Here is a 52,075-nt window from a genome sequence, read left to right on the forward strand (position 1 = left end):
TGTCAGCGCTACTGTCTTGGCTGGCAGGGTCGCTCCTGGTCTTGACTCGGCTGTTCGATGAACAGCGCGGGAGCGCAGTTCAAAGAACCCCGGTCCAGCGCTTGCGCTGGTCCAGGTCCAGGGGCGGATAGCCCCGGGTGGGGCCTGGGGCAACGCCCCAGCTCAGCGCCTCCCAGATGAGACCAATGCTCAGTTCTTCCGACCGGGGGGAGCCATGGGTGGGCTCTACAAGAGCGCTTGGAACGCGGCGATCGTGAGGGCCTTGGGATCGGCTACCTTCGCGGCGGCGAGCTGCCGGCCGCTCCGATAACGAATACCGACGCCGTCGTGTGCGAATTCGCTGAGCTCGATGAACGAGCGGTCCTGCCCTTTCTCGAACACGCGCGCGTGGAAGAGGACGTGCGAAAAACCGGCCTCGTCCGGGCCGTCGTGGTCGAGCACGTCGAGGCGCATGAACTTGAGCGTCGAGGTCGCGTCGCGGATCTCGCGCATCACCTCGGCCTCGGGCCGTTTGCGATCCTCGTGATCGGGGTGGAGCGTGCGAAGGACGTACGCCGACTCCTTGCGCGCGTACGCCGAAAAACGCGAGCGCATCAGCGCTTCGGCGCTCGGCGCCTCGCGTTCACCGCGGTGATAGGGGGCGCAACAGCGCGCGTAGGGCAAACCGGAGCAGCAAGGACAATCTCGGGCTGGAGGCATCGCTGGGGAGCAACGTAGCAGAAGCGGGGCGTCAGGGGGCCAAACGTTCAGAGCCACGTGTGCCCCAGCGGCGGGTCGACGGGCAAGCCCCGGGCGCGCCGCGCGAGGAGGTCCGGGACGTGGAGGCGGTCTCACGGGGCCGGCTGGCCTCGTTCGCGGCCGAACGTGGTCACCGAGCAGCCCACCCCGGCGAGTGCGGGGACAACCATGATCCCGGACAGACATGCGGAGGCGACGCGATACAGTGGGCGACGGGGGCGAATGCCGGCGATGCGCCCGGCGCGCGCTTCCGGAGGGCGTCCTGCGCGGCGCCGAGGAGAGCGATATGAACGCAATTCGGCTTGGAATGGTGGCAATGCTTGCGGGTCTGTTCGTCACGGCCGCGTCCGGCTGCAAGTCGAAGATCGACGGGGGCGGGGGCGGAGAAGGCGGCCAGGCCGGAGGCGCTGGCGGCCAGGGTGGTACCGGCGGCCAGGGCGGCGGTGGATCGTTGCAATGGTACACGACCTGCGGAGACCCGGTCTGCGAGATCCCCGACGGGGGCGCGATGCCGCCGCAGGGCGTGGCCGTGTGCACGACGGAAAAAGAGGGTGAGCCGTGCTCGCAATCGGGCGCGACCTGCTGGCCAGAGGACAGCACGTGCGGCGTGCTTTTGACGTGCGCCGCGAGTGATCCCAAGGACAACCCGGGCGGCTGCCCCATCTCGCGCGTGAGCCACAAGAAGGACATCAGCTACCTGTCGGAGCGCGCGGTCGAGGCGCTCGCCGACGAGGCGATGGCGATGCGGCTCTCGACCTGGCGTTACAAGGGTGAGGACGCCGCCGCGCGCCCGCACGTGGGCTTTTTGATCGACGACATGCCCGAGAGCGCGGCCGTCGCCGCGAGCGGCGAGCGCGTCGATCTGTACGGCTACACGAGCATGGCCATTGCTGCGACGCAGGTGCATGACAAACGGATCGACGCGCTCGAACGCGAGCTCGCCACGCTGCGCGAGGAAATGGGCGCCCTCCGCGCGAAGGCCTCCCACTGCGAGAGCGCCGAGGCCTCGTCCCGCTAGCGACGACACCGGAGGAGCACGCGCCCCTCGTCTCCTTCCCGCTCCGACCAGGCGACGCAGACGGCCCCGCCCGACGCGGCGATGGCCGGATCCACCGACGCTCCCTCGCTCCGCGAGACGGAGTTTCCCGGCGCCGCGCCTGCTTCGTTGGGGCTCCAAGCACCCATTTCGACGCCGAAGGCGAGCGCTCGCCCGGCATGCTGTCCGCCCGGCGCCGCCCCCTTTCGGGGGTCGTGCAAGATTTGCCACGAAGGACCCCCGTGCATCACAATCGCGGGCGGGACGCCCTCGGCCACGCCTCGCCCGAGCTCCTCGTTCGTTTCCGCTGCCGCTCCCGGCGCGCGATACGACCCCGCCGACCAGACCCGCGCGGCGATTGCGTTTTCGGTGCGATACACGACCGCAGGCGGGGCCGAGCCCTCGGGCAAGGCGACCGCGGGAAAACCATAGCTTTTCGCGGGAGGAAAGTCCGCGGCGTCTGGGCCTCCCGTGAGCTCGATCGGCGCGTCGGTTTCCCACGCGACGAATCGAAGCTCGGGGCGCGGGCCGCTCATATCGAGCAAGGCGATCCGCGGACGTTCTCCCCCGGCAAACGCGACGATCTGCCCGACGAGCGGCCGAGCCGCCGGCTGCTTCATGATCCGGGAGCCCTTCTCGTCGCTGCGCCAGACACGCACGCGCTCCCGTAGGACGCCGCCCTGCGCGACCCGCTCGTTCCACGCATTGAAGCGCACGTTTTGGGGGCCGAACGCGAGCCAGGGATCACCCATGTACAGCGTGTCGTGCTCGGGTATGAGCGTGGACTCCACGTAGAATGACCTGCCATTCCAGGCCTCGACGATGAAGGCTTTGTCTTTCCGGAACGTGATGTAGGGATGGCCCTTCGGGTGCGCCGTCAAGGTGATGCTCTTCGAAGCCGGCGCACAAGGATCGAGCGGCCCGATTTCGGGGAGCGTCCATGTCACCCACGCGCTGCCCGTCCATCGGTGCACGACGGCCTTCATGGCCCTGAGCCCCGGCTCGGCCCAGGCGACCATAGGTCGGCCGTCGCCGTCGACCACGAGCTGGCTCTGGGGGACAGGGTGGGCGACGGCCGGACAGGCGACGGCCCGCGGCGGCCCCGGAATGTCGAACACCCGGGCGGGCGGCGGCGTTTTCGGCGAGAGATCCTGCACGCGGGTCCCATCGACGCGGAACACGCGCGGGCGGAGATCCTCCAAGAAAGACACGAGCACACGGCCCTGCTTGTCCCGGGTGAGCATCAGCTCGGGAAAACCGCGGTACTGCTCCGCTGCAATGGGCGGCAAATCCTGGAATCGCCCGCCTTCGAGCCTGCGCAAACGAACGCCCGGCGCCTCCGCCCAGGCGACGACGAGCCGCCCCTCGGCGTCGTAGATCGCAACCGGAGAGGTCATGGCGCCCGCCGACGGAGAGACGACGCCCGGGCTCACCGCGGGCGTGGCGGAGGACGAAGGCGCCGAGGAGCCGAGCGCGAACCAATCTCGAACCGGGGCAGTTTCGGCGAGGACGTCGGGGCAAAGGGCGGGCGGTCGCGCGGAGTCGGTCGGGGCCGTCGCGATGACGTTCGCGGGGCGCGGGGACGGTTTCGCGGGCGAAGGCCCACAGGCCGCGAGGCTTCCGAAGGCCAGGAAAACCAAGCGACGCCGTGGGGAGGGGTCACGAGCCATGAACACCAAGGAGACCGCTTGGGCGCCCGGCCGTCAAGATTGCGCTTCGTTCTTGACCGCGCGGCCGAGTTGATGCGCTGATCCGCCTCCCATGTTGCACCCCCAGGCCCGGGCTCTGATCGATTTCATGGAACGCAGCGGCCTGCCGCCGGCGCATACGCTCTCGCCAGCGGACGCGCGGCGCGCGTACCGCGAGCGCCGCGGATTCACGCAGCCCGACCCGCCCGCGGTCGCGGAGGTGCGGGATCTCCACGCGGACGCGCCGCACGGCAGGATCCCGCTTCGACTGTACCGCCCCGCGGGCACGACGACCGGCACAGGTTTACCCGTCCTCGTCTATTACCACGGCGGCGGCTGGACGATCGGCGACCTCGACACGCACGACACGCTCTGTCGATCACTCGCGAATGGCGCCGGCTGCGCGGTCGTGTCGGTCGATTACCGCCTCGGGCCCGAGCACCGGTTCCCCGCCGCCGTCGACGACAGCCTGGCCGCGACGTACTGGGTACAGCGCAATGCCGAGGCGCTCGGGATCGACGGGACGCGCATCGCGGTCGGCGGCGACAGCGCGGGCGGCAACCTCGCGGCCGTGGTCGCGCTCGCCGCGCGCGACGCGGGGGATCTCGGGATCACGTTCCAGCTCTTGATTTACCCGGCGACCGACATGCGCCGCATCGCGCCCTCGCACACGACGAACGGCCAGGGCTATCTGCTCACGCGTGACTCGATCACGTATTACCACGACCATTACATCGGCGACCCCGTGCACGACCTCGACTGGCGCGCCTCCCCGCTGCTCCACCCGAGCCATGAAAACCTGCCGCCCGCGCTCGTGCTGACGGCCGGCTACGATCCGCTGCGCGATGAGGGGCGAGAGTACGCCGAGCGCCTCACCGCGGCGGGCTCGAAGGCGAGTTACGTCTGCTTCGAGCGGCAGGTGCACGGCTTCGTGCCGATGGGCAAGGTGTTCGACGAGGCGAACACGGCCGTCGCGCTTTGCGCGGCGTCGGTGCGCGCGGCCTTGTTCCGCTGAGGAAAACGCTCACCAGGTATCGACGAACCGCCGCGCCTCCGGGCGCGCCGGCGTCGGGACCGATTTCAGCCCACGAAGAATCCAGGCGCGCGTCTCGGCCGGGTCGATGACGGCGTCGAGCTCCAGGAAAGACGCGGTGTTGATGGCCTTCCCGCGCTCGTACACGTGCGCGACCATCGCTTGAAATGTCACCTCACGCTCCTCGGGGTTTTCGATGGCGTCGAGCTGCTTGCGCATCGCGAGCCGCACCGCCCCCTCGACGCCCATTCCGCCGAACTCCGCCGTCGGCCAGGCAATCGTGAAAAAGGGAGCGTGTAGGTGCCCGCCGGCCATGGCCTGCGCGCCGAGGCCGTACGCTTTGCGGAGGACCACGGTGAAAAATGGAACCCGCAAGCTCGCCGCCGTCACGAACATCCGCGAGGTATGGCGCACCAGCGCGGTCTTTTCGGCCTCGGGGCCGACCATGAAGCCAGGCGTGTCGCAGAGGGAGATGATGGGTAGGCCAAACGCGTCACAGAGCTGCATGAATCGCGCGGCTTTGTCGGAGGCGTCGGCGTCGATTGCGCCGGCGAGGCGATACGGGTCGTTCGCGAGGAGCCCGAACGGACGTCCCTCGATACGCACGAGCGCGGTCACGAGGCTCGTGCCGAATTCGCGACGGAGCTCGAGGACCGAGCCCGTATCCGCGAGCGTCTCGATGATCGGTCGGATCTTGTAGGCCCGTCGCCGTCGCTCCGGCAAGGCGTCACGGAGCACGCGCTGATCGGCGCACGTAAAATCGGCGATTGGGCCCTGGAAATAGCCGAGATATTTCTTCGCGACGTCGACGGCCGCGGCCTCGTCCCGGACGCGCACGTCGACCACGCCGTTCTTGCTTTGCACGTCGATCGGCCCGACCTCCTCGGGCGTGTATTTGCCGAGCCCGCCCCCCTCGATCATCGCGGGCCCGCCCATGCCGATCGAGCTGTCCTCGGTCGCGATGATCACGTCGCAGCAGCCGAGCAATGCGGCGTTCCCGGCGAAGCAACGGCCCGAGACGATCCCGACGCGTGGGACGAGGCCGGAGAGCGCGGCGAACGAGAGAAAGCTCGGCGTATCGAGGCCCGCGACGAGCGGCATGTCCGTGTCATTGGGTCGCCCCCCTCCCCCTTCGGCGAAAAGCACGACCGGCACGCGCCATTGCGCCGCGAGCGCGAGCATGCGATCGAGCTTCTTGTGCCCCATGCCGCCCTGCGTGCCGGCGAAGACGGTGTAATCGTAGGCGAGCACCATCGTCCGCGCGCGCTCGTCGTCGAAAAACGCGCGGTTCACGCTGCCGATGCCGCAGACGATCCCGTCGGCGGGGCTCGCCCGGACGAGCTCTTCGATCGAGAGCCGCTGCCGCTGCGCGGCCAATGCGAGCGCGCCGTACTCGACGAAGCTGCCCGGATCGACGAGATCCTCGATGTTCTCGCGCGCCGTCCGTTGCCCGGTCTTGCGGCGCCGGGCGACGGCCTCGGGCCGGCCTGCGTCGGTGGTCGCGTGGAGGCGCGCGCGAAGGTCGGAGAGCTCCGGCCGCACCGGCGCCTCGTCGGGGCCGTGCGCGGGATTTCTGGATTCACTCATTGGCGTCGGCAGGATCGCAGAGACGGTCCCCGCGTGTCCAGGGACTTGCGATCGGAGGGCCGACAGGCTCAGGAAATGGTGGGGCCGGGCGCGTGGCGGTCTTGCTCGTGCGAGAGGAGCCACCGCTTCGCTGCGATGCCGCCCGCATACCCCGTGAGCGCGCCGTCGCCCGCGATGACGCGGTGGCAGGGCACGATGATGCTGATCGGGTTCTTCGCATTCGCCGCGCCGACGGCCCGCGCGGCTTGCGGCCGACCGAGCACCCGCGCGAGCTCGGCGTAGGATCGCGTCTCGCCAAAGCGGATTTCGAGGAGCGCGCGCCAGACCTCGCGCTGAAAATCACTTCCCCGTGGATCGAGCGGCAACATGAAAAACTGGCGCTGCCCGGCAAAATATTCCTCGAGCTGGCGCGTGGCCTCGCCGAGGACGGGATGCTCCCGTCCATCGCGGGCAAGGATGACCGGCGCGCCTTTGTGCCCGGGCAGGTACACGCCCACAATCGCTTCGTTCGAGGCGACGACGTGGAGCTCGCCGAGAGGGCTCGAAATACGGCGTTCATACAACATATTCATTCCTTGAATGCTCCTTCTGAAAGGCCCTGCCAGAGATGAATGACCGCATAGGCCCGCCACGGCCTGAAGGCCGCGGCGCGCTCCTCCGCTTCGCGCGTCGATTTCACGCGAAGTGCCTTCCGTACCCCGAGATCCGAGGCTGGAAATGCGTCCGGAAACCGATACACACGCATGCCGAGATACTGGGCCGTCCACGCGCCGATGCCCGGCAAGGCGACGAGCGCGGCCGCGGCAGCCTCGGGATCCTCGCCGCGCTCGAGCCGGACGTCGCCCTGCGTGACGGCGCGCGCGAGCGCCTGGATCGAGCCCGCGCGCGACGCGGGCAAACCAATTTGGATGATGTCGGAAAGGGGCGCCTCGGCGAGCACGGATGCCGGCGGGAAGAGGTGCGTCACGCCGGCGATCGGCGTGTCCAGGGCCGTTCCGAACCGCTTCGCGATGCGCCCGCCGAGTGTCGTCGCCGCGCGCACCGAGACCTGCTGACCGAGAATGGCGCGCACCGCCGCCTCGAAGCCGTCGAACGCGCCCGGCACGCGCAGGCCCGGATGACGCGCGACGAGCGGCGCGAGCAGCGGATCACGGCTGAGCGCCTCCGCAATGAGCTGCGGATGCGCGTCGAGATCGAAGAGCGCGCGCAGTCTGCCGAGCAGAAGCCCGAGCGCGCCCGCGAGCTCGGGCGCGACCTCCACCCGGAGCGCGTTTTTCTGCGGCGCGGGCATCACGCGCACCCACCCGATCCGCTCGCCGAGCCGCACCGAGCGGGCATACACGCCGCCCTGGACAGCCTCGACCCCGGCAATCGCGCGGTCGGCGAGGAATGTGAGCAGCGCATCCCAATCGAGCGGCGGCCGATAATCGAGCCGCAACGTGATGGCGGCGCCGGCCTCCGCTTCCCCGAGCGCGCGCCTTAGCGCGGACGGCGGCCTGCCGAACCGTGCGGAAAACAGCGCATTGAATCGCCGAACACTCCCGAACCCGCTCGCGAACGCGATCTCGGTGAGCGGCAGCGACGAATCCTGCAAAAGCTGCTTCGCGAGCGCGAGCCGCCGCGATTGAGCGAGCTCGACGGGCGCCACACCGAGCTCGGCTTCCATCGCGCGCCGGAGGTGCCGCCCGGTCACGCCGAGCACGCGCCCGAGGTCATCGACGGATCCCTCGTCGAGAAATCCGCCCTCGATTCGCGCGAGCGCGGCGCGGACGAGGCGCGGCACGGAGTCCTGCGGCGCGCCGCCCGGCGAGAGCTCCGGCCGGCAGCGAAAACACGCGCGAAACCCGTCCCGATCCGCCTCCGCAGCGTACCGGTAAAACACGCACCGATCTCGCGCCGGTGTGCGGGCGCGGCAAACGGGTCGGCAGTAGATGCCGGTCGTCTGTACGGCCACGAAAAACAGCCCGTCGAAGCGCTCATCGCGCGCGCAGAGGGCTCGGTAGCAGGTCTCCGCATCCATCATCGCCCTCCCCTCGTAGCGCGCCCGCGCCTCGATGTCTGGCCGTTTTCGGACGCGACAGCGATCTCGATGCGCCTGCCCGCCGGCCTTCAGATCCCGCGGCTGTCGGCGAACACGATCCAGGCGGTCACGAGCGCGATGAAATAGACGAGCCCGGCGACGACGACGAGCCGCGACCGCCTCTCCTCCGGCCCCGCCTGGGCGACGGCGAGCACGATCCCGAGCTTCGACAGCGACCCGCCCTGCGTGTATCGGCCGAGGACGAGCCGCATCAAGTGCGGAAACACCCAGAAAAACGGCGCGAACAGCGCAATTTCGACGAGCGCGACCACGAGCCATGCGGGCAGCCCGAACGGCGCGGGCCCGAACGCGGCGATTTGCACGGCGCGGACCTTGGGATCGAGGTTCACGGCGAGCACGCAAGCGAGGAGCAAGGCCGCGACGATTCGCCCCGCGCCGTCGGGGGAGATCCGAGGCTTGGTGGAAACAGGCGCGCCCTTCTGGAGGCGGCGGATGTTGCGGTGACAAAGCGCGGCAGCGGAGCCGAAGAGGACGAAGATCCCGAGCGGAAAACCTCGCCGGAAAGGCAGATTGAGCTCGGCGTCGAGCTCGACGTTCGAATAGGAACCGGGACGGCTCAGGGACGGATCTTCGGGGAGGTACGTGATATCGAAGGTTTCACCGGGCTCGCCCGGGAGTTTTTTTCGGTCGACGTTCCACGTGTAAACGACGCCGTCGACCTCGTAGCGGTAATGGGAAACCGAGGCCGAACCTTGTCGGGTGACGGCCGTGAGCGTCGCGGTGCCGGCGCGGCCATGATCGGCGAGCGCACGCAGCCGGAGCTCCTGGCGTCGAAAGAGAAGCCCGAGCACGAGCGGGATGACCAGGGCAATCGTCGCAAAAACGATCCTCCCCCGCGCATCGGTCGTGATGAGCTTGCGGCGCTTCTCTTCGTCCATTCGCTGTTCGATTGGGGACTGTATGCCCCGGTAGGCAGGTTTTGCAAGGGGAAGCCTCCGGGGTCGAAGGGCACAGCCGCACCTCGAAGACCGAACTCGACCGCCTCGGCCCCGCGCTCCTCGGAGCGGCTCGTCAGCAAAACGCGGAAGGCCGTCGCGGAGTTCTGAGGCTCGGGGGGAGCGGAGGGGAGCCGCGCGCAAACAGCGCCCCGGACGAACCTCTCGACACAGAACGCTCGGGGCTTCACACACTCGACGCGCCAGCCACCGTGGTCACGTGGCTCTCGGAGACCGTTCTGTCCGAGGAGCTCCGACCTGAAGCCGGATGCCGTGATCCGCGCACATCGACGAACCCCGGCGGATGGAGGCCGAGGCCGGGAAGCGACGCGCCGACCTGAAGGAGGTATTGACCCGGCAAGCCCGAGCAGGCCCGCGAGGTGATCCGCAACATCTTCCAGGGTCCGATCAAGCTGACGCCGATCGAGACCCCCGAAGGGAAGCGGTTCTGGGTGGAGGGATCCGCGAACCTGTGGGCCCTGTTCGCGGCTGGATGTCTTGAATCAGCGTCCCCAGCGGGATTCGAACCCGCGTAACAGCCTTGAAAGGGCTGGGTCCTGGGCCGGGCTAGACGATGGGGACGGGTGCTTCCGGGGAAGCGGGCGCGAACCCTAGCCTCCGCCGAGCTCCAACGCAAGAGCTTTCCGCTCTTCCGTTGTTCACTATTTTGTGTCGTGAGCTACAGGTACTCATGGACCCCAGGTGCCTTGTACGCCGCCTCGCGTGTCCGCCGGCCGAGCGCACCCCGCCTTGCGCACGTCGCCAGCGCGGGTGACGACACGCCACTCAGATCACGGCAAGCTGCCGCAGCAACGCGATCAGCGCATCGGCATCGTCACGCCGCCAAAACCCGAAGGCGAGGTGCTCGCCGGACGTGATTTCGATGTCGACCTCGGCTCCGAACGGCAAGATTTCGAGCTCGACCTGCGTGAGCTCGATATTCGCGAGCCTGAGGGCTCCCTCGGATACGAGCTGCATCAATCGTCGTGTCGCGGCGACGCGCGCTCGAACCCATAGATAGCCCAACCCGAGAACGGCCATGCACCCACAACACCACATGAACGCCGTGAGAAACCATCGGAGCGCTGGCGTGTAGGTGAGGGCCGCGCACATCGAAATGAAAGCGACGATGCCAGCGACGATGCCGTAAAGCGACCAGACGCGGCTCCGCGCGCGTGCCATCAGCGAGTCGAGCTCCGTAGGGCCAGACACGGTGAACACCGTACCGGAGGCGTCTGCGCCTGCGCAAGCGCGCGCGCAGGGGGTTGTCGCCGATCCATTCTTCCCGAGCCTCCTCCACTCCTCCGGCCATCCCCCGACGCGCGCGAGCCTTGCGTGCGACAGGCTCCTGCCAGGACCCCGTGCCCCCAGGGGGCAACCTCGTCCTCGGCGACTGGCTGTGTCGTTCGCCGGCCGATCGAGGTCGAACGCGAGGCGGCACGGTCTCGCGCCTCCGGCGTCACGACCCTGTGGCCCCGCTGCGTCGGCGCCGTGCCCCGCCCCCCTCGGGACCGTGCTCCGGCCAACCCGTCTCGAAGCCCGGAGGGCACGACCCCGAGTCTCCGGAGACACGGCCTCGTCCCTTCGACGAGCTTCCCCGTGTCCCCGTTCACATCTCCTCGCCTCCGCACCCACACGCTCCCGTGTCCGACGTCGCTCGACGTCGTTGGGGAGTGTGACGGGGACCAGGTGTCCGTGAGGGTGGCTCGTCGGGCGTACGGGACGGGCCAGGCTCTCGTCTCCAGGGCGCTCGTGACGCTCGTGCGTGACGAACGCCTCGCGTGCGGCCGGCGACGTGGAAGCGGGTCCTCCCCGGGTAGGCGAGGCTCACCCCTGGTTTTGCTCCAGGTCTTCGGGGGTGAGGGGCTCGATCGGGTCGAGGCCCGAGTTTTTCTTGTGCTCCATGCGGTGCTCGAAATTAGCCATCGAATCGGAGGGGTCGATCGCTTCGAGCCTGAGCTGGAAGAAGGTCTCGATGTCGAACGCTACGGAAAGAATGGGGTAGCGATCCGGGAGGCCCGTCCGGGTGTTCGTCCATGGGTAGGCGACGTGGACCAGCGTGACGGGGATCCGAAGGATCGCGAAGACCTCCCGAGCAATGCGGAGGGCGGCGCTACACACGTGGTCCTGGTAGATCGCCCAATACTTGCGGTCGGGCATCCGTTTTCGGGAGATCCGTCCTGTTGGCGTGTAGGAAACCTCAATCGATCGGCAAGACGCTCTGATCGTTCGCGGTGAGCCATGCCTCGACGCACCACGGGCGGCGCCTTCTAGGCCGGTCGCGACCACGGGGGCGCTGAGGAGGCCGGTCCATGAGGAGGTCGCGCTACCGGAGCAGGTTCGGATCGCCCGGGGGGGGCGCGATTTGTGGCGACGCGGGAGCTACGAGGGACCTCGGCGGCGGCGCGCGAGGCGCGGCAGGTGGCGAAAGCGGCGACGGTGCTCGTGCTGGATGACGTGGGGGACGGGCTCGACGGGGCGCCCGAGGGGTCGGGGTGGATCCCGGAGAAGATCACGGGGACGCGGGACGTGATCGATTATCGGCACAAGGAGCCGCGGCTGCGGACGATTGTCACGCCGTGGTTGTCCGAGAAGAAAATGGCGGCGTACTACGGGGGTGGGACGGCGAAGCGGGTCTATCGAGAGGCGGCCGTGGTGAGGGTCGGGCCGCAGGAAGGGGCGCGAGATGGCGGGCGAGCGTGACAGGGACGAGGGGGCGCGTGGAAGTGGTTCGGCTCATGCGGAGCGGTATATATTTAAAGCACGCTCCCAATCTTTCCGGAGTTGCTCTGCGCTGCCACGTGGGTGAACGCGCCGCAGGTCCATGGCAATGAAGTCCATTGTTGCCCAGCCTGGCCACTCGCTCAGGCTGATACTGTGCGCCTTGGCATACTTTAGGAATGTGATGGCGCCACGGACTGCCACATCGTGCGGGTGCACCTCGTGCCGATGCCGACGTTTTGCAATTACCACGGCTTCTTTTGCACTCTCCAGCGCATCAAGGACCAGCCGCCTGTCCTCGAAGCGGGCATACCCTCGCATCTCTGCGACGGTGAACTGGATCTTTGCAAGTGTCGTCAGCGGCAGTGGGTGGTTCTCGATGCCAACCGCCTGCTCGGCATAGCGTAGCGCCTTGTCTGGATCTGTGGGCACGGTAAATAGCGCGCGTTGCTCCCAATAGCGGCTGTTCCACTGCCAATCTGGGGCGATTTCTTCGTAGAATTCTGCGGCACGTTCTTGAAGCATGCCCTCGACAAACTCTGCATCCAGCAGTCGCCCAGCCAGCCTAGCCTCTGGCTGGCGCTGCTTGATGGCCTCGCGACTTACGTACGGACGTAATGCCCGTGCCAGTGCAACATGAACGTCGTAAGACCGGCGCCCAAGAAGACCGTACGTCTGTTCTGCTACCACCCGGTGTCGCGTCAACAGCGTACCGTCCGGCTTTGGGAGGACCAGCGCGCGGAGTTCCCCGTCTAACGCATCATAGAGTTCCTTTGCGCTACATTTGGCAGCAGCCCTTACAATTCCCTCTCGCGCGGAGTGCGCGTGTGTATGAGCAAGACAGACAACGCTGTAAATTCTGCGGCCGCGATCGCTCAATTGTAGCAACTCGTCATTCATTCGCGACGCGAGGCTGACGTTCATGGAGAGTTGCACAAGACCAGACAGTAGATCGCCGCCGGTGATCTCGCGGCCAAGCACACCATCAGAGTACCCGGCCCGCGCCCCCAATAACCCTTGCTTGCGCAACGCCGCCACAAAGGATAGCGCTTCGTCTAGCGTGAGCGTCGCCATTGACGAGCTTTCGTAGAAGCTGTCCTTCGTCAGTCCGTCTATAAATTGTTGCCGGACGCCGCGATCAACGCCGAGGATCAGGACCCTTGCCTTACTCCCCTCCAACTTGTAGATGAGGTCTACCAGTTGGTCGATGTGATCGCCGACCCGGTCCACCATTAGGACAACAGGCTCGTTTGCCCCTTTTAGAATGGTGACCGCTTCGTCGACCGACATTCTTGCGTCGCCATCCCAGAAGAATGTAGCAACCTTCTGGTTTGCTAGAGTGGTAGCCACATCGAGCAGCAAGCAGCTTTTGCCTGAGCCAGCGGGCGCAAATACAATGCGTATGATAGAGCGGGCAGGATTCGAGGCCCAACGTAAGACGCCCGCCGCCAGGTTAGCGGTATCCGTACGCGGCAATATCTCGTTTCTGCGAACATGATCCCAGTTCGGCTCGCAGCCGGTAAGAATATGGGGGGGCGCTTGACCAGCGGACTGTGACACCGCGTCGCCCACGTGGCGCCATTGACTAAAGAAGATTCTCTCGGCGGATGCACTCCCGAACAGTGCGGCCGTTGTTTTGGGGCGAAGCAAATCGATTACAGTGGGACGGTCGGGTACCACCTCGTTAAGTTGCGAAATGAACTCGTCCGCCGTCGCCTTCACGATCGTCAGGCCATGACGCTCGCAAACTCGCTCAACAATAGAATCTACGTGTGGGGTAACGAATAGCGACGGTGCGGATCTGGATCGGATTTTATGCGACTTGTCGCGCCGCTTAAGAAAAACTTCGAGATCAAATTCGTTTAATGCGCAGCCCATGACGATGAAGGGCTTCTCCTGGATCTCGTCGGCAAATATGTAGTCCCACACGTTGTGTTCATCGACATGCCCCGCGTACGATCTGGTCGAGAAGACGAAGCCTGCTTCGGGGCGCTCGACATATCCATGTAGATACACCACCTGGACTGAGCCTGGTTCATCCCGGTCCTGAAAGGGATCGCTGTGTGTCACGCACTGGATTTTCTGTAGAGCCCGGTCGTTGTCGTGGTAGGCATCGAGGAGGACATTATCGATGTTGTAGGTATAGATGCGGCGCCAAATGAAGCTGGGCAGCGTGCGCACCGTTGTGGAGGCCTTGCAGCCGAGGAACTTGGCTACAAGAAATTTGCTCAGTGCATCGGGCGGGATAGCGTCGCTCAGGGAAGCGAGTGGGTAATCGGCGGGAAGGTCGAATGCTGCTGCGAGTTCACGTGCAAGCTCACCACCCAATGGAAGATTCTTCCCATCAGGGCCAATGGAACTTCTAGAAAAGCCAGCCCCCAGGAGTAGGCGGTAATGACCATTGCGAACAGCGTTCCGGAACAGCGAAAGCTGGTCATCCGTCAGCGCGGCCATTAAGTTGGACACAGTCATGAATTCGTTCCTTTAAGTTCTGGGTTGTTGTGTACGCCCCTTGGAGGCGTGGGGGTCGCTTCATTCTGCGACAGCTTGGAGTGCCCGGAACAACCAGCCTTCTCACAGTTCGCGCATACGCGCAACGTTCTTTTTCTGTCCCACGCGTAGACCTGCCGAGGTCGAGGGCGACGGGAGGCCGGGGCCGCGTCGAGGGCCTCGCGCTCGGCCAGCTCGGCGCGCACAAGGGGCTCGGGGGCCCTCGGCGGGCCGGCCGGCCCTCGGCGAAAATCTTCCCCGAGGTCGAGGCGCCCCGACCGCGCTCGACGTCGTATTTCCGCCACCCCCACATCCGGGGGGGTCGATGTGGCGGAAATGAAGGCGACGGAATCGACGCGCGGCGAGCTCCTCGGCGAGCGGCGCGAGGCTCGACGCGAGGGCCTCGCTGAGGGGTTCGGCCGAGCCGCACGTTGCCGCGGGGGTCGACGTCGAGGCGGGCGATCCCGCCGAGGTCGAGGGCGACGGGGTGGCCGGGGCCGCGTCGAGGGCATCGAGCTCGGCGAGCTCGGCGCGCGCAAGGGGTCGAGAGGTCCTCGACGAGCCGGCCGGGCCTCGGCAAGAATCTTCCCCGGGGTCGAGGCCCCGACCGCGCTGCGGGCAGAAGGAGAGTCGAGGTCGATGTCTAGGAGATGGTCCGTCCCTCTATGCGCTTCGTTATCGCCGTATAGTCGGGCAGCTCAACGTCACGGCTCTCGTCACGGCCCATTCACCTCTATGAGGATCGGAAGGCTGTTCTGCCCGTATGGCGCCAAATCCAACACATCTCGTACATTGTCGAAATGCTCCCACAGACGACTGATGTTCGAGGGCGGTTTTCGGAGAGTGCCCTTGATCGTCACGGGATCTTCGAAGAGAGGATCCTTCCGTTCCGTCGGCAGGGAAAGCGAGTCGAGCGACTTCGCTTCGATCCAGCCGTTGTCGACGATGATTGCATCGAGCGCGTACCATGAAGGCCATCCGAGTGATGGGTTGCGCTCACGAACGAATCGGAACGGCCGTAGGACCCGATATCCAGCGACCCCCGCCTGTGTCTCAGGGACGAGCACAGCACCGATGCCCCAGTAGCCGCGCACGGTGGAGCAGCGGTCGATCTGCCAAGCGGGTGCGAGGCGAGGCTTAGCCTTCGATATGTCGAAACAAGCGCCTTTCGCAGGAGGCGGCCCGTGAGGTCGAGCTTGTGTCTCCGAGAGCCGCACATCCTCGGCGATGATCCATACCTTAGTTTGGCGCTCCGGGTGGGCGGAGTCCAACGCCGAGACCGACGGGGCCGGCACGGGTGACGCGACGGACGCCACAGCCGTTGGAGCTGCAGCTACGTGAGGCGGCCCTACGGGCTGGACGCGTGCACCCGCGTCTTTCGAGCCGACGTTGATATCTCCGGCATTGGTGCCGCACGCGGCGAGAGGGATAAGCATGGCGAGCCACCTGAGCTGCGCGCACATGACGGCCCGACGTCCTCGTACCGATCTAGAAGACACGACTCCAACCCATCGGTGGCATGAGATGTAAGTATAGCACGCCCGGCATCCGCGCGTGATCTTCAACTGTGGTCAGGCGCGCGATCCATGGTGCTCCCGATCCGTGTCGCTTGCCGGTTTACTTGGCGGGACTGTGTGACCTGATCGGGTGTTCGATACGCCCGTGGAAGGGCTCCTATTCCCGCATTTCAATGAACCCAGGCTTCGACCTCTCGGCGATCTGCGCCCCGGCGCCCGCGTACTGGGAGTGGAAGAGCTCGAGGGGGCGAGGTCGAGGCGGGCGATCCCGCCGAGGTCGAGGGCGACGGCGAGGCCGGGCGGCGTCGAGGGGCCCGAGCTCGGCGCGCACAAGGGGCTCGGGGACCCTCGGCGGGCCGGCCGGCCCTCGGCGAAAATCTCCCCCGAGGTCGAGGCGCCCCGACCGCGCTCGACGTCGTATTTCCGCCGCCCCCGCATCCGGGGGGGTCAGAGTGGCGGAAACCAAGGCGGCGGAAACACGTCGCGGCGTGCTGCTCGGCGAGCGTCGCGAGGCTCGACGCGAGGGGCTCGCCGTGGGTTCGTCGCAGCCGCACGTTGCCGCGGGGGCCGGCGTCGAGGCGGGTGATCGCGGCGTGGTCGAGGGCGACGGCGAGGCGAGGCGGCATCGAAAGGCCCGAGCTCGGCGCACACAAGGGGCTCGGGGCCCCTCGGCCAGCCGGCCGGCCCTCGTCGAAAATCTCCCCCGAGGTCGAGGCGCCCGGACCGCGCTCGACATCGGGTTTCCGCCACCGATTCAGCCTCCTTCATTTCTGCCACCTCGGCCTCCGGATCCTGGAGGAGCGCCGTGGGGGCGCGGCATCGAAAGAAACGGGTTGTTCGCCCGAGGCGCGAAGGTACTCTCACTCCGTGGCGATCGAAGCGGGTGTGATCGCGGAGGCGCTCGCGCTCCTCCGCTCCAAAGGGGCTCTTGGTGAGGCCCTCGCCACGTTTCGCGCCCCGGAGCTCTCGGCGTTCTCGGGGCTCGACCGAGTGCTCCTCTTCGCGGCGCGGGCAACCGAGACACTCGTCGGCGCCGTCCGCGACGCACGGAGGGTCGAGATCGTCGCGCGCGACGCGGACGGCTTGCTCCTCCGCGCGCCGGAGAGGAACCCGTTCGTCGTCGTGCCGAGCAATCTTGTCGCGCCGTGGAACGAAGTCTCGCGCTTCACGATCACGGGAACAAGCGTCGATCCGGTGGCGTACCTGCGCCTATTCGTGCAGGACGGGCGTCTCGGCGCCGACGACAACGACGCGCTCGTTCGTGAAGCGATTTCCGCACTCGCCCGTGACCTCGGACCGCTTTCGCAGTGGGAGGTGCTTGCTTTGACCTCGCCGATGCTCGAGGACGCTTACTGCTGCGCCTACGAGGCGTGCGTCTTCGTCGGGGCCGGGAGCGCCGTTTTCCTCGCGGTGGGTATGGTGTGCGGCTAGAGCATCGACCGGTTCGATGCTCGGAAGATCGCGAAGCGATCTTCCCTCGGGGGGTGAATCGGCCGGGCTTTGCCCGGACGAGAGGGGGACGCGAGGCGTCCCCCTCGGGACAAAAGAGCTAGGACATCGAGCGGTTGCAAACCGCTCGATGTCCTAGCGGTGACAAGCAGGCCGGAGGAGCGAGCATTTGCCGTCCGTTTCCGTGGGATCCGCCGCGGTCATGATGGGCCCGCGCCGAGGTCGATGCGTGGCGAGTTCGGGGGAAGATCAGCGCGGTGCCGGACCTCGACGCCGGCCGCCTTGACGCCAGCCGCGAGCGCATCGAGCAACGCTCCTCGGCGAGCGTCGCGAGGCTCGACGCGAGGGGCTCGCGTCAAGAACGGACGGAGCGAAATGGAGGCCCGTGTGACAAACCTGTTGTCGAGGACGTCCCGTGGACGATAGGCTTCTTAGCTATGTTACCGTTTTTCCCATCATTCTTCGGTCAGAGAGGCAGGCGACCGTCGCTGAGCCTCCTCTCTTCTCTTTCCACCCTCGTACCCCTCACCCTCGGCGCCGCGCTCCTCTCGTCGTGCGCCGACCGGCCCGGGATGGCGGACGCGCCTGCCGCGGCCGACCGCGGGCCGGGGCTCTCGCTGCCCGGCGCCGAGCCCAGAACGCCCGCCGACCCCCTCTACCTGACCGTGGGGGCCGAGATCGGCCTCGACGCGCCGGTCCTAGGAGACGTCGACGGCGTGAAGCAAGCCCCGGCGATCGCTTACGGCGACGGGCAGTACCTCGTCGTATGGGAGGACTCGCGGGAGGCTTTCGCGGGGGAGGGCACCATCAACGTCCCCCTCTACGCCGCGCGCGTGGCGCTGGACGGGACGCCGCTCGATTCGCCGGCCTTCCGCATCGGCCGGGGGAGCAAGCCGGCCGTCGCCTCCGACGGCTCGGGCTTCCTCGTGACCTTCGCGGGCGCTCCCGGCGCCGCCTGCAACCAGTGCGGCGTCCGCCTGGACGCGAGTGGCGCGATCCTCGACGCCACCCCCCTCACGATCGCCGCGACAGGCTGGCTCGGCTCCCCGCCGGCCCTCGCCTGGAACGGCGCCGCCTATCAGGCTGTGTGGCCCTGCACCAACAACAGCCACATCTGCGCCGCGCAGATCACGCCGGCCGGCGTCGTCGGGCCCATGGTCACGGTGCCCATCAAGCTCAACCCCTACCCTGCCCGCCCCCTCCGCCCCCTGCGCGTGGCCTCCGACGGCACGGGCTCCCTGGTGCTCGGCTGGAGCCAAGGATTCGAGCTCAGCGCCATCCGCCTCGACGCGCAGGGCGCGCCCGTCGAGGCAGCGCCGTTCCCCGTCGGCCCGATCAGCTCCAATTCGTACACCGACGACCTCGCCCTCACCTTCGATGGGATCAGCTATGTGGCAGCCTGGTCGAATGAGGACTTCGCGCAGAACGTCAGCGTTGTCTCCGCCGCCCGCGTCACGAGCGCCGGGGCCGTGCTCGACCCTGGCGGGATCGTCCTCGATATGCTGTCGCCGGGGGAGCCGGGCACCCATCTCGCCATCGCCTCCGACGGCGGCGTCACCACCGTGTTCTGGCGGGTGTGGACGGAAACGGACGATTTCACCCCGATGCGCGCCGCGCGGCTGAGCTCGGGGGGGGTCCCCCTCGACGCCGCTCCGCTCGACGTCGGGAAAGGGCGGGATCTCGCGGCGGCGGCCAGCGGCGGCGAGGCGCTGCTGATCTTCGCGGACGGGCTGTTCGACTACGAGCTCATCCACACGAACCTGCGCGCGAGGCGCGTCGCGGCGGACGGCACGCTGCCGGCGCCGCCGAGCCGCGTCGCCACCGGCACGAACGGGCAGCAAGGACCCGCGCTCGCCTTCGACGGGACGAATTACTTCGCCGTCTGGACTGACACGCGCGCGGGCGGGATGGGCGGCGTGTTCGGCGCGCGGGTCGCGCCGGACGGCCAGATCCTCGATCCCAATGGCATCGAGGTCGTGCCTGGCATTCCGAGCGAGCCTGGCGATACGGGCTTGTACCGGTATGCGTACCGCGTCGGCTTCGACGGGACGAATTTCATCGTGTTGTCGGAGACGACCGATTACCACCCTCAAGGGTGCGGCGGCTGGTCCACCGTCACCCGGGTGAGCCCGGGGGGAGCGGTGCTCGGTGAAGTCGGCCTGTTCGGGGTCGCTTGCACGACGTTCAAGATGGCGAACAGTCCTGCCGGCTCGTTATTCATCGCTTTCGACGAGTACGTTTCCTTCACCACGGTCGCGGCGTTCCTGAATGACCAGGGCGTGGTGAGCGGACCGTTCACCATCGATCTCCCGGACGTCTACTCCGTTCCCGTGGCGTTCTCGTTCGACGGCACGAATCACCTCGCGACGTACGGAATGGGGAGCAGCCTCGGCGGGGCGCGGATGAGCCCCACGGGCACGCTGGTGGACACGGCGCTCTTCCCCATCGCATCGTCCGCCGCGCCTCTGGTCGAGCACCCGGTGGCGGCCGTCTTCGACGGGCAGAACCACGTGGTGGTGTGGGTCTCGAAGGATGGCGGCGGCGCCCACGTCCTGCGCGGCGCGCGCGTCAGCCCCGCCGGGACCGTGCTCGATCCGGACGGGTTCGTGATCGCGCCGATCGTGAATGGGTGCGGCGACTCCGAGCCGAAGGCTTTCCCCTCGGCTGCATTCGACGGGCAGCGCATCGTGGTGACCTGGCGCGAGCGCGAGGCCACGGCAGCGGGGTGCGAGGTGGCGCTGCGCGGCGTGGAGATGAGCCCCGCGGGCATGGTCGAGCCGGTGTTCACGGTGGCGCCTCCGGGGTTGGACACCCGCCCGACGGGGCTGGCCTCGGACGGCACGGGCAAGACGCTGGCGCTCTACAGCCGGTTCATGCTGGGCGCGCCGTTCGACAGCTACCGAGTTCGTGGCCGCATCCTCGGTGAAATGGGTGGCAGCGGCGGCGCGGGCGGCGCTGGTGGTAGCGGCGGCGATGGCGGCAGCGGCGGCGCGGGCGGCAGCGGCGGCGCAGGCGGCGCAGGCGGCGCGGGCGGCAGCGGCGGCGGTGGCGGCAGCGGCGGCGCGGGCGGCAGCGGCGGCGGTGGCGGCAGCGGCGGCCCAGGCAGCGCAAGCGGCAGCAGCGCAAGCGGCAGCGGCGGCGCGGGCGGCGGCGGTCACGGCCATGGTTGCAGCTTCCGCGCGGCTGGCGACTCCGCCGGAGACGCGTCCCTCCTCGGCCTCGCCTTTGCTGGCCTACTCGCCCTCCGGCGCCGCTCCGTCTCCAGCCGAGCGCACTCCGAGCGCCGTATCGACTGATTGCATCTCTCCCGCAGTCCCACATCCGCGAGCTCGGGCAGCTTGTGCAGCCTCGCGACGTCGATCTTCGGCAGCTCTTCCTGGATCTGGCGGAGCATGGGGTTGGCGCCCGGGAAGGGTCAACCCGTTCGTGAGCCCCAAGCGTTCGTGCGGCGGAAGGGTCGACCGGTTCGCGAGCCCGAAACGTTCGTGCGGCGGAAGGGTCGACCGGTTCGCGATCCCGAAACGTTCGTGCGGCGGAAGGGTTGACCGGTTCACGGGCCCGAAACGTTCGTGCGGCGGAAGGGTCGATCGGTTCACGGGCCCGAAACGTTCGTGCGGCGGAAGGGTCGATCGGTGCGCGCGCCCCAACAAGAGCGCCCCGCCGCAGCAGCCCGAGGCTGCTGCGGCGGGAGCGGGAAGGGAGGTCACTCCGGGATCGGGGTACCCGGGAGCGGGCAGTCCGCATGGTTTGCCGCGTCGAGCTCGCTCGCGAGCTCGAGCATGGGCCGGACTGTCTGAAGGAAGGCCGTCGAGCCGCCGACGCAGCGGGTCCGGGTTGACAGAGACGCATGATGACAATAATATGATGATCATCATATGTTGGCGCCTACCTGTGGACGTCGGCGCCACGCCTCGTGCTGTCAAAAGTAAGAAACGCAACCATCACGCGGAAGTAACCATGAACATCCAGAACGCGACCGTCTTCATCACCGGCGCCAACCGCGGTATCGGCTTGGCCTTCGCGAAGGCCGTCCTCGAGCGCGGGGCGCGCAAGGTCTACGCCGCCGCGCGTAACCCCTCGAGCATCGAGCTCGCAGGCGTGACGCCCGTGAAGCTGGACGTGACCTCGCCCGAGGACGTGAGCGCCGCGGCTGCGGCCGCGACCGACACCACACTCGTCATCAACAACGCTGGCATCGCCACGTTCGGTAGCTTCAACACCCCCGAGGCCGAGACCGTGTTGCGCCGCCACCTGGAGACCAACCTTTTCGGCGTGCTCCGCGTCAGCCAGGCGTTCGCGCCCGTGCTTTCGCGCAACGGCGGCGGCGCCTTGCTCAACGTGGCCTCCGTCGCAAGCTGGCTCTCGAGCCCGACCCTGGCCAACTACGCCGTGTCGAAAGCCGCGCTGTGGAGCTTGAGCAACGCACTACGCAACGACCTGCGCCCGCAGGGCACCCAGGTGCTGACGCTGCACATGGGCTTCGTCGACACCGACCTGGCCCACGGCATCAGCGCGCCCAAGGCCACTCCCGAGGACATCGTCGCCCGCGCCCTCGATGCGCTGGAAGCTGGCGAAAGCGAGGTGCTCGCCGATGAACGCACCCGCGAGGTCAAGCGCAACCTGAGCGCAGAGCCCGCCATCTACCTGGTCCCGCGGTGACACCCATGGTCGCCACGGCAACCACCACCGACGCTGCCCCCGACGCTGCCCCCGACGCCCCGTGGCGCGTGTTCTGGATCGCGAGCGTCGCCGCATTCCTCGTGTCGCTCGACACGACGATGCTGTTCTCCGCGTTCGACGCGCTACGCCACAGCTTCGGCCACGCCACGGCGGCGGAGCTGTCATGGGTGCTCAATGCGTACACCGTCGTGTACGCCGCAATGCTGATTCCCGCGGGAGGGCTCGCGGATACGCATGGGCGCAAGCGCGTGTTTTTGGTCGGCGTCGCGTTGTTCCTCGCTGCGTCGGCGGCGTGCGGGCTTTCTTCCAGCGTCTCGCTCCTGGTGGCCGCCCGCGTCGTCCAGGCCGTTGGCGCGGCGCTGCTGACGCCGGCTTCGCTCTCGATCGTCATCGCGGCCTTTCCCTCCGAACGGCGTGCGATCGTCGTGAGCCTCTGGGGCGCCGTGGGTGGCCTCGCCGCGGCCGTCGGGCCGAGCCTCGGCAGCTTCATCACCGACGTGGCGGGTTGGCCGTGGGCCTTCTACATCAATCTCCCGCTGGGCGCGCTCGCGCTCTGGCGTGGTGCCGCGCGCCTCGACGAATCCGCCCCGAGCCTTTCGCGAAGGCGCGTGGATGGCGTGGGTATGGCGCTGCTGATGCTGTGCGTAGGCGCGCTCGCGCTGGCCATCGTCGAGACCGAGTCTCCATCACGCACGCGCGGAGAGCTCGCGGCCATCGCCGTCACGGGCGTCGCGGCCGGCGCGGCCTTCATTGCGTGGTCGCGGCACAGCCGTGCGCCGCTCGTGGATCTCGCGCTCTTCGAGAATCGGACCTACCGCCACGTCAACGCAGCGACGTTTGCCTTCGGCGCTGCGTTTTCGATGATGTTTCTCGGCTTCTTTTTCTACATGCGCGGCATCTGGGGCTACTCGCTGCCGCTGGCCGGCGTGGCCGTGACGCCGGGGCCGCTTTTGGTCGTCCCGACGGCCATCTTCTGTGGTCGTCAGGCTGCACGCCTCGGCCACCGCCGCTTCCTCGTCGGCGGCTCGTTGCTGTACGCCGCGAGCAGCCTGTGGTTCATGCTCGTACCGGGGCCGCAGCCGAACTACGTACTGCATTGGCTGCCAGGATTGTTGATGAGCGGCGCGGCCGTGGGCCTGGTGTTGCCGTCCCTCTCCGCCGCGGCCGTGAGCCGATTGCCCCCGGCGCATTACGCGGTGGGAAGCGCGGTGAACCAAGCGACACGGCAGATCGGCTCGGTGCTCGGCGTCGCGATCGCGGTCACGCTGCTCGGTCACGCGGCGCTCGCGCGGGCGGACTTCAACCGACTTTACGGTCTGCACATCGTGCTCGCACTGATCACCGGGCTTCTGTGCTTGGGCGTCGATACCCGGCCAGCCGCGCGAGGGACGTGACCCTTACGGGGTCAGCATGATCGGCGTCTTCGCTTCCGCTCGTCAGCGATTCGATCTACGCCTGCTCTGCGCTCACTCGTCGATCCGGACCCGGATCACGATGCCGCCGATGACGTCGCCGACCCGGAAATCCTTCCGCAGACTGTCCGGGTGATCGTTGTGGCACTTGACGCAAGCCTCGACGACGCCCTTGTCGGGGTAATACGCGGAAAAATACTTCTTACCGCCGAGCGTCTCCTCGGTGTAATGGCTCTTCCCCGTCTCGGCGACCCGCCGGAGGCCGACCTTTTCGCTCTCCGTGCGCGGACCGTTCTGCTTGTTGATCGGCCACTGCGAGAGGAGCGCATAGCTGAAGAGCGCGTCCTTGGACTGGCTGATCGTCTCGGCGCTCATGCGGAGCATCTGCGCGGGCAAGGGCAGCACCTTCTCCTCGCGGAAATGTTCCTTGGCCTCCATGATCCGCTCTTGATACTGAAGCCGGTCGACGACCTCCCTCGTGTAGGCCTCGCGATTGGCGGAGATCGCCGCGAAGAGCGCGTCGGTCATCTCCTGCGGCGTGAGCTTGCCGTCGCCACGCCCGCCGCCGCACCCCGAAGAGGCGAGCACGGACAGACCCAGCAAAAGACAGGTGACCTTTTTGATCCGCTTCACGACGCGCCTACCCTCCGATCTCTCCGCGGAGACGAGGCGCGCCGTCGCTCCTCCTGCCGCCTGCGATCGAAGGAGAGCGCGTGCCGGCAGAGCAGCGCATTGACGAGGGCGAGGACGCAGGAAGCGACGAACGCGGCCTGGGGCGTCACGACGTCGTTGCTGTAGAGGGCCTCGAGCGAGGCCGCGACGAGCCATAGCTGGATGGCGGAGAGGATGCCGATCATCGCGTTGACGCCCGAGAAAAGCGTCGAACCCTGGCCGGAGAGCACTAGCTGTCCCTCCCGACGGCGAAGACATCGTCGCCGCGCTGCTCGATCCATACCCGAGGCAGGCGCCGCAAAGGCGGGCCTCCGACGGGACGGCCGTCGTTCACGTCGAAGCGCCCTCGGTGGCACGGGCAAAGGAACTCGTCCTCTCGCGGCTGGTGCACGACGGCGCAGGAGAGGTGCGTGCAGACCTGCGAATACGCGCGCAAGGACCCACTCTGCGTGCGCACGAGGATACAAGGGTCCTCGTCCGTCGGATATCGGAAGAGCATGGAGCCGCCCGTCGGGAGATCGGAGGCCTTGCCGATCCGCGCCTCCTCGCCTATCTGCGCCGGTTTTCGCACCCAGCGGGCGACGGCGGCGATGGCCCCGTTGACGAGGACGAGCAGCGCCGAGCCGATGGTCAGCGATTTCGCGAATTCGCGCCGCGCGACATATCGATCGTCCAGCGTGCCGATGGGAAAATCCTCACGCCAGCGCTCTTGCCCGCCCTCGCTCGTGTCGTCGTTTTCCGCCATCAGCCGTCCTCCGAAAGCAGCGCCGCCACGTCGTCCGGCTCGGCCACCTTCGGCCGGCCGCCGAGCTCGATGAGATCCACGTGCACGCGGTCTCGCCCGCGCGGCACGACGACAGAAACCTTGGTCCGGACCTCCTCGCCCTCGCCGAAGACCCAATGGTTCAATGCGGAGCCACGCCGCGTCCGCTCGAATTCGTCGATCGTCATGTACGACAGCGCCTGCGAAGGACAAACCGTCGCGCACATCGGCTTCTTGCCGATGCTGGTGCGGTCGTAGCAGAGATCGCATTTCATCATCTGATCGATCTCGGCGAAATACTTCGGCACGCCGAAGGGACAGGCGAGCACGCAATTCGAGCAGCCGATGCAACGAGGCGCGAGCGCGCTTTGCACGACGCCGTCCGGGGTCTTCTTGATGGCGTCGGCGGGGCAGACGCGCGCGCAGATCGGGTCCTCGCAGTGCATGCACACCTGCGGCGCCGTCTGCACGCTGTCGCGGCGGCGGATGGTCTCGAGGTGGATCATCGCCTGCCCCTTGTGGGTATCGCACTCCTCGCAGGCCTGCACGCAAGCCTGGCAGCCGATGCAACGTGCGTAATCGATGAAGAGCACTCGCTCGCTCAACGCGCCCCCTCTCGGGATGTGGGGCGCAGGCCGCCGTCGGGCGACCCGGAGCCCCGAGCGTCGATCTGGTCCGAAGCGCGGCGCACGCGGACGGCGCAGATCTTGTATTCCGGGATCTTCGAGACGGGATCGAGCGCGGGGATCGTGCACCTGTTCGCCGCGCGTTCGTCCGGCCAGTGATAAGGAACGAACACCGTATCGGGTCGGATGGTGTTCACGATCATGGCGCGCACGACCAGCGAGCCGCGCCGGCTCTCGACCTCGACTGGCTCGCCGTCCGAGACGCCGAGCTTCTGCGCGAGCCGCGGGTGCATCTCGCAATACGGGTCGGGGGTCTGCCGGACGAGGCCGCCGATCCGCCGCGTCTGGTTGCCGGAGAGGTAATGGGCGACGACGCGGCCCGTCGTGAGCACGATCGGGTACTCCTCGTCCGGCTCCTCGGCCGCGGGCCTCCACTCGACGGGCTGGAAATGCGCCTTCTTGTCTGCATGCCCGAAGATGCCGCCCTCGTAGAGCCTCGGTGTGCCAGGGTGGTCCTCCGACGGGCACGGCCAGAACACGCCGTGGTTCTTCTCGATTTTTTCGTACGTGATGCCCGCGTAATCGGCGATGCCGCCCTTCGAAGCGACGCGGAGCTCCTCGAAGATCTCCTGCGGCGAACCATATCGGAACTTCTCGCCGTGCCCGAGGCGCTCGGCCAGGCCGCAGAGGATCCGCCAGTCCTGCCGCGCCTCGCCCGGCGGATCGACGACCTTCTTGTGCAGGATGACGCGCCCCTCGACGTTCGTCGTCGTGCCTGTGTCCTCCTCCATGAGCGAGCCCGGCAGGAGGACGTCGGCGTGGCGCGTGGTCTCGGACATGAAGAAATCGACCGCGCCGAAAAACTCGAGTTTTTCCAGCGCTTCGCGGATGAATCCCTGGTTCGGCAGCGAGACCATGGGGTTGAAGCAGAGCGAGAAGAGGCCCTTGATCTTGCCGGCGTGGATGGCCTCGAAGATCTCCATCGCGGAGATGCCCTTGCCCGGCAAGGTCTTTTCGTCGATGCCCCAGACGGATGCGATGTGCTTGCGGTGCTCGGGGTTCTCGATGTCGCGCGCGCCAGGGAGCTGATCGCATTTCTGCCCTTGCTCCCGTCCGCCCTGGCCATTGCCTTGGCCGGTGATCATCGCGTACCCCGAGCCCTCCTTGCCGATCCTACCCGTGGCGACGCAGAGGTGGATCGCCGCCATGCAATTGTCGACGCCCTTGGAGTGGTGCTCGATGCCGCGCGCATGGAGCAAAAAACTCGACTTTGCCGGTCCCCAGAGTTCCGCCGCGCGGACGATGAGCTTGGGAGGGATCCCCGCGATCTTCCCGGCATACTCGGGCGTGTACTTCGCGACGATCCGTTCGAGCTCGGAAAACCCGGTCGTGTGCTCGGCGATGAAGGCTCGGTCGATCCACCCGCGCTCGATCATCACGTGGAGCATCCCGTTGAAGACGCCGATGTCGCCACCCGACCGGACGGGGATGTAGAGATCGGCCGTGCGCGCGATGGGCGTCATGCGCGGGTCGAGCACGATGATCTTCGCGCCGTTCTCCCGCGCCCGCCAGAGGTAATCCGTCGTGATGGGCGCGCACTCGGCGACGTTCGCCCCGGCGATGAGGATGACCTCGGCCTTGGGGATGTCGCTCCATGGGTTCGCCGCGCGATCGATGCCGAGGACCTTTTTCGACGCCGCCGCCGCAGAGACCATGCAGAGCCGGCCGTTGTAATCGACATTCGCCGTGCGCAGCACCGTACGCGCGAACTTGCCGACGAGATACGCCTTCTCGTTCGTCAGCGACGCGCCCCCGAGCACGGCGACCGAATCCGCGCCATGCGCCTCTTGCACGCGCCGGAGCGACTGCGCGACGCGGTCGAGCGCCTCGCTCCACCCGATCGGCGCGAAACCCCTGCCCTCGGCGCGCACGAGCGGTGTCTGCAGCCGATCCGGGTGCTCGTCCTGCATGTATCGCTTGACGCCCTTGGGGCAGAGTTTTCCTTGATTGAACGGAAACTCCTCCCAGGGCTCGAAGCCGACGATCTTCTCGTCCTTGACCTTGAGCTTGATCCCGCATTGCTGCCCGCAGAAGCAGCAGTGCGTCTCGACGACACGATCCGGCTCGCCCACCGCGGAGAAACCGCCGGGCGGCAGGCCGTGCGGGTGCGGGCCGAACTCGTCGATGAGCCGCTCCCTCGCGATCGGCAGCTTCGCCATCAAGCCTCCTCGCGGGCGTTCGGGCGCCGCGCGTCTCGCCAGAGCCCGTCCTGGAGCAAGGCGAGGTTTTTCCTGCGACACGGCGGACAGACGTCCTGGTAATGCCTGCCCGCGCGGAGCGCGTACCGAATCCCCACCTCCGCCTGTACGCGCTTCAGATCCGCGATCTGCATCGCGGATGCGAACGGACTCCCACAACGCACGCACGTGGCCTGCTCCCCCGCCGCCGCGACCTCGCGATACACGTGAATGCCGAGCTGCGTCGGCCGCTGCACGAGATGAAACAGCTTGCCGAAAGGCACGTACAAGAGCAGAAGCACGACGGTCACGGCGTGCACTTGCGAGAGGGAATCGTACTTGTAGCCGTTCATGAACTGCGTCGACACCGTGAGGAGCAGCCCCGTCGCGGAGACCGCGAAGAGCAGGACGAGCGGCACGAGATCCGCCGCGCCGTCCTGCAGGGCGAGCACACCACGATCGCGCCCGCGCCGATAGAGCGCGAGCATGACTCCGACGATCACGAGCCCTGCCGAGCCGACGAGCGCGTTGAACAGGAGCGACGCGAGCGGGCTGTCGAGGCTCGTCCGGAACACACGCACGCCGAAGACGAACGCCTCGTACACATCCTGTGAGTCCCGTGCCGTCTCGAAACGAATCCAGCCAAAAGAGAGCGGGAACGTGATCGCGAACGAGAGGAGGCACCCCCACATGAGGCAAAGGTGCGAGGCCCAGCGTACCGGGGAACGGCGGTAGACGAAGCGCTGCGAGCCGACGGTCCGGAAAGCGCCGCGAAGGAGAGTGGCCCAGCGAGAGAGGATCTTCCCCGGTGTGAAGAGGAGCGAGAGGGTCTGTCGGAAGTAGCGGTACGTCGGCGGACGCCCGAGCCACGTGGCGTATCGGTAACCGAGCGCGAAGGCGGCAAACACGGCCGCTCCCGCGTAAGGCACGAGCGCGGTGTCGAAGTCCTTGAACCTGCGACTTCCGACGTAGATGCCCAGCACGACGAGCGTCGCGGCAGAGAACCCAACGAACGCCGCTCGGCGCCCCTCGCGCGATGCAGGCAGGTCTGCGCTCACAGCGGCATCCTAGTCGAAGGGTGTGGCTCAAGGGAAGAGGGAAGAGGATGCGAGAGCTGCGACACAGGCCTCGTCGGGGGGCGTCAGAATGCGGACGCGCGTTGGCTGTTCGTCCGGGCCCGAGAAATCCTCGACGAGACGGAGTGCGGGGACTCGCTGGAACGTGAACCTGAGGCGCGTTCGAGGAGGCGCGCATGGCCGCGTGGACCAACAGGGTTCGTCGGCGCATCGAGCTCGGCGACGTCCCGCGTCGCATGGGGAGGCTCGAGGCCACTCGACGCGCTCCTGTCCCGCGACGTTCGCTCCTCGCGCCTTGTTGGCGACGGGTCACCCCGCGGACGACTCCAGGATCTCGTACTCGAACCATCCCTCCGCTGTGAGTTCGCGGAATTCCGGGATCCAGAGCCATAGGCGCTGAGGCCCAAACTCACAGGGAAGTGCGTCAAGCTGCTCTCCGAGGCACGCTCGCCTCGGATTTGGGTTTCTTTGGCGTGGTGGCCCTTCGCACACGACGTGAAGCAGGAACTCGATGGTGCGTCGGCGATCATGGCCCTTCGTTACGCGCAGGGTCACGAGCTCTGGCGAAAAACCGTGCTCATGTCCCCAGAAACAGGCGTCAAGGGGCAACGCCGAGCCCATGATGCTGAGGCGGCCATCAGCCTTGTCGACGATGACGCCGCATGAACCAACAAATCCTACCGGGAAGAACCAGTAGGTTTGCCGGTCGATGGTCGCGTCGTTGAGCCAGATAGCGCCCCGCTCCGCAGCATAGACTCGAGCGATTCGTTGAGCTTCCTCGAGCGTGATCACGGGAAGGAGGATACAGTTAAGTATTGATCCAACGAATGCACGGGCGACCACCGGGGACGGGCAAACCTCTGACGGGTTGCTCGACGCTGGAGCTCAATGACACGGAACCTCCCACCTTGGGCTGTCATCTGGAAGGATTGCGTAGCACTTCCAAGGACCAAAGGGGATTCCGACACAGTTCGTGCGGAACCCATCGCGGCTTTCCGGGGTGTGACGAAACCCGAGGCACGGATCACCACTCGTCCGGCCAATCAACTCGCAGGCACGTCACGGTATTCGGCTCGGTTGCCGACGACGTGAGCGCCCCGATCGCGCGCTCCCCTTCCATCCGTACCCCTTCCCGAGGGCTCCACGTCGCCGATTCCCCCGGCCGGAGCGAATGCGTCCCACTTTGCCAGAAACCGATGACGTACGTATGTCCGGCCACCCGACACCCGAGCCTCGCTGCGAGCTGCCCGGCGAACGCACGCCCGCTCTGACCGCCGAATGCGCTGCAGCAACGCAGCCAAAACCGTGCCTCTGGCCCGGTGAGATGTTCCCGCAATCGGTCGATCGCCGCCGCCATGGCGTGGTCGCTCCCAAGGGACGCATGATCGAGTCGACTCCGACCGAGGGCCATGTACCCCCACGCCCCGTGCCCCCAGAACTGGATCGACCCGATCGAGCGATTGCGTGACTCCGCCATGGAAGCCGCCCACGCGAGGGCCTCCTCCCAGCTTCGTGCGCCAAGCGTGGCGTCCGCTGCACGCAGCAAGCGATGCATCCACGTTCCCATCCACCAGATCGGCGACAGGCCCATCGAGCGCGGCGCGGCTCCTTCGGCAATGGCGCCCCGAACATGGGCGCGTGGCGTGTCGGTCGCATCGAAAACAACGAGTTTCAGGGGAGATTGATGCTTGATCATGCTGAAAAGGTGGTCACCTCCGCCCAGCAAATACCATCTCGATCAAGACCGCATCGCTCATCATGATTCCAGGTCGCCGCGAAGCCCGTACCGCTTCATCGCCATCTGAACGAATTTTCGTCCGACGCCGGCGAGCTCCGCTGCGCGAGATACGTTGCCGTCCGTCTTCTGGAGCATCAGCCGCAGGTAGTGCTTTTCGTATGCCTGGGCCATGCGGTCGCGGCCGTGAAGCAGCGGTTCGTCCAGGCGAATGCCGAGAGACTGTACGTCCGGCTCCCTCCCATCGTTGCTCTTCGAGCCTTCTCCGGCCCCGAACGCGAGGGCGCGCGCGACCGCGTTGCGAAGCTCTCGCACGTTCCCGTTCCACGTCAAACCCGAAAACTTGTCGATGACCTCCTGCGAGAGCGGATGCTTGGACCGCATGCGTGTCGACAGCTCCTTCTCGAAATGGCGAACGAGCATGGGGATGTCCTCGGAGCGCTCCGAGAGCGGCGGAAGACGCACCGGAACCACGGCGAGCCGATAATACAGGTCCTCGCGGAACGCACCGAGGTCGACGGCGCGGGACAGCGGCCGGTTCGTGGCGGCGACGACGCGCACGTCGAACCGCTTCGGCCGATTCGCTCCCACGCGACGCACCTCCATGCTCTCGAGCACCCGCAAGAGCTTCGGTTGAAGGCTATACGGGAGCTCCCCGATCTCGTCCAGGAAGACCGTTCCTCCGTCGGCCTCTTCGAAGATTCCAGGCCTATCCATCGTTGCACCGGTGAACGAGCCCTTGACGTGCCCGAAGAGCTCGCTTTCCGCGAGCTCCTGGGAGATGGTCGAGCAGTCGAGCACGATGAAGGGCCCCTTGGACCGCGGGCTGGCCTCATGAATCGCCCGCGCGGCCACCTCCTTCCCCGTCCCGGTTTCTCCCTCGATCAGCACCGTGGCGTCGGTGGCCGCCGCGCGCTCCAGCAGGGCAAATACGGCCCGCATCGCGATGCTCCTTCCGAGCATGTCTCCGAAGCGGTCACCAGGGAACAGGGGCAGCTCGACGATCGTGTTCACCATCAAAAGCCGAAATACCGTCTTGCCAATCGTGATACACGAATCCGGGCGTGCATAACCATCCCGCACCTGAACGCCGTCGACAGTGGTCCCGTTGAGGCTACCGGCGTCCAGGATCCTGATCTTGTTGCGCTCGATCCGCAAGGTCAGGTGGTGCCGGCTCACGGTAGGGTCGTCGACCCTGAAATCACAGTCGGCGCCGCTGCCTATCCGGACCGCGGGACCCGGGAGCTCGCGGGTCGTCCTCTCCTGGGGCCCCTGGATCACCTCGATGCGGATTTTATTCGATCGTAACGTCAATCCGTTCGGAGATGGCACAAGCGTGTTCGTCGAGTCGTCGTCGTCTCGATTCATCGATCCTCCTTGCCAGGTTGCCCACCGTTCAGGAGCTGCGTGAGATCCGGGCGGGAATGCACGCGGAGCAAGCGGTAGATGTCCTGGATGTGTGTGCGTGCCGTATGTGGGCTGATGCCCAGATGGTCGGCGATCTGCTTGTAAGAACGGTTGGAGCGCGCCAGCAGGAGCGCAATTTCCCGCTTGCGCGAGGGGAGCACTTCCAGAATGGACGAGCTTTCAGCGCGGCGAGGGCGCAGGTTGCTCGGCAAGATCCACTCCCGCATCGACAGGAGGTGTACATCCTCGTGAAGCACGTGCCTTTCTTTGGGGAGCACGTGCACGTGCACTTCGAGCGCGGCAAACCGATCAGGATGGCCGAGCTGCCAAGATTCGCCCCCAGCCGTGAACCGCTGCGCGGAGCTCACGAAATCCAGCAGGGCACTGCGGCTTTGGGTAGCCCCGCCGGCGTGGTATCGGGCGATCAGGTCGAGCGCCCTCTGGTTCACCTCCAGGACCGCGCCGCTCTTTCGGGCGAGGCAGATGTACCCGAGCCCCTGCTCTTCCACGATCTGAGACAGGATCGAACGCGACGCCACCAGGGGCAAACTGGCTCGATGGACGGCGTCGCGCACATCGGCGGCCAAAGCTTCCATGAACGCGGGCGCGGCCCTCGGGAATTGCGTGCCTTTCTCCGTGAGCAGCGCCAGCATGACGTGCTCCGTGCCGCGGCCGGGAACCATCCGCTCATACACCTTGTAGCCGGCCCCCTCCCCCAGCCCGAAGCCCTCGAGGGCCTGGAGCACTTCCAGGCCGTCACGCAGAGGCCCTGCGATTGTATCTGCGTCGCGCCAGAAGTTACCGGGCCTCGCCTCGAGGACGAGGCGGAGCGCGGGTTCGAGGTGCTCGGAGCGTGTGCTCATCCACCCCTCGAGGAGCTCCGGGGGCAAACGCATCGCATGACTGATGAGAAGTTGCGGCGCGTCCCTGCGCACCACCGAGAGCAGGCCCGCCACGGTAGGGACGCACTGCGCGAGGGCGTCGAGGATCCCCGCGGGATCGTCCCCTGCGGCGACCCTCGATAACATCTGTGAAGCACGACGTAAGGCCTTTTGTTGACGATCGTCCATGGTGCTCCTTGGCACGCCAATCTACCCGGTTCCCGTGCGGGGAAGCAAGGTATTCATGGTCGACGCGGACGAACCCCGCGCAGAGATCGTGCTGTCTGGCGGATCGAGTCGGGTCGGCGCCCGGCTCATCTCGCCGATGAGCGCGAGCATCCTCTCCGATGAGAGGGTCGTGTAGTGCGCGCACCGGTACACGCCTCGGCCCACGTGCACGGCTCTCGTCATCTTCTCCGCCATGGAGGGCCACGCAGGCGCGAGCCTCGCCATCGCGTGCCCCAGTTGCTCCTCGAGCCACGCGAGGTACTTCTCTCCGAGCGCACGCGCATGCTCCCGGGCCTCCGCGCATGTCGAGGCCGAAACGCCCTTGGGAATCAGAATCGACAGGCAACTCTCCTTGCTGGCGTCTCGATCGCCCCCGTTCGCGCTCAGGCTGGCGAGGTCGTTCGCCAATCTGAAGGTATGGTCGGCGAGTTGTCCGACCTCGATCAAGGATCGCAGGCGCGGTTCGTGGACGTGCTCTGCAGGTGTCGCGAGCCCGCAGAAGAGAAACAAGATCTCCACGGCGATGGTCGGCGCCGTATCCACGACGTGCAGCAGCAATCGAAGCTCGCGCCGTAACTCGGTGAAGCGTGCTGGATTGCTCGCGTCCTCGCGCAGGAGAAACCGAATTCGTTCGCCGACGGGGCCAGGCGCCCTGGATGCATACCTCGCCTCGAGCTGCTCGATCGCTTCCTTCCGCGGAGGTCCGCCGAGCCCGAGCCGCCGTACGAGTGGATTGTCGACGACGTCCGGCGCGCGTTCGAGCGCGTTGGCCCGATAATGGCGTACGAGCGCGTCACGGCAGGCCTGCGCGAGCGCGCTGCTGGCACCCGCATGGCGCGAGAAGAGGCTCTCCCATTGCTTGCCGACGGCGTCGACGATCCGCATGCCCCGCCCGACGGGCGGAGCGGCAGGTCTCTCTCCGCGGGCGATCGCCTCCAGGTAATCCGCCGAAGATTGCAGCCGCGCGCGCCATGCGTGCGGCGTCTCGCCGGGCAGGACCCGATCGAAGATACCATTGTCGCCCGCCGAGATCGCGAGCATGCAACGAATGGCGAGCTCGGCCGAACGCTCCCAGCCCTCCCCCGTCGGGTCCGCCTCGTCCGGCACGCGGAGCATCATGTAGGCGCCCGTATACGCATAATTGCGATCCCCCTGGCGCATGGATCGATCCGGGAGCAGGAGCCCCTCCGACAGCGCCTCGCCGAGCACCCGCGCCGACATGGCCAAGACGAGCTGGTCGCGCTCGGCGTCCGCGTCGGCGTCCCTGGGCAAACGCGCTCGTACAATCTGTTCGATCGAACGCTCAGGAGTTGCTGCCGTCACCTCGATGAGGTCCAGGAGCTCGGCGGGCCAAGGCGACTCGACCGAGATCGTGGGCCCTCGACTCCTGTCCGCACCCTGCAAAAGAACGTGCGCGACGGGGAAACGAACCGCGCGGCGGAGCGCATGAAGAATGCCCTCGGCATTGGGCGGGCACGGATGGACCGGCGCCGCCGCCGTGACAGGCGCGGCCAGGAGGACGTTCTGTGCAGCCTGGCCAGGAGCGAGGACCGCGTCGTAGTCCTCGGCCGTGCAATCGGAAAAGCGGGCCGCCGGGACCATTCGAATCCCGTACCAGGCATCGTCGACGAGCGCGCGCTCGTGATCACGCATTCCGCGCGAATCCAGGCGGCTGACCTCCACGGCGGGATCTTTCGTCGGATCGGCGTGGAGGGCTTGCAGCCTCGCGTCGATCTCCTCGGCCGAGGCGCAGACAGGAATGGTGAGCCGCAGCGGCGCAGGGATGCGAGAGCGCGGCAGCGCCTGAACGAGCTCGAACACGAAATCGAGTTCGTATCCGGGCGCGAAATGCGCCGACGCGTCCCGCAGGCCTCGGTCGATGAGATCTCCGAGCTCCTCGGGGCGGGCGTCGGGCCACAACGTCGTCGTCGCGACGCACGGCACGCACGGAGGGAGGCAGAAGCCGGGACGCACGACGTCCGGCTCCTCGGCGCCGGTCCGAAGGACGAGATCGACGTCCCGCTCCCAGGCGAGCTCGTCCGGATAATCGATCCAGAATTCGAGATCCATCCGCGGATCCGGGAGAGACCTGGTCGCCTCGCAGGCCGCTTCGATGCTGGCGACGAGCCTGGCCCGGGAGCCGCCCGACGTGCGCATTCGTGCGAGGTTCCCGCGCACGGTGCAACGAATCCCGCATTGAATGAGCGCTCGGCGTTCCTGAATCTCTGAGCGCAACCACTCGAATTGCGCGGCGACGACGTCGAAGAACGCTTCCGGCCTCTTGTCGACGTTTTGACGTGAAGCGATGCAGACCAGCAACGTTCCCACGTCACCGCGCAGCGCGACGTGTTCGGCGCAGGCGACGACCTTGGCCGCTCCGGCGGTGTAATCACGACCGGATTCGCCTTTGCGATGGTTTCCGTCCGGAAGCAGGATGATGCGACGCGACTCTTTCCTCGCGGGCCGCCAGGGCGGCTGACATTTGACCTCGAACCAACGCGGAGACTGCATGGTAGAGCTCCTTCTCGCAGGGTCCCGAGCCGCCGATCCAATGAAGATCGAGCGGCAGGGATGCCCCGCAGGAGTGCACGCGCCATGCCTGCTGTCCGGGCCCGTTTCCCTGGTTTTTCCGGGGGTGGGTGCATCCGGCAAAACGCAGTTGGAGGCCTTTCGGTGGTCGGGCTGTATCCAGGTGGAGGCAGTCCCTCCCGTGCGATGACCGCGAGGAATCCGAGGACGCGCCCAACCTCCTTCAGGTTGGGCAAGGCGAGGTTCGTCCTGGTGCGCCTCCGGCGGCCTGAATGGCGCCGGGCGTGACGCTGGTCCCTCCGTCGGAGGTCAGGGGCAAGAACAGGTTGGCTGGATCGAGATCGCGGCGAACGATGCCGGCCCCGTGCGCCTCGGCGAGCAGAACCTCGAGGCAGGTCCCTTCAGGGGGCGAACTTCCGCAGCCAGACGTTGCTGCCCTGGCCCGTCACCGCATCGTATCCCGTGACCAGAACGTTGTCGGCCCCGTCGGCAGCGATCCCCATTCCGTAATCGTTCGCGTTGGCGGCGCCGTTGTACCCGTTTGTCCATAGGACCATGCCCGTCGGCGAGAGCTTGCGCGTCCAGACGTTGATCCCCTCGCCCACAACGTACTCGTAGCCCGTGACGAGCACGTTCCTCCCGGAATCGGTGGCCACGTCATTGCCTCGATCCCAATAGTTGGCTGCGCCGTTCCACGTATTCGACCAGAGCGAAGCACCCTGGGAGGTGTACTTCTGGATCCAGACGTTCTCGTCCTGGCCATTCACGTAGACGTAGCCCGTCGCGATGACGTCACCATTCGCATCCACGGTCACGGCATTGGGACGATAGCCGGTCGCATTGAATGTCATAGCCGACGTGAGCGTCCCGTTCGCGGCGTACTTGATCACCCAGATCTTATCCGCGCCGCCGGAGAGCGACGTCTCGAACCCCGAAGCGATCACGTTGCCGGCTGCGTCGAACCTGACGGACATCTTTCCGATCGCGAAGCCCGAGGAGGCGGCGTAGGTCCTCATCCAGCTCAAGGTCCCCGTCGCGGTATACCTGGCGATCCAGAAGGACGCGGGGCTACCCGACGCCGATCCGACGACCGCGATGAACCCCGACGCATCCACCGCGACGTCGTATCCGATGTCGTCCCCGGGAAGCGCATGGGTCGCCTTCCAGAGGACTCCGCCGCTCGTCGCGCTGTGCTTGCGGATGACGATATCGAGGCCGGTGGACGAGCTCGCCTCCGCGCCGACGACGACGGGATCCCCCGAAGGGGCGACGGCGACACCATACCCATAGTCGTTCCCACTGGCGGCCCCGTTGGCGTTCGCGGACCAGAGCAGACCGCCCTTCGGGTTGAACTTCCCGAGCCAGATGTTGAGCCCTTGCCCGACGACCGATTCGACGCCGGTCACCAGGATGTTGCCTGCGGCGTCGCTCGCGATTGCGAACCCTTGATCTTGCCCGCTGGACGCACCGTTGTAGTTGCCGGTCGCGAGCGCAGAGCCAGGAGAAACACAGCTATTGTTGCAGCCGTCGGCATTGTTCGTGTTCCCGTCGTCGCAGGTCTCGCCGGGCTGGACGAACCCATCACCGCAAGCGGGCGGCTTGCAGAGCATCGTGCACGTGTCGTTGTTGTTCGCGTTCCCGTCGTCGCACTGCTCGGTGAGTTGCTGGATACCGTCTCCGCAAGTAGGCGGCTTGCAGAGCACCGTGCAGGTATCCTCGTTGCTCGCGTTCCCGTCGTCGCACTGCTCGGTGAGCTGCTTGATACCGTCTCCGCAAGCAGGCGGCTTGCAGAGCGAGGTGCACGTGTCGTCGTTGTTCGTGTTCCCATCGTCGCACTGCTCCGTCGCTTGCTTGATGCCGTCTCCGCAAGCAGGCGGCTTGCAGAGCGTGGTGCACGCGTCGTTGTTGTTCGTGTTTCCGTCGTCGCACATCTCGCCGAGTTGCAGGAAGCCATCACCACAGAAGGGGGGCTGGCAGAGCGTGGTGCAATTGTCGGTGTTGTCCAGGTCCCCGTCGTCACACGCTTCTCCCACCTGCACGATGCCATCCCCGCACGCAGGGTGCTTGCAAATGTTCGAGCATGCATCAGCGTCGTTACCGTTTCCGTCGTCGCAGGCCTCGCCCGGCTGGACGAACCCGTCCCCGCATTTCGCGCTCTTGCAGGCATTCGTACAGGCGTCCGTGTTGCTGGTGTTCCCGTCGTCGCATTGCTCGGCAGCCTGCTTGATGGCATCGCCGCAAAAAGGCGGCTTGCAGAGCGTCGTGCACGTGTCGTCGTTGTTCGTATTGCCGTCGTCGCACTGCTCGGCGACCTGCTTGATGCCGTCACCGCAAGAGGGCGGTTTGCAGAGTGTGGTGCACGTGTCGTTGTTGTTCGAGTTGGCGTCGTCGCACGTCTCGCCGGGCTGTGTATACCCGTCTCCGCATACTGCGAACTTGCAGGAAATGGTACAAGCGTCGAGGTTGCTCAAGTTGCCGTCGTCGCACTGCTCGCCCGCCTGGAGGATGCTGTCACCGCACATGGCCAGCGTGCATTTGTTCGTGCAACCGTCGTTGTCGACGGAGTTTCCGTCATCGCATTGCTCGGTGCCCTGCTTGACGCCATTCCCGCACAACGTGACGGCAACGGCGGCCGCATCGCAAAGCGAGAACCCCACGCCGGCATTGGCTTTCGCCACGATGGGGGCCGTGGACGTCGCAGTGAGGGAGAACGGATCCAGCACCTTGTATCCTGCGGGATGGCTGAGCGAAAGCTTGACGTTCGCGTAGGGCTTGACCTCGACCACGGCGAAGCCGTCGGCGCCCGTAAAGACCGAACCGCCGATGTGCGTGTACTCGTCGCTCGTCACGAGGACACGCATGCCCGCGACGGGTCTCTCGGGCGCCAGGGGCTCCGTCAAGCTCCTCTCCGTGACCTTGACACGAATGCAGTCCCTCTCTACGGAGCCGCCGGGGCTCCAGGATGCTTCGAGCCCTGGGAAATCGAGGTCGTCCGGGGGTTCGGCCGGGCCGCAGCCGGCGAGCACCAGGGCTGCCAGCGCCGGCGGCGCCATCAAGACGCGCGCCCGCCGGAAATGGGAAGATGGTTCGAGTCGTCGCATGCTCTCCTCCTCTCTGTCTGGTGGCTACAGCCGACCCGCCTCCCGAGGTTGGACGACGGCCCCTCGGGCCAGATCGTTCCGGTAATCACGCTCCCACTCCGACGCGACATGGTCGGGGCCCGGCTTCGGCGCGCTCTCGATCTCGAATTGCATTTCGTTGTCGCCGACCAGATACCCCTCGGCGAACATGGTCCGGTTTTCCTTGCCGGCGCGCGCGAGCTCCTCGGGGGTTCCGAGGGAGAGGTTGTACACCGCCCGGTCGTACGTGACGCGCTGTACCGACATGAGCACGGCGGGACCCTTTTCGGTCATGACCTCGTCGCCCTCGGTCAGATCCCCGGCCTTCACGACGCCCCGGCGCGTGGTGACGACGGGGTGCATCTCCGTGACCAGGAGATCGTGACCGTGGCTATCGTACAGGTTCACAAGGGGCTTGCTCTCCCCGCCGTTGACGACGCCCGTGACCGTGAGGACGAGGCCACGATCGTTCGCGATCACCTTGTCGCCCACGCTGAAGCGCTCGACGGGCAACAACGTATTGTCCGCGCGACGGATCTCGGTGCCTTCGGCGAAGCACGTCTTGAGGAAATCGACCGGCGTCACCCTCGTCGTGGAGTAGCGGTTCCCACAGGGCTGAGGCCCCGTGGTTTTGGCATAGACCATCACGTAGAGATGCGATCGTTTGCTGTTGTTCGATACGTAGCATTTGCCGCCGAAGTTCCCGAGCATGTTGAACGAGCTCTTGGCTGACATATCAGGCGGCGAGAATGCATTCGAGAGACCGGTACCAATCGTATCGTTCGTGTAGCCACCATTGCAGAAGCCTCCGTCCTCGTAAAGAACGAGCTGTGCCTGCGTGAAGGCCGGGATGTACGATTCGATCGTGCAGCCGCCGGGGTGGTAGAGCTGGTACGTGCCCTTGATGGGCACGTACCGCGTGTTCAGCTCGTACTTCGGCGCGGCCTGCCAGTACGCCAATCCATTCATGATCAGCTTTCCCGTGGACAACGAGGAGAGGCTCGTCGCAGCGATACCGGTATACGGATACTTGAACGGCAAGAGCTGACCATTCATCTCCTGCACGGTCGCGTAGTCGCAATCAAGCTGACCGTAGATCTGCGATGCATACCCACGCTCCAGGCAGATGCGCACGCGTCCGTCATTGTCGGGGTAATGATAGTAGGTCCGGAGGTTGTACGGGTTGCGTCCGTAGTTGTTGGTTCCCGTGTAGAAGTCGCTGTATAAGGGATCCTCCTTGCTGTTGATCACGTTCGTCGGATGCTCGATGGTGATCGTCGGCACGGTTTTGTAAGTCTTGTCCGTCGTGGATTGCGAGAGTGCACCCCCTGGCCCCACCGTCTTCACCGTGGCGTACGTGAAGTGCTGCACGCCGTTCTTCTCCGCGATCGCCAGAGAATCGAGCACGAGCATCTTGCTCGGATCGTCCCAGGAGCCAAAATCGATCTCGGGGAACGTGAGGGTCACGTTTCGCCCGCCGTTGTATTGTTCGATCGGAGGCGGCGTCGCGAGGACCGTATGGGTCGTCCCCTCGAGATCGGGCGTCCGGTAGGCGATGCCGTCGACGTAACTATAGGACGAGCCGTCGAAGCAGCTCATGACCACGCCGGGGTTGAACTTGGTGTTCTTGTAGATGTGGACGTTGACCTTCTCCTCGAGCAGCAGGAAATGGCCGCACCAGCTCGTCTCGAGGGCCGAGGTCGCGCTGCCCACGGGATCCGTGTCCACGGGCTCCCCCGGCACCTCGCCCACGCTTGGCGGCGTGACCTCGCTCGGGCGCTCGCCGCGCCGTCCATGCTCGAGGAGCTCGAAGAGCTTCGGCGCGTTCTCCGGCGTATTGCCGGAGGCGAGCAAGCGATTTTTGACGAACCTGTACTGGCGCTCGTCCTTCAGGTCGATGTTCATGTACGGCCGGCGCGCCGTCTCGAGCTGCGCCTCGAAGACGGTCGCCATGTACCGGCTGTCCTCCGCCAGCGCGGCAGAATCGGGGATCTCGATGGCCTCCGGCGATGCGCAGCTCGACAACCCGAGGACGGAGACGAGGATTGCCGCGGGACCAAACACGTACGTGGGATGGCGATGTCGGTTCATGAACCTTCCTCCATGCAATTCGTGGGATGAGCTTCAGCGAATGGTCACGACGAGCCGGTAGTCGAACTCCGCGGCCGTGGCGGGCGACGCGTATGGCGAGGCCCGCACCGCGAGATGGTACGTGCCGCCCGCGAGCGACGCGGCGCCGGAATCGAGCGGCATGGTCCCCGAGCCGTCGAGCAGAGAGCAATACCCGCGCCCGTCGTCGTCATCGTCCGCGATCTCGTTCCACGCGGCATCGAACAACGTGAGGCGGCTATCGACCTCGTCCGACTCGCAGGTCTCCAGGCCTCCCTCGATGACCTCGGCGCGGATCGATTTCCCCGGCGGCACCGTCACGGCATATACATCGATATCGTCGGCGGCCTGGTGCCCGCCGAGCACGAACACATCGGAGCCGGAGAGCACGCTCGCGTTCATGGCGGTGTCGTTCGGCTCGCTTTCGCTGCCGCCGGACGACTGGACGTTCACCTCGAGCCTGTACTCGGTCACCGTCGAATCCGTGCCCGTCTCCTCGATCTGGACATAGAAGGTCCCTGCCGACAGGCTCGATACGAGCGCGCCGCACGATTGGATGCCGCTCGAATCGTCTACGGCGACCTCGACGCCTGCCGCATCGAGGAGGCGGATGGTCGTCGTATCGCTGTGGCAGTCGACGCCGCTCCCGTCGTACGCCTCGAAGCGCACGACCGAGGACGCTGCGAGGACCATCTTGAAGACGTCCCGGTCCGCCACATTGCCGATCGAACCTGCGAGGACCTTGTCCCCGGTGATCAAGACGGGCGTCGGATCGAGCGCGCGTGCATCCGCCTGCGCAAGGGTATTGTTCGGTTCGACGTCGGGCCCCTCGAGCTGGCAGGTGGGGCTGCAACCGTCGCCGGCGATCGTGTTGCCGTCGTCGCAGGTTTCGCCGTCGTCGATAGAGACGTTTCCGCATACGGCCTTGTTGCGGCACGTGGAATCGCAGAGCGCGCCGCCGTCGCATTGCTCGAACCCCTCGACGACGCCATTGCCACAGAGGGCGACGATCTCGACGGCGAGCTTGTACGGGTCGATGACGCTCGCATTTCCGCTCTCGACGCGGACGAAGTAGGTGCCAGGTTGCAGCCGGCGCAAGGCCGGCGCAGAGAACGGCTCCAGCCACGAGCACGCGCCGAGGCCGCCGTCGTCATCCGTGGCGAGAATCGTGGTGCCGTCGGGAGCCACCAGCGTGGTCTTCGTATCGGTGTCCGCGCAGTTCCCGGGCCCGAGCGCATCGAACGTTTGCACGGAGAGGTCCACGAGACCCGGCAACGTAATGGCAAAATAGTCCACGTCGGCTGAAGGTGAGACAGCGCCCCGGAGCACCACGTTCGGCGCGTACGGGCCGCTCGCGAGAGCCGCGGTGTCGTTGGGTTCGTTCTCGGCGGGCAACTCTTGCTTGCACTGGGCGCTGCAGCCGTCACCACCGACGGTATTGCCGTCATCACACTCCTCTCCGGGCCCCTGCGCGCCGTCGCCGCATGCAGAGAGCTGCACGTCGATGGATAACGTGTAATCGAACGTCGCAGCGGGTTGTCCGGCCGATGCGGTGACCGAGACGACGTAGTCGCCTGCAGGGAGCACGGGCGTCGTCACGCGAGAGCAATACCCCGCACCGGCGTCGTCGTCGCTGGCCACGACGAACCCCAGGGGATCGAGGATCTCGACGTAGCTGTCGAGTGATGAAGAGTCACACGTCGTCGCGACCCCGTCGATCGTCTCCGCCGTGATCGCTCCGCTCTTCCCCGACGGAATCGTGACCGCGAAGACATCCCTGTCGCCTGCAGGAGCGATCAAGCCCTTGAGCTTCCCCGCGAGCGCAAGCTGGCCGAAGGGGTTTGCCATTCCACTTTCGCCGTTCGGTTCCGCCTCGCACCCTGCTTCGAGCTCACACGCGGCGCTGCAGCAATCCCCGGCCGTCGCGTTTCCGTCGTCGCACGTCTCCGCGCCGGACGCGCGGATCCCATCGCCACAGGTGGATACGCAGACGCTCGGCTGGAGCGAACAGGTATACCCCGGCTCGACCACGCAGACCGCGCTGCAGCCGTCGGCGGAGACATTGCCGCCGTCATCACACCCCTCGGGAGGCACGAGGACACCGTCGCCACACCCCGGGACACACGCGCTCGGCGAGCCAGCGCAAGTGTATCCGACCTCTACCTGGCACGTGGAGTCGCAGCCGTCCCCATTGCCATTGTTTCCGTCGTCGCAGCCTTCGCCGACGACGGCGTCCCAGGCCCCGTCGCCGCACGTGTAGATCGAGAGTGTGGCCGAGAGCGTGTAGTCGAAGGGCGCGGCCATCGATTGCTCGCTGGCCCTCACCTCGACGTAGTACGACCCGGGCGACAGCGGACCCACGGAAAGCTTGGAGCAAAACGCCTCGCCCCCATCGTCGTCCGTCGCGAGCAGCGCCCCCTGCGCGTCGAGGAAGGAGACCTGGCTGTCGAGTGCCAGTGAGGAGCACGTCGTTGCATATCCGTCGAGCGTCTCCACGGTGACGACGCCCTTCGCGCCCGCGGGGACCACGAGCTCGAACCAATCCTCGTCTCCGTTGCTGGAGACGAGACCCTTGACGGCTGTGCCACCCATGGCGAGCGTGGCATATGCATTGGCGCCCGCGGCTTCATCGTTGGGCTCGACCTCGCAGGTGGCCTCGATCTGACACGTCGCCGAGCAGCAATCGCCAGGAACCGTCGCGCCGTCGTCGCAGGTCTCCTCGCCGGACACGATTCCATCTCCGCATGGCCCCTCGCTGCCGCCGCTGCCGCCACTGCCGCCACTGCCGCCGCTGCCGCCGGCGCCTCCTGCTCCCCCGGCATCCCCGCCCTGTCCCCCGGCGCCAGCGCTACCTCCACCGTCTCCGCCTGCCGCCTGGCCGCCGATTCCGCCGGGAGCTGGGCCCCCGTCCTCACAGCCCGTTAATGCAGCGCCGAGCGTAACGACAAATGCCAAGACCAGTCCGCTCGCCCAATTGGACCGCATCGATGCCTCCCGTCCGGACTACATTGTGACGAGCCTGCCCATTCGAGGGCCGAGCTCACAGACAAATGGCGTGCAATGGCAAGGATGGTCGCAGTTGCTCGGCGAGATGGGTATCCGCAATTCATCGGATGCACGAACGAGCCTACGCGGGTGAGGAGTCGTGGGGCCCTTCACCCATCGTCGACCGTGTCGCGTGTCATCGGGACGGCTTTCGCCTGCATGCACGTCATCGTCCGGTTGTCCATACGCAGAAATGCGTATCCGTACCCCCCTCAGGAACCGCCATCGGACGCCCGGTTTTGTGAATGCATCGAAATTTTGGCCACCTCGTCACCTTGCTGCAAGGCTTGTGGCGCGAGCATGAGCACGGCCATTGGCGAGGACACCAGCCCGCCCACCATCAAGCTCCCGACGGATGACATGAATGGCATCCAGCCGGTCGACCTCCGTCCTGGCAAAACGTTTGCCGGTCGGTTCGAACTGATCTTCAAGCTGGGCGAGGGAGCCTTCGGGCAGGTCTGGAAGGCGATAAATACGAAGCTTCACCTGAAGGTTGCGATCAAGATCCCGAGGACAAGGGCAGCGGATGATCTCGAGCGATTCCGCCGGGAAGCGCAGGCGCTCTGCCTGATCGACAGCGAGTACGTCCTCCGGTGCTTCGAGTATGGCGACGAGCTGGTTCCCTTCCTGGTGATGGAGCTCCTGACGGGGGAGAGCCTCGCGAAGCGGCTCGAGCGCGAGGGGCCCATGCCGATACCGACGGTGAAGTCGATCTGCAGACAGCTATGCAAAGGGCTGCAGGCGACCCACGCGGCGGGCGTCATTCACCGTGACCTGAAGCCGGGGAACATTTACTGCATCGAGGGCAAGGTCAAGATCGTCGATTTCGGGTTGATGAAGCTCGTCGAGCCGATGGTGGAGCCCGGAACCGAGATCATCGTCAGCGACCACGACGAGCTGACCCAAGAGAACATGGCGATGGGCACGGTCAGCTACATGAGCCCGGAGCAATGGCGCCATTCCAACCGCGTCGATTTCAGGAGTGATCTCTGGTCCCTCGCGGCTGTCCTCTACCGCCTCCTCACGGGGAAGTTGCCGTTCGCAGGACCGGCGCACGTCGATGTCGCACGGCTCGTTCTGCTCTCCTCCGATGGTCCGCCGCCCATCTCCCACCTTCCGGGCGAGGTGAACGCATTCTTTCGGATAGCGTTTCAGCGAGACCCGAGCATGCGGTTTCAGTCGGCTGCCGAGTTTGGCGCCGCCTTCGACGCTCTCCCGGATGGTTCGCGTGTTTCGCCGCCAGCACCGGCGCGGCCCGTTTCCAAGCGGCGTATCTGGACCGGCGGAGTGGCGGCATCCCTCGTCATCGCCGGAATCTTCGTCACCGCCAGCGCACGCCCGAACGTCATCGCGCCGATGTGCGATCCACGAAAGGGTGACTGCGATGGGTCCATGCTCAACGGATGCGAGACGGATCTCACGCGCGTCGAGAGTTGCGGCGCTTGTGGGGTAAGATGCGTCAACGAGCACGGCTCGACGAGCTGCGTCGGTGCGTTTTGTGCGCCCGTATGCGCGGCGGGCTTCGCCGATTGCGACGGGGAACCGGCGAACGGTTGCGAGGCCGATCTCGGGGCTCCCGGAAGCTGCGGGAAGTGCGGCAACGCATGCACGAACGAGCACGGCAGCATCGCGTGCGTTGCTGGCCAGTGTGTATCCCTGTGCCAGCCAGGCTTCATGGATTGTGACGGTAATTCCGTCAACGGTTGCGAGACGGACGTCGTATCCAGCGCCGCTCATTGCGGCACCTGTGGACGCGGGTGCAAAGCAATCGTGGGCGACAGCGCGACGTGCCAGGAGGGGATCTGCAAGGCTGCCTGCGAACCCGGGCGTCACGATTGCAACGGCGATCCCGCCGATGGATGCGAAGTCGACGCGCAGGCGAAGCCGGAGGCCTTCGAAGGCGGGCGGTGCAAGCCGATCGTCCTCGGGACGTACGAGCCTGGCGCGCTCAGTGTCGCCGTGGACGACGACGTGGACGGCCTCGTGGCATGGACGGTTCCCAGACAGGGCAAGGCCTGGCGCATGCGAAAAGGCGGAGGCACCGCGGCGCCGATGTCCGTGGGCGGCGCGCCGACACGCATCGCGTTCGACATCGGCCGCTGGTATTGGACGGACACGTCATCCAAGAGCTTGCTCACGATAGACTCCGTCACAGCCACGCGAAAATCGCTGGTGCAATGGCTCCATCCCGAGCAGCAGATCGCGGGGCTTGCGTCCTCGGAAGGTGGCGCCTTTTTCCTCTTCCAGAACGCGACCACCGGGAAGGGAACACTTTTCAGCGCGCGGAAAGAGCTCGGGAAAAAACCGCTCCTCGAGTACGACAGTGCCGACCCGAACCCCTTCAGCTTCGCCACCGGGCGTCGGGGCGTTTACTTCGCGCGAACGGAGAATGGCGGCAGCATCTGGGGCTGGTCCTTCAAGGAGCGGGGCGAACCCTGGCTCGTCGCCGAGAACCAGGAGAAGCCGTTTGCCGTGGCCGTCGACCCTCGCGAGGAGGTCGTGGTCTGGTCGCGTGAAACGAATGGGTCTGGCACCATATCGATCGCGCGACGTGACAGCCCGAGCGAGGTCCTTGCGGCGAACGAGCCAGGGCCACGCTGCGTCGCCGTCGACGAGGCGTGGGTGTACTGGACGAACGACGGCGGAATGGTCAAGAAGGCACGCATCGATGGCGAGCGGGAGCCCGTGCTGCTCGCATCCGCGCAGCAGCGTCCGATGGGCATCGCGGTCGACGCGACCCGCGTGTACTGGGTGAACGAGGCGTCGGGCGAAGTCGTGTCGGTTGCCAAATGAGCAACATGGGAGGTTTGGGAGACCAATGATTCGAATGAGGATCTTTCGGCGCGCCTTGATGGTCGCCATGCTCGTCGCCGGCACCTGGAGCGCCGCGAGCGCAGGCCAGACGAACGAGATCGTGTACGAGATCACCGATTCCGACACGCTCTACGTGGTGGCAACACGATATTACGGGGATCCGGCGGCTTTCAAGCTGATTTTCAAGAGAAATGAGGCCATTCTGCGCGACGCGTACGGTAAGTATGCGCGTGACGCGAGCAAGCGTGGCGAGCCGCCCAAGCCATTCGGTACGGGCACGATCTGGCCGAAGACCAAGATCGTGCTGCCCCAGGAGCTCTCCACGTCGGCGGGAGTCCTGTACGAGAGGCGGAGTTCGCCCCTCAAGCGTGAAGTCGCGGAGAAGATCGCGCGCAAGAAGCGGGTGAACCTGGACGACCTGGAGGAGATCGCAATCGACATGCGCCCTCGCGGGATCAAACCTCCCCAGACAACCGCACCGCTCACGGGCTACGCCCAGGTATCCTCCGCGAGCAGCGCGGTGTCGAGGGAGACACCTCCGAAGTGGTACGAGCACCCGGAGAATGAATTGCATCGCTGCGCCGTCGCGGTGTGCGGCAAGTTCCAGTCGCTTTGTTATTATGAATGCCTCGCGGTCGCGAAGAGGTTCCTCGACGGAGGCGCGTCCTGCAGCCATATCCCGGCGACCTTGCCGTACGACCAGCCTGAGGCCTCGGCGCGTGATTGCAGCGGGATGCTGGAGTAGGGTCATGAAAAACGAGACGATGGGCCGGACACTTCAAAGAGGCTTTGGGCTCGCCGTGGTCCTCGGGATGTTGGTGGCGGCCCCCGCACCCGCTGCCGAACCGGACTCGTCGACGGTCGCCTCGGCGAACGCCAAGACGTCCCAACCGGGAGCGGCAGAATCCAAGCCAAGGCATGCCGTGATGGACGGGGATATTGTCCCGGATTGCAATGGCGGGTCGACGCAGACCCCCTACTGGCTGACCAGGATTCTTTTCCATGGTGCGTTCTGCGTCCACGCGCCGAGGAACGCACCGCTTCAGGTCGATTACGGCACGACCCTCGTGGGGTACGAGGATCAGCAGACTGGCAAGCTCAGCGAGCATCAGGCGTACTACTCGCTCTCACAGATCGTCGTTCCGCCCGGTCAACGCCGCGTGCTTTGGGCGGTATGCGGAGGGGCCGGGATGTCGCTGCCGGACGGCACCCGGGTCGTTCCGACCGTCCGGATGGACGGTGGGAGAGTGGTGAAGATTGGCTCGTTGATCCGTGGTCTGGAGGCCGAAGAGACCGAATACAATAGCTTGTTTGCTGTTCTCCGGGCAACGAAGGAGCAGGTGATCAAGGATTTCATGGGGCCGCGCCTCGACAACATCCGGGAGAGCATCGATACCCAGACGGGGCCGCTCCGAGCTGCGCTTCTCCAGGAAAACAATACAAGCCTTCGGGGGGCAGGCTTTCATGTGGCCCCGACCTGGAGCGAGGATCAGTGACGGGGGCAGGCGGCCAGGCATAACGAGGGCGGGTCGCCATCTGGGCCTGGGACCCATCCCCGCGAAGCTCTTTCCCGGACATCCCTTCGCGGTGTAACGTCCTGTTCCTCTCGCCGGGTCCTCGCGGCCGTTCCGACCTCGATGCACGCCCCTTCACCCAAGCGCAATGCCGACGTCACCACCGATCTCTCCCGCCAGGTTTTTGAAGCCCTCGAAGTCCTGCTCGCCGGCTTCTCGGCCGCCGAGGAGCGCGACGGCACGCATGCCCTCCGCGCCGCCCTCGAGCGCGACGACGACCACCTCTATGCCGGCCTGCTCACGCTCCTGCTCCGGCTCGTCTTTTTGCTTTATTGCGAGGAGTGGGGCCTCCTCCCCATGGAAAACCCCCTCTTCGCCGAGAACTACAGCCTCCTCCGCCTCTTCGGGGCGCTCCAGTCCGACCACGGAAAATACCCCGACACGATACACCGCCGCTTCGGGGCGTATCCGCGCCTCGTCGCCCTCTTCCGTGGTGTCTTCCTCGGCGTCACCCATCGCGACCTCCGCATCCCGCCCCGCCGCGGCCAGCTCTTCGATCCGAACGTTTATCCATTCCTCGAAGGCTTTCGCCCCGAGGGCAGCGCGGCCCTGTCGCTCCCGAGCGTCGACGACGGCACGGTGTATTCGGTCCTCGAAAAGCTCCTCTACCTCGGGGGCCAGCGCCTCTCGTACAAGGCACTCGACGTCGAGCAGATTGGCAGCGTCTACGAGGCGCTGATGGGCTTCTCCGTGCGCCGCATCGAGAGCGGCGCCGTCCGCATCAAGCTCGACCGCAAAAAAGGCATGGCGCGCGTCTGGGTCGAGGCCGGGCCGCTGCTCGCCGTCCCCGCGAATCAGCGCGAGCGCTGGCTCCAGGACGAGCTCGCCTTCGACAAGGCCGTCGCCGCGAAGATCGCCGAGGCCGTCAAGTCCACGAAGACGGCGGACCAGGCGCTCGCGGCGCTCGAACCATTGAGCGGCCGCACGCCCGAGCGCGCGAGTGTGGGCACGCTCGTGATCCAGCCAGGTCCCGAGCGTCGGCGCACGAGCAGCCACTACACCCCACGCGAACTGACCGAGCCGATCGTGGCGCGGACGCTCGCGCCCTTGATCAAGGCCATGGGCGAAGCTCCGAGCTCGGAGGCGCTCCTGAACCTCGTCATTTGTGATCCGGCCGTGGGATCGGGCGCGTTTCTGGTGGCGGCGTGCCGGTACCTCGCGGATCGGGTGGTCGCGGCGTGGACGCGGGAGGGGGCGCCGGAGAAGGTGGCGAGCGCGCACGAGGACGTGGTGAACCACGCGCGGCGGCTCGTGGCGCAGCGGTGCCTATACGGGGTCGACAAGAATACGTACGCGGTGCAGCTCGCGCGGCTCTCGCTCTGGCTCGTGACGATGGCGCGGAACGAGCCATTCACCTTTGTGGACCATGCGATCCGGCACGGGGATTCGCTGGTGGGATTGAGCTTCGACCAGGTCCGGGCATTTCACTGGAAACCGAGGGCGCAGGTGGAGCACTCCGCGGGATTGCTCGTGGAGGCGCTGGAGGAGGCGAGCGGGATTCGGAAGCGGATCCTGGACCTCGCGATCGAGGGGACGTACGAGGCGCAGCGGGAGAAGGAGCGGTTGCTCTTCGACGCGGAGGATGCGCTCGGGCGGGTGCGGCTGATCGCGGACCTCGTGGTGGGGGCGTTTTTTTCGCAGAAAAACGACAAGGAGCGGGACAAGGAGCGGGACCTTCGGCTGGGCCGGGTCACGGCGTGGCTCGCCGCGGAGAAGCGGGGGGATGTTTCCGGTGCGGAGGAGATCCTCGCGGAGTTGCGGACGATGCAGGCGGAGGTGCGGCAGACGCAGGTGCCGTTCCACTGGATGATCGAGTTTCCGGAGGTGTTCGGGCCGGGGAGGCCGGATCCGCTGGAGGGGAATCGCGTCACGGGGACGGCTTGGGTGGATGCGTTCGTGGGAAATCCGCCGTTCAAGGGGGGAAGCGGGATTTCGTCGGAGTTCGGCGAGGGGTATCGAGATTGGCTGCTCGCGTCGCACGAAGGGGCGCACGGCAACTCGGATATCGTGGCGCACTTCTTTCGTCGCGCAGCGAGTCACATCGGCGCGAATGGGGTGATGGGGTTCATCACGACCAATACCATCGGTCAGGGGGATACGCGATCCACGGGGCTACGATATCTCCTCGCGAACGGTTTTGCCGTTTGCTCGGCGGATGTCGATTGGGTTTGGCCTGGGGATGCCGCTGTCGTGGTGAGTGTCGTTCACCTCGGCGTTGGACGCGGGCGGACGGAACATGCGATGCTCAACGGACGTCGCGTCGTCGCCGTCAACTCTCGACTTCGCCCGGCGCCGGAGCGACCCGATCCTGTCGTATTGTCCAGCAACGCCTCCATGAGTTTTCTCGGGAGCAAGACGTACGGACAGGGATTCTTGCTGACCCCAGAAGAGCGTGACGCGTTGGTCACACGCGACCGCAGAAACGCCGAGCGCATCTTCCCGTATCTCGGGGGCGAAGAGGTCAACACCCGTCCAACGCAATCCTTCGATCGATTCGTGATCAACTTCGGTCAAATGACCCTGGAGGAGGCGGAGACGTGGCCGGACCTCATCGAGATCGTGCGCCAGAAGGTGAAGCCGGAGCGCGATAAGAACAACCGCGACGTGCGCCGTATCCACTGGTGGAGATTTGGAGAGGTCGCCCCTGCCCTGTATGCCGCGATCGCCCCGCTCTCGCGGTGTCTTGCCACGGCACGCGTCAGCAAGCACATGATGCTCGCATTCCAGCCGACGAGCCGCGTATTCAGCGAGCAGCTCTGCGTGTTCCCCATCGATTGTTTTGCGGCGTTCGCGACGCTTCAATCCCGCATCCACGAACCCTGGGCCCGTCTCCTCTCCTCCTCGATGAAGACGGACCTCCGCTACTCCGCCTCCGACTGCTTCGAGACCTTCCCCTTCCCTGCCCCCGACCCCCGCACCGTCTTCCCTTCCCTCGAATCCATCGGCGAACGACTCTACGAGACCCGCGCCCGCTTCATGGTCGACACGAGCCAGGGCCTGACAAAAAACTACAATGCCCTGAAGGATCCCTCCTGCGAGGATCCCCGCATCCTCGAGCTCCGCGCCCTCCACGAGGAAATGGACCAGTTGGTCCTCGCCGCCTACGGCTGGAGCGACCTCCCCGTCCCCCCGTATTGCGCCCTCTCAGACGAGGACCGGGCCGCGCAACAAAGGTTCGAGGACGAGGTCATCGATAAGCTCTTCGTGCTCAATGCAGAGCGCGCCGAGCAGGAGAAGAAGGGCGGAAAGCCCGAGGGAGGCGGCCGGGGGAAACGAGCACGCTGCACGCGCTCTCGCACCTCTTGATGTTGTCGAGGCGGTGCCGCTACGGGTCGTGGTTCGTCCACCAGAGCGATTGATGTTCGCCGCCCTCGGAGTTCGGCTTCAAACGAGGCACGTCCTCGGTGTGCCGGAGCCCCACGTAGACGACGATCGCGCCCACGACAGGCAGCAGCCAGATCATCGCGCTCTGCGCGATCTTCTGCCCACGCGTGTAGAGGTCGCTCCTCCACAGCCGGACGGTGATCCCGAGCTGGACCAGCATCACAACCACTGCGAGCGTCACGAGCGCGATTCCCACGGTGCGTCCGAGGGTAGCACCCGCCTCGACGCCGGTCCCGTCCAACCTCGCGCGCCCGCCTTTGGGGGGCGCTGCGCTGGGGCGTTGCCCCAGGCCCCACCAGGGGCTGTCCGCCCCTGGACCCGGACCAGCGCAAGCGCTGGACCCGGGGTCGATGAACTGCGCGATGCGCAGTTCATCGAACAGGCCAGGTCAAGACCAACGACGACCCTGCCCATCAAGACAGCCGCGCTGCCGACTGGCAACGCCGTCCTTGGTCTTGCCACCGGCCTGTTGGAAGAACTGCGCATCGC

Annotated in this window: 36 protein-coding genes and 1 tRNA gene; 11 read left to right on the forward strand and 26 right to left on the reverse strand. The window is 66.3% G+C overall.

All coding sequences use genetic code 11. The features are described 5' to 3' along the window. Positions 1-225 precede the first annotated feature (225 nt). A complete protein-coding gene (locus KEG57_RS48275) occupies positions 226-924 on the reverse strand; it encodes a YchJ family protein (protein ID WP_308215668.1) in 699 nt (232 codons plus the stop codon). A 100-nt stretch (positions 925-1,024) separates the two neighbouring features. Between KEG57_RS48275 and KEG57_RS48280 the strand changes: the two genes are divergently transcribed. Continuing rightward, positions 1,025-1,756 carry a tail fiber domain-containing protein gene (locus KEG57_RS48280; RefSeq protein WP_272428646.1) on the forward strand — a complete coding sequence of 244 codons (732 nt, stop codon included), beginning with the start codon at positions 1,025-1,027 and terminating at the stop codon, positions 1,754-1,756. Here KEG57_RS48280 and KEG57_RS48285 read toward each other — a convergent pair. Next, on the reverse strand, positions 1,753-3,171 hold the full coding sequence (locus KEG57_RS48285; RefSeq protein WP_272428644.1) for a hypothetical protein: 1,419 nt from the start codon (positions 3,169-3,171) through the stop codon (positions 1,753-1,755). The two genes, KEG57_RS48280 and KEG57_RS48285, sit on opposite strands and share 4 nt — an antisense overlap. Positions 3,172-3,535: 364 nt before the next feature. Here KEG57_RS48285 and lipP1 point away from each other — a divergent pair, with 364 nt between their 5' ends. Continuing rightward, positions 3,536-4,477 (forward strand): LipP1 family hormone-sensitive lipase, encoded by a 942-nt coding sequence (gene lipP1 / locus KEG57_RS48290; protein ID WP_372518253.1) that lies wholly within the window; start codon positions 3,536-3,538, stop codon positions 4,475-4,477. 9 nt (positions 4,478-4,486) lie between these two features. Here the strand turns inward: lipP1 and KEG57_RS48295 are convergent, their stop codons facing one another. From KEG57_RS48295 to KEG57_RS48325, 7 genes are all read right to left on the reverse strand, one after another. Then, positions 4,487-6,082 carry an acyl-CoA carboxylase subunit beta gene (locus tag KEG57_RS48295; RefSeq protein ID WP_272428641.1) on the reverse strand — a complete coding sequence of 532 codons (1,596 nt, stop codon included), beginning with the start codon at positions 6,080-6,082 and terminating at the stop codon, positions 4,487-4,489. A 68-nt stretch (positions 6,083-6,150) separates the two neighbouring features. Beyond that, entirely contained in the window at positions 6,151-6,654 is a 504-nt protein-coding gene (locus KEG57_RS48300; RefSeq protein WP_272428639.1) for a methylated-DNA--[protein]-cysteine S-methyltransferase, read from the reverse strand. Next, entirely contained in the window at positions 6,651-8,105 is a 1,455-nt protein-coding gene (locus tag KEG57_RS48305) for a DNA-3-methyladenine glycosylase 2 (protein WP_272428637.1), read from the reverse strand. Before KEG57_RS48305 ends, KEG57_RS48300 begins: the two co-directional genes overlap by 4 nt. A gap of 86 nt (positions 8,106-8,191) precedes the next feature. Continuing rightward, a complete protein-coding gene (locus tag KEG57_RS48310) occupies positions 8,192-9,061 on the reverse strand; it encodes a hypothetical protein (protein WP_272428635.1) in 870 nt (289 codons plus the stop codon). A gap of 564 nt (positions 9,062-9,625) precedes the next feature. Next, a tRNA-Glu gene (locus KEG57_RS48315) sits at positions 9,626-9,700 on the reverse strand. Between the two features lie 204 nt (positions 9,701-9,904). Continuing rightward, a complete protein-coding gene (locus tag KEG57_RS48320; RefSeq protein ID WP_272428634.1) occupies positions 9,905-10,330 on the reverse strand; it encodes a hypothetical protein in 426 nt (141 codons plus the stop codon). Between the two features lie 615 nt (positions 10,331-10,945). Next, entirely contained in the window at positions 10,946-11,278 is a 333-nt protein-coding gene (locus KEG57_RS48325) for a hypothetical protein (protein WP_272428632.1), read from the reverse strand. A gap of 261 nt (positions 11,279-11,539) precedes the next feature. On the opposite strand from KEG57_RS48325, the gene KEG57_RS48330 reads away from it, so the two are divergent. After that, positions 11,540-11,821, forward strand: coding sequence for a hypothetical protein (locus KEG57_RS48330; protein ID WP_272428631.1), 282 nt, complete (start codon positions 11,540-11,542; stop codon positions 11,819-11,821). 33 nt (positions 11,822-11,854) lie between these two features. Here KEG57_RS48330 and KEG57_RS48335 read toward each other — a convergent pair whose 3' ends face one another. Both KEG57_RS48335 and KEG57_RS56345 read right to left on the reverse strand, forming a co-directional pair. Continuing rightward, positions 11,855-14,311, reverse strand: a complete 2,457-nt coding sequence (locus KEG57_RS48335) for a P-loop NTPase (protein WP_272428629.1) — start codon at positions 14,309-14,311, stop codon at positions 11,855-11,857. A gap of 734 nt (positions 14,312-15,045) precedes the next feature. Continuing rightward, entirely contained in the window at positions 15,046-15,792 is a 747-nt protein-coding gene (locus tag KEG57_RS56345) for an SURF1 family cytochrome oxidase biogenesis protein (protein WP_372518279.1), read from the reverse strand. Positions 15,793-16,713: 921 nt separating this feature from the next. Between KEG57_RS56345 and KEG57_RS48345 the strand changes: the two genes are divergently transcribed. From KEG57_RS48345 to KEG57_RS48360, 4 genes are all read left to right on the forward strand, one after another. After that, positions 16,714-17,277: a hypothetical protein gene (locus tag KEG57_RS48345; protein WP_272428625.1), complete on the forward strand. Its 564-nt coding sequence runs from the start codon at positions 16,714-16,716 to the stop codon at positions 17,275-17,277. A gap of 590 nt (positions 17,278-17,867) precedes the next feature. After that, complete coding sequence (locus KEG57_RS48350; protein ID WP_272428035.1) at positions 17,868-20,591, forward strand: hypothetical protein; 2,724 nt, start codon at positions 17,868-17,870, stop codon at positions 20,589-20,591. Between the two features lie 661 nt (positions 20,592-21,252). Further along, the gene (locus KEG57_RS48355; protein WP_272428036.1) at positions 21,253-21,954 is read left to right on the forward strand and encodes an SDR family oxidoreductase; all 702 of its coding nucleotides are present in this window, start codon (positions 21,253-21,255) and stop codon (positions 21,952-21,954) included. A gap of 5 nt (positions 21,955-21,959) precedes the next feature. After that, positions 21,960-23,369: an MFS transporter gene (locus tag KEG57_RS48360; RefSeq protein ID WP_272428037.1), complete on the forward strand. Its 1,410-nt coding sequence runs from the start codon at positions 21,960-21,962 to the stop codon at positions 23,367-23,369. 72 nt (positions 23,370-23,441) lie between these two features. On the opposite strand, the gene KEG57_RS48365 is transcribed toward KEG57_RS48360, so the two are convergent. The 14 genes from KEG57_RS48365 to KEG57_RS48430 all read right to left on the reverse strand — a co-directional run bounded on the left by KEG57_RS48365 (position 23,442) and on the right by KEG57_RS48430 (position 43,499). After that, the gene (locus KEG57_RS48365) at positions 23,442-24,020 is read right to left on the reverse strand and encodes a Tll0287-like domain-containing protein (RefSeq protein WP_272428038.1); all 579 of its coding nucleotides are present in this window, start codon (positions 24,018-24,020) and stop codon (positions 23,442-23,444) included. Continuing rightward, on the reverse strand, positions 24,017-24,289 hold the full coding sequence (locus KEG57_RS48370) for a DUF6755 family protein (protein WP_272428039.1): 273 nt from the start codon (positions 24,287-24,289) through the stop codon (positions 24,017-24,019). Before KEG57_RS48370 ends, KEG57_RS48365 begins: the two co-directional genes overlap by 4 nt. Continuing rightward, on the reverse strand, positions 24,289-24,804 hold the full coding sequence (locus tag KEG57_RS48375) for a QcrA and Rieske domain-containing protein (RefSeq protein WP_272428040.1): 516 nt from the start codon (positions 24,802-24,804) through the stop codon (positions 24,289-24,291). The genes KEG57_RS48370 and KEG57_RS48375 overlap by 1 nt, the downstream gene beginning before the upstream one ends. Beyond that, positions 24,804-25,427, reverse strand: a complete 624-nt coding sequence (locus KEG57_RS48380) for a 4Fe-4S dicluster domain-containing protein (RefSeq protein WP_272428041.1) — start codon at positions 25,425-25,427, stop codon at positions 24,804-24,806. Before KEG57_RS48380 ends, KEG57_RS48375 begins: the two co-directional genes overlap by 1 nt. Next, positions 25,424-27,667, reverse strand: coding sequence for a molybdopterin oxidoreductase family protein (locus KEG57_RS48385; protein WP_272428042.1), 2,244 nt, complete (start codon positions 27,665-27,667; stop codon positions 25,424-25,426). Before KEG57_RS48385 ends, KEG57_RS48380 begins: the two co-directional genes overlap by 4 nt. Then, on the reverse strand, positions 27,667-28,743 hold the full coding sequence (locus KEG57_RS48390) for a hypothetical protein (RefSeq protein WP_272428043.1): 1,077 nt from the start codon (positions 28,741-28,743) through the stop codon (positions 27,667-27,669). Before KEG57_RS48390 ends, KEG57_RS48385 begins: the two co-directional genes overlap by 1 nt. A gap of 327 nt (positions 28,744-29,070) precedes the next feature. After that, the gene (locus KEG57_RS48395; RefSeq protein WP_272428044.1) at positions 29,071-29,553 is read right to left on the reverse strand and encodes a hypothetical protein; all 483 of its coding nucleotides are present in this window, start codon (positions 29,551-29,553) and stop codon (positions 29,071-29,073) included. A gap of 232 nt (positions 29,554-29,785) precedes the next feature. Beyond that, complete coding sequence (locus KEG57_RS48400) at positions 29,786-30,457, reverse strand: DUF4347 domain-containing protein (RefSeq protein ID WP_308215669.1); 672 nt, start codon at positions 30,455-30,457, stop codon at positions 29,786-29,788. 60 nt (positions 30,458-30,517) lie between these two features. Next, positions 30,518-31,864 carry a sigma 54-interacting transcriptional regulator gene (locus KEG57_RS48405; protein ID WP_272428045.1) on the reverse strand — a complete coding sequence of 449 codons (1,347 nt, stop codon included), beginning with the start codon at positions 31,862-31,864 and terminating at the stop codon, positions 30,518-30,520. Beyond that, complete coding sequence (locus KEG57_RS55980; RefSeq protein WP_272428046.1) at positions 31,861-32,649, reverse strand: helix-turn-helix transcriptional regulator; 789 nt, start codon at positions 32,647-32,649, stop codon at positions 31,861-31,863. Before KEG57_RS55980 ends, KEG57_RS48405 begins: the two co-directional genes overlap by 4 nt. A gap of 345 nt (positions 32,650-32,994) precedes the next feature. Beyond that, positions 32,995-35,523 (reverse strand): hypothetical protein, encoded by a 2,529-nt coding sequence (locus KEG57_RS48415; protein ID WP_272428047.1) that lies wholly within the window; start codon positions 35,521-35,523, stop codon positions 32,995-32,997. A 419-nt stretch (positions 35,524-35,942) separates the two neighbouring features. Next, positions 35,943-38,642, reverse strand: coding sequence for a DUF4215 domain-containing protein (locus tag KEG57_RS48420; protein WP_272428048.1), 2,700 nt, complete (start codon positions 38,640-38,642; stop codon positions 35,943-35,945). Positions 38,643-38,666: 24 nt separating this feature from the next. After that, positions 38,667-40,751, reverse strand: coding sequence for a Hint domain-containing protein (locus KEG57_RS48425; protein ID WP_272428049.1), 2,085 nt, complete (start codon positions 40,749-40,751; stop codon positions 38,667-38,669). A 33-nt stretch (positions 40,752-40,784) separates the two neighbouring features. After that, entirely contained in the window at positions 40,785-43,499 is a 2,715-nt protein-coding gene (locus KEG57_RS48430; RefSeq protein ID WP_443689971.1) for a DUF4215 domain-containing protein, read from the reverse strand. Between the two features lie 615 nt (positions 43,500-44,114). Here KEG57_RS48430 and KEG57_RS48435 point away from each other — a divergent pair. From KEG57_RS48435 to KEG57_RS48450, 4 genes are all read left to right on the forward strand, one after another. Further along, complete coding sequence (locus KEG57_RS48435) at positions 44,115-46,607, forward strand: serine/threonine-protein kinase (protein ID WP_272428051.1); 2,493 nt, start codon at positions 44,115-44,117, stop codon at positions 46,605-46,607. 34 nt (positions 46,608-46,641) lie between these two features. After that, on the forward strand, positions 46,642-47,373 hold the full coding sequence (locus KEG57_RS48440) for a LysM peptidoglycan-binding domain-containing protein (protein ID WP_272428052.1): 732 nt from the start codon (positions 46,642-46,644) through the stop codon (positions 47,371-47,373). A 4-nt stretch (positions 47,374-47,377) separates the two neighbouring features. Next, the gene (locus tag KEG57_RS48445; protein WP_272428053.1) at positions 47,378-48,124 is read left to right on the forward strand and encodes a hypothetical protein; all 747 of its coding nucleotides are present in this window, start codon (positions 47,378-47,380) and stop codon (positions 48,122-48,124) included. Between the two features lie 141 nt (positions 48,125-48,265). Beyond that, positions 48,266-51,508 (forward strand): DNA methyltransferase, encoded by a 3,243-nt coding sequence (locus KEG57_RS48450; RefSeq protein WP_272428054.1) that lies wholly within the window; start codon positions 48,266-48,268, stop codon positions 51,506-51,508. 19 nt (positions 51,509-51,527) lie between these two features. Here KEG57_RS48450 and KEG57_RS48455 read toward each other — a convergent pair whose 3' ends face one another. After that, entirely contained in the window at positions 51,528-51,782 is a 255-nt protein-coding gene (locus KEG57_RS48455) for a hypothetical protein (RefSeq protein WP_272428055.1), read from the reverse strand. Positions 51,783-52,075 lie beyond the last annotated feature (293 nt).

This window comes from Polyangium jinanense (assembly GCF_028435365.1).

Coding starts and splice junctions, on each gene's coding strand:
- KEG57_RS48275 (WP_308215668.1), bottom strand. CDS start 924: ATGTCTGTCCGGGATCATGGTTGTCCCCGCACTCGCCGGGGTGGGCTG.
- KEG57_RS48280 (WP_272428646.1), top strand. CDS start 1,025: ATGAACGCAATTCGGCTTGGAATGGTGGCAATGCTTGCGGGTCTGTTC.
- KEG57_RS48285 (WP_272428644.1), bottom strand. CDS start 3,171: ATGACCTCTCCGGTTGCGATCTACGACGCCGAGGGGCGGCTCGTCGTC.
- lipP1 (WP_372518253.1), top strand. CDS start 3,536: ATGTTGCACCCCCAGGCCCGGGCTCTGATCGATTTCATGGAACGCAGC.
- KEG57_RS48295 (WP_272428641.1), bottom strand. CDS start 6,082: ATGAGTGAATCCAGAAATCCCGCGCACGGCCCCGACGAGGCGCCGGTG.
- KEG57_RS48300 (WP_272428639.1), bottom strand. CDS start 6,654: ATGAATATGTTGTATGAACGCCGTATTTCGAGCCCTCTCGGCGAGCTC.
- KEG57_RS48305 (WP_272428637.1), bottom strand. CDS start 8,105: ATGATGGATGCGGAGACCTGCTACCGAGCCCTCTGCGCGCGCGATGAG.
- KEG57_RS48310 (WP_272428635.1), bottom strand. CDS start 9,061: ATGGACGAAGAGAAGCGCCGCAAGCTCATCACGACCGATGCGCGGGGG.
- KEG57_RS48325 (WP_272428632.1), bottom strand. CDS start 11,278: ATGCCCGACCGCAAGTATTGGGCGATCTACCAGGACCACGTGTGTAGC.
- KEG57_RS48335 (WP_272428629.1), bottom strand. CDS start 14,311: ATGACTGTGTCCAACTTAATGGCCGCGCTGACGGATGACCAGCTTTCG.
- KEG57_RS56345 (WP_372518279.1), bottom strand. CDS start 15,792: ATGTGCGCGCAGCTCAGGTGGCTCGCCATGCTTATCCCTCTCGCCGCG.
- KEG57_RS48350 (WP_272428035.1), top strand. CDS start 17,868: ATGGCGGACGCGCCTGCCGCGGCCGACCGCGGGCCGGGGCTCTCGCTG.
- KEG57_RS48355 (WP_272428036.1), top strand. CDS start 21,253: ATGAACATCCAGAACGCGACCGTCTTCATCACCGGCGCCAACCGCGGT.
- KEG57_RS48360 (WP_272428037.1), top strand. CDS start 21,960: ATGGTCGCCACGGCAACCACCACCGACGCTGCCCCCGACGCTGCCCCC.
- KEG57_RS48375 (WP_272428040.1), bottom strand. CDS start 24,804: ATGGCGGAAAACGACGACACGAGCGAGGGCGGGCAAGAGCGCTGGCGT.
- KEG57_RS48385 (WP_272428042.1), bottom strand. CDS start 27,667: ATGGCGAAGCTGCCGATCGCGAGGGAGCGGCTCATCGACGAGTTCGGC.
- KEG57_RS48400 (WP_308215669.1), bottom strand. CDS start 30,457: ATGATCAAGCATCAATCTCCCCTGAAACTCGTTGTTTTCGATGCGACC.
- KEG57_RS48405 (WP_272428045.1), bottom strand. CDS start 31,864: ATGAATCGAGACGACGACGACTCGACGAACACGCTTGTGCCATCTCCG.
- KEG57_RS48415 (WP_272428047.1), bottom strand. CDS start 35,523: ATGCAGTCTCCGCGTTGGTTCGAGGTCAAATGTCAGCCGCCCTGGCGG.
- KEG57_RS48420 (WP_272428048.1), bottom strand. CDS start 38,642: ATGCGACGACTCGAACCATCTTCCCATTTCCGGCGGGCGCGCGTCTTG.
- KEG57_RS48425 (WP_272428049.1), bottom strand. CDS start 40,751: ATGAACCGACATCGCCATCCCACGTACGTGTTTGGTCCCGCGGCAATC.
- KEG57_RS48435 (WP_272428051.1), top strand. CDS start 44,115: ATGAGCACGGCCATTGGCGAGGACACCAGCCCGCCCACCATCAAGCTC.
- KEG57_RS48440 (WP_272428052.1), top strand. CDS start 46,642: ATGAGGATCTTTCGGCGCGCCTTGATGGTCGCCATGCTCGTCGCCGGC.
- KEG57_RS48445 (WP_272428053.1), top strand. CDS start 47,378: ATGAAAAACGAGACGATGGGCCGGACACTTCAAAGAGGCTTTGGGCTC.
- KEG57_RS48450 (WP_272428054.1), top strand. CDS start 48,266: ATGCACGCCCCTTCACCCAAGCGCAATGCCGACGTCACCACCGATCTC.